54 protein-coding genes, 1 pseudogene and 1 other annotated feature (1 of these 56 running past the window's edge) are annotated in these 50,422 nt (G+C 38.6%); of the genes and pseudogenes, 4 read left to right on the plus strand and 51 right to left on the minus strand.

The window, feature by feature from the left end; all coding sequences use genetic code 11:
• Positions 1-387: the 5' portion of a dipicolinate synthase subunit B gene (locus ACESSZ_RS03035; RefSeq protein ID WP_008688587.1), read on the minus strand. It extends 195 nt beyond the left edge of the window; only the first 387 of its 582 coding nucleotides appear in the window; it begins with the start codon at positions 385-387; the stop codon falls past the left edge of the window.
• On the minus strand, positions 377-1,147 hold the full coding sequence (locus ACESSZ_RS03040) for a hypothetical protein (RefSeq protein WP_008688588.1): 771 nt from the start codon (positions 1,145-1,147) through the stop codon (positions 377-379). The genes ACESSZ_RS03035 and ACESSZ_RS03040 overlap by 11 nt, the downstream gene beginning before the upstream one ends.
• Positions 1,148-1,276: 129 nt before the next feature.
• Here ACESSZ_RS03040 and ACESSZ_RS03045 point away from each other — a divergent pair, with 129 nt between their 5' ends.
• Together ACESSZ_RS03045 and ACESSZ_RS03050 are read left to right on the plus strand one after the other, a co-directional pair.
• Positions 1,277-1,849: a TetR/AcrR family transcriptional regulator gene (locus ACESSZ_RS03045; protein ID WP_008688589.1), complete on the plus strand. Its 573-nt coding sequence runs from the start codon at positions 1,277-1,279 to the stop codon at positions 1,847-1,849.
• 178 nt (positions 1,850-2,027) lie between these two features.
• The gene (locus ACESSZ_RS03050; RefSeq protein ID WP_008688590.1) at positions 2,028-2,444 is read left to right on the plus strand and encodes a DUF2871 domain-containing protein; all 417 of its coding nucleotides are present in this window, start codon (positions 2,028-2,030) and stop codon (positions 2,442-2,444) included.
• Positions 2,445-2,980: 536 nt separating this feature from the next.
• On the opposite strand, the gene tyrS is transcribed toward ACESSZ_RS03050, so the two are convergent.
• The 23 genes from tyrS to gpr form a co-directional block, all read right to left on the minus strand.
• Positions 2,981-4,204: a tyrosine--tRNA ligase gene (gene tyrS / locus ACESSZ_RS03055; RefSeq protein WP_008688593.1), complete on the minus strand. Its 1,224-nt coding sequence runs from the start codon at positions 4,202-4,204 to the stop codon at positions 2,981-2,983.
• Positions 4,205-4,242: 38 nt separating this feature from the next.
• Positions 4,243-4,448, minus strand: a binding site (T-box leader).
• A gap of 42 nt (positions 4,449-4,490) precedes the next feature.
• Positions 4,491-5,486, minus strand: a complete 996-nt coding sequence (locus tag ACESSZ_RS03060; protein ID WP_008688596.1) for a LacI family DNA-binding transcriptional regulator — start codon at positions 5,484-5,486, stop codon at positions 4,491-4,493.
• A gap of 18 nt (positions 5,487-5,504) precedes the next feature.
• On the minus strand, positions 5,505-6,038 hold the full coding sequence (locus ACESSZ_RS03065) for a hypothetical protein (RefSeq protein ID WP_008688598.1): 534 nt from the start codon (positions 6,036-6,038) through the stop codon (positions 5,505-5,507).
• Entirely contained in the window at positions 6,035-6,430 is a 396-nt protein-coding gene (locus ACESSZ_RS03070; RefSeq protein ID WP_008688600.1) for a hypothetical protein, read from the minus strand. The genes ACESSZ_RS03065 and ACESSZ_RS03070 overlap by 4 nt, the downstream gene beginning before the upstream one ends.
• 49 nt (positions 6,431-6,479) lie before the next feature.
• Positions 6,480-7,793 (minus strand): UDP-N-acetylmuramate--L-alanine ligase, encoded by a 1,314-nt coding sequence (gene murC / locus ACESSZ_RS03075; protein WP_008688601.1) that lies wholly within the window; start codon positions 7,791-7,793, stop codon positions 6,480-6,482.
• Positions 7,794-7,811: 18 nt separating this feature from the next.
• Complete coding sequence (locus ACESSZ_RS03080; protein WP_008688602.1) at positions 7,812-8,567, minus strand: hypothetical protein; 756 nt, start codon at positions 8,565-8,567, stop codon at positions 7,812-7,814.
• Between the two features lie 19 nt (positions 8,568-8,586).
• Complete coding sequence (locus tag ACESSZ_RS03085) at positions 8,587-8,925, minus strand: thioredoxin family protein (protein ID WP_008688603.1); 339 nt, start codon at positions 8,923-8,925, stop codon at positions 8,587-8,589.
• Positions 8,926-9,006: 81 nt separating this feature from the next.
• The gene (trmB, locus tag ACESSZ_RS03090; protein ID WP_008688604.1) at positions 9,007-9,666 is read right to left on the minus strand and encodes a tRNA (guanosine(46)-N7)-methyltransferase TrmB; all 660 of its coding nucleotides are present in this window, start codon (positions 9,664-9,666) and stop codon (positions 9,007-9,009) included.
• 8 nt (positions 9,667-9,674) lie between these two features.
• Positions 9,675-11,066 (minus strand): dipeptidase PepV, encoded by a 1,392-nt coding sequence (gene pepV / locus ACESSZ_RS03095; protein ID WP_008688606.1) that lies wholly within the window; start codon positions 11,064-11,066, stop codon positions 9,675-9,677.
• A 194-nt stretch (positions 11,067-11,260) separates the two neighbouring features.
• Positions 11,261-13,468 (minus strand): polyribonucleotide nucleotidyltransferase, encoded by a 2,208-nt coding sequence (pnp, locus tag ACESSZ_RS03100; protein ID WP_008688607.1) that lies wholly within the window; start codon positions 13,466-13,468, stop codon positions 11,261-11,263.
• A gap of 110 nt (positions 13,469-13,578) precedes the next feature.
• Positions 13,579-13,845, minus strand: a complete 267-nt coding sequence (rpsO, locus tag ACESSZ_RS03105; protein WP_008688610.1) for a 30S ribosomal protein S15 — start codon at positions 13,843-13,845, stop codon at positions 13,579-13,581.
• 251 nt (positions 13,846-14,096) lie between these two features.
• On the minus strand, positions 14,097-15,206 hold the full coding sequence (gene hemW / locus ACESSZ_RS03110) for a radical SAM family heme chaperone HemW (protein ID WP_331866872.1): 1,110 nt from the start codon (positions 15,204-15,206) through the stop codon (positions 14,097-14,099).
• Between the two features lie 22 nt (positions 15,207-15,228).
• A complete protein-coding gene (locus ACESSZ_RS03115) occupies positions 15,229-15,948 on the minus strand; it encodes a sporulation initiation factor Spo0A C-terminal domain-containing protein (RefSeq protein WP_008688616.1) in 720 nt (239 codons plus the stop codon).
• A 17-nt stretch (positions 15,949-15,965) separates the two neighbouring features.
• Positions 15,966-16,832, minus strand: coding sequence for a hypothetical protein (locus tag ACESSZ_RS03120; RefSeq protein WP_008688617.1), 867 nt, complete (start codon positions 16,830-16,832; stop codon positions 15,966-15,968).
• Between the two features lie 147 nt (positions 16,833-16,979).
• A complete protein-coding gene (gene lepA, locus ACESSZ_RS03125; protein ID WP_008688619.1) occupies positions 16,980-18,785 on the minus strand; it encodes a translation elongation factor 4 in 1,806 nt (601 codons plus the stop codon).
• Positions 18,786-19,039: 254 nt separating this feature from the next.
• Positions 19,040-19,723, minus strand: a complete 684-nt coding sequence (gene rpiA, locus ACESSZ_RS03130) for a ribose-5-phosphate isomerase RpiA (RefSeq protein WP_008688621.1) — start codon at positions 19,721-19,723, stop codon at positions 19,040-19,042.
• 4 nt (positions 19,724-19,727) lie between these two features.
• Positions 19,728-21,116: a glucose-6-phosphate dehydrogenase gene (zwf, locus tag ACESSZ_RS03135; protein WP_008688623.1), complete on the minus strand. Its 1,389-nt coding sequence runs from the start codon at positions 21,114-21,116 to the stop codon at positions 19,728-19,730.
• Entirely contained in the window at positions 21,109-22,524 is a 1,416-nt protein-coding gene (gene gnd, locus ACESSZ_RS03140; protein WP_008688625.1) for an NADP-dependent phosphogluconate dehydrogenase, read from the minus strand. The genes zwf and gnd overlap by 8 nt, the downstream gene beginning before the upstream one ends.
• Positions 22,525-23,478 carry a lactonase family protein gene (locus tag ACESSZ_RS03145; protein WP_008688626.1) on the minus strand — a complete coding sequence of 318 codons (954 nt, stop codon included), beginning with the start codon at positions 23,476-23,478 and terminating at the stop codon, positions 22,525-22,527.
• Positions 23,479-23,646: 168 nt separating this feature from the next.
• Positions 23,647-24,576 carry a methionyl-tRNA formyltransferase gene (gene fmt / locus ACESSZ_RS03150; protein WP_008688628.1) on the minus strand — a complete coding sequence of 310 codons (930 nt, stop codon included), beginning with the start codon at positions 24,574-24,576 and terminating at the stop codon, positions 23,647-23,649.
• 51 nt (positions 24,577-24,627) lie between these two features.
• Positions 24,628-24,918: a hypothetical protein gene (locus tag ACESSZ_RS03155; RefSeq protein WP_008688630.1), complete on the minus strand. Its 291-nt coding sequence runs from the start codon at positions 24,916-24,918 to the stop codon at positions 24,628-24,630.
• Between the two features lies 1 nt (position 24,919).
• Complete coding sequence (locus tag ACESSZ_RS03160; RefSeq protein WP_008688632.1) at positions 24,920-25,834, minus strand: stage II sporulation protein P; 915 nt, start codon at positions 25,832-25,834, stop codon at positions 24,920-24,922.
• 84 nt (positions 25,835-25,918) lie between these two features.
• The gene (gene gpr / locus ACESSZ_RS03165) at positions 25,919-26,794 is read right to left on the minus strand and encodes a GPR endopeptidase (protein WP_008688634.1); all 876 of its coding nucleotides are present in this window, start codon (positions 26,792-26,794) and stop codon (positions 25,919-25,921) included.
• 103 nt (positions 26,795-26,897) lie between these two features.
• On the opposite strand from gpr, the gene rpsT reads away from it, so the two are divergent.
• Together rpsT and ACESSZ_RS03175 are read left to right on the plus strand one after the other, a co-directional pair.
• The gene (gene rpsT, locus ACESSZ_RS03170; protein WP_008688635.1) at positions 26,898-27,164 is read left to right on the plus strand and encodes a 30S ribosomal protein S20; all 267 of its coding nucleotides are present in this window, start codon (positions 26,898-26,900) and stop codon (positions 27,162-27,164) included.
• A gap of 254 nt (positions 27,165-27,418) precedes the next feature.
• Positions 27,419-28,516 carry a transglutaminase domain-containing protein gene (locus ACESSZ_RS03175; RefSeq protein WP_008688638.1) on the plus strand — a complete coding sequence of 366 codons (1,098 nt, stop codon included), beginning with the start codon at positions 27,419-27,421 and terminating at the stop codon, positions 28,514-28,516.
• Between the two features lie 134 nt (positions 28,517-28,650).
• Here ACESSZ_RS03175 and rseP read toward each other — a convergent pair whose 3' ends face one another.
• From rseP to ACESSZ_RS03305, 26 genes and pseudogenes are all read right to left on the minus strand, one after another.
• The gene (gene rseP, locus ACESSZ_RS03180; protein WP_008688639.1) at positions 28,651-29,721 is read right to left on the minus strand and encodes an RIP metalloprotease RseP; all 1,071 of its coding nucleotides are present in this window, start codon (positions 29,719-29,721) and stop codon (positions 28,651-28,653) included.
• Entirely contained in the window at positions 29,718-30,878 is a 1,161-nt protein-coding gene (gene dxr / locus ACESSZ_RS03185) for a 1-deoxy-D-xylulose-5-phosphate reductoisomerase (protein ID WP_008688640.1), read from the minus strand. The genes rseP and dxr overlap by 4 nt, the downstream gene beginning before the upstream one ends.
• Entirely contained in the window at positions 30,875-31,654 is a 780-nt protein-coding gene (locus tag ACESSZ_RS03190; protein WP_008688641.1) for a phosphatidate cytidylyltransferase, read from the minus strand. The genes dxr and ACESSZ_RS03190 overlap by 4 nt, the downstream gene beginning before the upstream one ends.
• 2 nt (positions 31,655-31,656) lie before the next feature.
• Positions 31,657-32,361, minus strand: a complete 705-nt coding sequence (gene uppS / locus ACESSZ_RS03195) for an undecaprenyl pyrophosphate synthase (protein WP_008688642.1) — start codon at positions 32,359-32,361, stop codon at positions 31,657-31,659.
• 273 nt (positions 32,362-32,634) lie between these two features.
• Complete coding sequence (gene frr, locus ACESSZ_RS03200) at positions 32,635-33,177, minus strand: ribosome recycling factor (protein ID WP_008688643.1); 543 nt, start codon at positions 33,175-33,177, stop codon at positions 32,635-32,637.
• Positions 33,178-33,196: 19 nt separating this feature from the next.
• Positions 33,197-33,910 carry a UMP kinase gene (gene pyrH / locus ACESSZ_RS03205; RefSeq protein ID WP_008688644.1) on the minus strand — a complete coding sequence of 238 codons (714 nt, stop codon included), beginning with the start codon at positions 33,908-33,910 and terminating at the stop codon, positions 33,197-33,199.
• 287 nt (positions 33,911-34,197) lie between these two features.
• The gene (gene tsf / locus ACESSZ_RS03210) at positions 34,198-35,088 is read right to left on the minus strand and encodes a translation elongation factor Ts (RefSeq protein WP_008688645.1); all 891 of its coding nucleotides are present in this window, start codon (positions 35,086-35,088) and stop codon (positions 34,198-34,200) included.
• 297 nt (positions 35,089-35,385) lie between these two features.
• Positions 35,386-36,066 (minus strand): annotated as a pseudogene (rpsB, locus tag ACESSZ_RS03215) (30S ribosomal protein S2); the annotation flags it as partial.
• Positions 36,067-36,304: 238 nt separating this feature from the next.
• Entirely contained in the window at positions 36,305-37,222 is a 918-nt protein-coding gene (gene xerA / locus ACESSZ_RS03220; protein ID WP_008688647.1) for a site-specific tyrosine recombinase/integron integrase, read from the minus strand.
• Positions 37,222-38,514 carry a methylenetetrahydrofolate--tRNA-(uracil(54)-C(5))-methyltransferase (FADH(2)-oxidizing) TrmFO gene (trmFO, locus tag ACESSZ_RS03225; RefSeq protein WP_008688649.1) on the minus strand — a complete coding sequence of 431 codons (1,293 nt, stop codon included), beginning with the start codon at positions 38,512-38,514 and terminating at the stop codon, positions 37,222-37,224. The genes xerA and trmFO overlap by 1 nt, the downstream gene beginning before the upstream one ends.
• Positions 38,511-40,730 carry a type I DNA topoisomerase gene (gene topA, locus ACESSZ_RS03230; protein WP_008688650.1) on the minus strand — a complete coding sequence of 740 codons (2,220 nt, stop codon included), beginning with the start codon at positions 40,728-40,730 and terminating at the stop codon, positions 38,511-38,513. The genes trmFO and topA overlap by 4 nt, the downstream gene beginning before the upstream one ends.
• Before the next feature lie 72 nt (positions 40,731-40,802).
• The gene (gene dprA, locus ACESSZ_RS03235; RefSeq protein ID WP_008688652.1) at positions 40,803-41,540 is read right to left on the minus strand and encodes a DNA-processing protein DprA; all 738 of its coding nucleotides are present in this window, start codon (positions 41,538-41,540) and stop codon (positions 40,803-40,805) included.
• Between the two features lie 115 nt (positions 41,541-41,655).
• On the minus strand, positions 41,656-42,045 hold the full coding sequence (locus ACESSZ_RS03240; protein WP_008688654.1) for a hypothetical protein: 390 nt from the start codon (positions 42,043-42,045) through the stop codon (positions 41,656-41,658).
• Between the two features lie 20 nt (positions 42,046-42,065).
• Positions 42,066-43,004, minus strand: coding sequence for an SPFH domain-containing protein (locus ACESSZ_RS03245; protein ID WP_008688657.1), 939 nt, complete (start codon positions 43,002-43,004; stop codon positions 42,066-42,068).
• Positions 43,005-43,029: 25 nt separating this feature from the next.
• Positions 43,030-43,455 carry an NfeD family protein gene (locus ACESSZ_RS03250; protein ID WP_008688659.1) on the minus strand — a complete coding sequence of 142 codons (426 nt, stop codon included), beginning with the start codon at positions 43,453-43,455 and terminating at the stop codon, positions 43,030-43,032.
• 7 nt (positions 43,456-43,462) lie between these two features.
• Positions 43,463-43,843, minus strand: a complete 381-nt coding sequence (locus tag ACESSZ_RS03255; protein ID WP_008688660.1) for a hypothetical protein — start codon at positions 43,841-43,843, stop codon at positions 43,463-43,465.
• A gap of 213 nt (positions 43,844-44,056) precedes the next feature.
• The gene (rnhB, locus tag ACESSZ_RS03260) at positions 44,057-44,680 is read right to left on the minus strand and encodes a ribonuclease HII (RefSeq protein WP_008688661.1); all 624 of its coding nucleotides are present in this window, start codon (positions 44,678-44,680) and stop codon (positions 44,057-44,059) included.
• The gene (gene ylqF, locus ACESSZ_RS03265) at positions 44,670-45,530 is read right to left on the minus strand and encodes a ribosome biogenesis GTPase YlqF (protein WP_008688662.1); all 861 of its coding nucleotides are present in this window, start codon (positions 45,528-45,530) and stop codon (positions 44,670-44,672) included. Before ylqF ends, rnhB begins: the two co-directional genes overlap by 11 nt.
• Entirely contained in the window at positions 45,520-46,098 is a 579-nt protein-coding gene (gene lepB / locus ACESSZ_RS03270) for a signal peptidase I (protein WP_008688663.1), read from the minus strand. The genes ylqF and lepB (ACESSZ_RS03270) overlap by 11 nt, the downstream gene beginning before the upstream one ends.
• Before the next feature lie 8 nt (positions 46,099-46,106).
• Positions 46,107-46,706 carry a signal peptidase I gene (gene lepB / locus ACESSZ_RS03275; protein WP_008688664.1) on the minus strand — a complete coding sequence of 200 codons (600 nt, stop codon included), beginning with the start codon at positions 46,704-46,706 and terminating at the stop codon, positions 46,107-46,109.
• A 60-nt stretch (positions 46,707-46,766) separates the two neighbouring features.
• Positions 46,767-47,114: a 50S ribosomal protein L19 gene (gene rplS, locus ACESSZ_RS03280; protein ID WP_008688665.1), complete on the minus strand. Its 348-nt coding sequence runs from the start codon at positions 47,112-47,114 to the stop codon at positions 46,767-46,769.
• Positions 47,115-47,374: 260 nt separating this feature from the next.
• Complete coding sequence (trmD, locus tag ACESSZ_RS03285) at positions 47,375-48,130, minus strand: tRNA (guanosine(37)-N1)-methyltransferase TrmD (protein ID WP_008688668.1); 756 nt, start codon at positions 48,128-48,130, stop codon at positions 47,375-47,377.
• Positions 48,127-48,630: a ribosome maturation factor RimM gene (rimM, locus tag ACESSZ_RS03290; protein ID WP_008688670.1), complete on the minus strand. Its 504-nt coding sequence runs from the start codon at positions 48,628-48,630 to the stop codon at positions 48,127-48,129. Before rimM ends, trmD begins: the two co-directional genes overlap by 4 nt.
• Positions 48,631-48,665: 35 nt before the next feature.
• A complete protein-coding gene (locus ACESSZ_RS03295) occupies positions 48,666-48,914 on the minus strand; it encodes a KH domain-containing protein (protein WP_008688671.1) in 249 nt (82 codons plus the stop codon).
• A gap of 2 nt (positions 48,915-48,916) precedes the next feature.
• Positions 48,917-49,186: a 30S ribosomal protein S16 gene (rpsP, locus tag ACESSZ_RS03300; protein WP_008688673.1), complete on the minus strand. Its 270-nt coding sequence runs from the start codon at positions 49,184-49,186 to the stop codon at positions 48,917-48,919.
• A 159-nt stretch (positions 49,187-49,345) separates the two neighbouring features.
• Positions 49,346-50,326, minus strand: coding sequence for a D-isomer specific 2-hydroxyacid dehydrogenase family protein (locus ACESSZ_RS03305; protein ID WP_017144644.1), 981 nt, complete (start codon positions 50,324-50,326; stop codon positions 49,346-49,348).
• Positions 50,327-50,422 lie beyond the last annotated feature (96 nt).

Here is a 50,422-nt window from a genome sequence, read left to right on the forward strand (position 1 = left end):
ATCATTTGTTGCTATTCCAAAAACAATATTTTTCTTATTTCGCAGCATAGCTTTGGCAGCTAGTGTAACAGGATGATCGTAAATGCCGTGCACTAGTTTTGCACAAACAGTAGCACTCATCGGGGCAATCACCATTAGATCGTAACAATTGCATGGGCCGACCTTTTCAGCCTCTACGATTGTATGAATGATACTGTGACCACTTAAATTTACCAAGCGATTCAAAAAATCATCCGCTTTAAAGAAACGTGTATCACAAGTGTACACATTTTCACTTACCACGATTTGTACATCATTTTCCTGACATAAGATTTCCAACTGCTTTAATACTTTCGCATGATTACAAAATGAGCCACAAATACCAAATAAAATGCGCTTATTCTTCATGTAATCTCCTCCTTATATGATCTGCGATAATATTACCGGCACTGATACATGCAAAACGACCTGGCAGATTACTGATCTTGTAATAGTTCAGATGCAGACGGTGTATTTGTTCCTCATGAAACAAAACGGGTGTTGAAATATCTAAGAATAATGGTGTTTTTGACCATGAACGTATCTGCGCATCATCCAATATTTGTACCGGAGCAGTATAAATGATGACATCGCCACATTCTTTCCATTCCTTTATTGGTAAAAATTCCTTACTCATCACACAATCACGGCGTATTACGCGTACATGAGTATGAAGATTTTTTAACATTGTATAAATAGCTTTACCACAATGCCCATATCCAACAATATCGATTGTTATAGCATAAATACTTTTACAAGTATGTGAAATTAATTCATTTAAAACACCTTCTGCTGTTAAAATAGCGTTTTGTGTTATGACCTCTTCCGCATTCATATAATAATCGACTTCTACATTTAATTTTTTGGCAGCTTCATTTTCTATACCCTGGAAAACAACCATTTCTTTTCCCTGAATTTTCCAAAAGCTACTGGGAATATGCATATAGGAATTCCACATCTGTACATTATGTTCTTCATTCATTCCCTTCACTGGCAAGACAAAAGCATCCAGCTGTGGTAATGTTAAAAAGTCAGTATCTTCCTGTATCCTATAAACTACATAATCTTTTTTCAGATTATCTGCTACCTGCATCATTCTTTCATCACTACAAACCACACCGATTTTCATAGCACTCCTCCTTTACTTTTATACTATGTGAATTGTATCGATTGGTTCTATAGCATAGAAAGGTATTCTACTTGACGAGCAGCAATAACGCGTCTATAATGAACAGTGTTCATATTAGGAGGAATCATTATGAATAAGGTAGTCACATCAAAAGACGAATTATTAGAAGCTGCCGAACAAATCACCTATGAGGAAGGAATGACTCACCTCAGTATTCGCTCGCTCGCCAAAAAACTGGATATATCTGTTGGTGTAGTGTACAATTACTTTCCTTCAAAAGCCGATTTAGTATTGGCTATCATCGAAAATTTCTGGAAAAAGGTTTTTCATAAAGATCTTTGCACATTCGATGAACCCCCTTGTTTCCCTATCTTCTATGAAACCATCTATCAACGTTTAAGCGAACATATAGAGGATTTCCAAGCTGTTTTTTTAGGACAATTGCATGTATTGCGCTCAGAAGATAAGCAAAAGGGGAAAGCCTTGGAACAACAATATTTACAGCACATACAGAAAGGGTTTCTTCTTGTCCTATCTCAAGATTCGCATATTCCTGAAAGCTTATGGACAGCAACCTTTACAAAGGAAGCCTTTCTACAGTTTTTATTTGAACATATGTTGGTAGATCTCTCACATCAACGCAAAAACTGTCAATTCACAAAAGAAATGTTATATCGCTTATTATATGCGAAATCAACATAATTTCACGTTACAACGAACAAAGTTCAGCAACAATGCTTTGCAAACAATAAATAATGGAAATAGGCTTTCATATTCTCTATCTAACCATTGTTATTTTTTGAAACCCTCTCTATTAAAAAGGCGAAGCATGATAAAGCAATTCCATTATTTAGCATCATAAGAAAGGAGTTCTATCATTATGAAAAGAACAGTAAACTACGCTATACTTTATGCAATTCTCGCCATGATTGGTGGTATCTTTTATCGCGAATACACCAAATTCATGGGATTTGACGGCAGGACAACACTTGCCTTTGTACATACCCATCTCTTTCTGCTGGGAATGGTCATGTTTCTCATCGTGACATTTGCCATTCATCAATTTCATATCGAAAAACAAAAACATTATCGGCTATTTCTTATTCTCTATCATCCCGGTGTCTTATTAACTTCCCTCATGCTCTTTCTGCGCGGTATCACACAAGTAAATGGTAATGAACTAACCAATACTGTTAACGCTATGATCTCCGGTGTTTCCGGTATCGGCCATATCCTAACAGGTATCGGTCTTCTTCTTTTCCTGTTTATATTGAAAGCGAGTGTGAAAGATGCGTAAACGAATGTATATCCCTAAAAACTACCTTTTGTTACTAGCCGGCTTCATTTGGTTGCTAGCGGGTATTAATATACTAAATATCGGCTATCAATCCACTTCTGTTCTTACTTTATGGATGATGCTAGCAACGATCTTGACCTTTCTTGTTTTCTATTTTGCTATTTTTCGCAAACTCATTCATAAGCATACAAATCGAATCTTACGTTATGCCCATGCTTATATGCATATATTACAATTTTTCGATAGAAAATCATACATCATCATGTTTTGTATGATGAGCGGTGGTATTTTATTAAGAATAAGCCATGTATGGCCAACAGTATGCATAAAATCTTTTTATACCGGTATAGGTCTAGCCCTATGCATATCAGGCCTGTGTTTTATAAAGCAATTTTATCACCAGCAGCTTTCATTCACTAATAAATAAAGCACATCAGATACTATTTCTGTATGTGCTTTTTTCTCATATATATATAATCTTTCATATTGAAACGTGGGATTTCATAAGTATATCTGTTTGAAATTCTTTGTTTATCTTATTGTGTAATTACATAATAATTACGTTTCCCGCGTTTGATAATGGTTTTATTCGTTGTGATTGCATGTGTTGAGCTTACGATAAATTCACAGTCTTTTATACGTTCACCATTGATTTGAATAGAACCTTGCTTGATCCATTCTCTTGCTTCACGTTTACTACTAGCAATTTTCGCTTGTACTAAGACATCAAGTAACGGCATATGATCATCCACTGCGATACTATCAAAACCATGCAACGCATCCTCGAGTTCATCGCTGGTTAAATCTTTAATATTTCCTTTGAAGAAAGCATTCGTAATTTTTAATGCTTTTTCATATTCCTCTTCACCATGCAAATCAATAACGACGGCTTTCGCAAGTGCCTTTTGTGCTTCTCTGCGTCCCGCATCTATCTTTGTCTTTTCTTCTAAATCTTCAATTTCTTCGCGGCTTAAGAAGGTCAATGTCTTTAAATATTCAATAACCTTACTATCTTCACTATTCACCAAGAACTGATACAGTTCATAAGAAGATGTTTTATTTTTATCCAGCCAAATCGCCTTGCCTTCGCTTTTGCCAAACTTTGTTCCATCCGCCTTAGTTACCAATGGCATTGTAAACCCATATGCTTCTTTACCTAATTTCTTACGAATCAATTCAATACCGGCTGTGATATTCCCCCACTGATCTTGTCCTGCTACTTGCATGATACAGTTGCGGTTTTCATACAAATGCATAAAATCCAACGCCTGTAAGATCATATAAGAAAATTCTGTATACGTAATTCCTTCATCCAATCGACGAGCAACAATATCTTTATTCAACATATAATTAATGTTAAAATATTTCCCATAATCGCGCAAGAAATCCAAAGTATTGATATCCTTAATCCAATCGTAGTTATTTACAACTTCAAAGCCAAATACATCCTGCGCCTGTTTCTTTAGACATGCAAAGTTATGCGCAACTTCATCTTTTGATATCATAGCGCGTTCTGCTGTTGGCTTAGGGTCGCCAATTAACCCTGTTCCTCCACCAACTAACAAAATCGGATTGTGCCCTGCCTGTTTTAAACGCTTAGAAATTAAAAAGGATGAATAATGTCCAATATGCAAGCTGTCTCCGGTAGGATCAGTACCAATATAAAAAGTGACCTTTTCATTATTCAGCATGTTTTCAATTTTCGGTGAGCTGCAATCTTTAATTAAGCCTCTCCATACCAATTCTTCATAAATATTCATAGTCTATTCCTTTCTCAGCCATTAAAAAAGCGTCCTTATCCAAGGACGCCGTTTTTTATTTGCGTGGTACCACCTTAGTTCCTCATAACATGAGGCTCTCAAGCTCATAACGTGAGCATACGGCTTTACTTTTCATAAAGCAGCTCCAAGGTGTATTCCATAAGTTCCTGACTGCGGCTTTTCACCAGCCAGCCGCTTCTCTGTGCTCATTTCCTTATGTACTCTTTCTTATCATAGCTGTTGTAGTATTAAGTATAATGTAATTTTTTACTTTGTCAAGCAATGATTACTTGGTTGATTTACGTGGAGTGAAAATATAGCTCAATTCGATTTCTTTATCTGGAACATCATTTTCATCCGTTAGCATCTTTGTCAATAAACGCATAGCAACAGCACCTAAATCATAATCTGGAATTTTAAAGCCAGAAATCTGAGGGCGTGCCATAGAGTTATATTTACTATCTAAGATACATACCAATTCCACATCATCAGGAATATTCATTCCTGCTTCTTTCACGGTGTTCATAACCGCCATAGCTTGAGAATCACGATACGTAATGACGACATCATAAGGTACGCCATCCTTCACATATTCTTTCAAGAATAAGTAAGAGGAACGATATTCCTTAGGAATTTCAATATAGCCGTCAAATTCCATACCGTTTTCTTTATAAGCACGTGATAATCCATCACGAAGTTGTTTGATCATTGCTGGATTCTTACGATCCTCAATCAATGCCAAACGTTTTTTCCCTTTTGCGATGCAATCCATTGCATAATCATAAACAAGGCTGGAGTAATCCACATAAACAGAACCAACAGTTTCATCACTCATCTTATTACCGATGACAACAATGGGAACTTGATATTTTGTTAACTGATTCAATTCTTCCTTATTTAGCTTATCATTGAAAATCACAACACCATCCACACGGGATTTGATGATATTTTCAATAATATCATTCATTTCAGTAATGCCTTCCGTCGTTGTATGCAGCATCAGATTATATTTATAAATTTTTGCCACATCAATCAAACCATTAATAATCTGTCCCGTATAGAAATAGCTTGCTTCTGGTACGATCAGAGCAATCGTCGTCGTTTTCTGAAGTGCCAATCCTTGAGCAATCGCATTCGGTTTATAACCTAATTTTTCAATTGCCTCCTGCACTTTCACACGTGTGTCTTCACGGACAACTTCAGAACCGTTGATAACACGGGAAACGGTTGCCAGTGAAACATCTGCTTCTTTTGCTACATCATAAATGGTAATTCGTTTCATAACACTTATCCCTTCTGACTAATCGTCTTCATCCTTCGTGTCTAAGACACGTTGTAACCCTTCAAAGGCTTTTTCCGCTGCTTTCAGCGTACCCTTTTTTAGCTTCTTTACATTCTTCTTAACGCGCTCATCTTCACGAATAGCACTAACCGTGTCCGTAATGGTATCCATCGTTTTCACAACATAGTCCTTCTTCATAAGCTCATCTACACCATCACTGAATGCATTCGTCACTTTGCCCGTCATTTCATTCAGTTTTTCCTTGCCATTCTTTACATCCTCACGCTGATTAAAGGCAGCTACTTTCTGTTTCGTTGTTTCCAATAACAAGGCCGTATCAGTCTTCAGTTTTTCTAAACGCTGTGTTGTTTCCTGCGCATTCACATTATTTTTTATCCACTGACGAAATTCTGCGTACATCCGACTTAGTTCTATTTTGGCATCCGCAAAAATTGAAGAGGCATTTTCATTATCCTCGTCATCTTCCATTTGAATAATGGTATAACGCGTTTCTTTTTCCATGTCATCAACATGCTGGCTTTCATCGCTCATGAAGTATGCACCTCCTGCTCACAGGCTTCTTCCTGTTGCTCATCGCTGCCATCTTTTCCCATATGATGTAAGATCCAATCTTTAATCAAAGAGAAATTTTCAATCACCATCACCATCGTACTGCGAACAGCATGTTTGCTTGCTTCATGCACACTGTCAACAGTCTCACTTAATTCATTTAAAGTCTGTAAAGGCTTTTCCAGTGTTTCCAATTCTTTGTTTGTCGTATCGAGTGTTTTTTTCATACTGATCACTGCTTCATTCGCACTTTTTAATAACACGATCAGATGCCTGACAAAGATAACCAGAAATATCAGGACGATAACACCTACAATCGGTAATGCCTTAGCGGCAACATTACTCGTTAATTCCAATAACTGATCTAAACCCATAGAAACACCTCTTTTTATATTTTACCTTATTTTGTAAACATTTACAAGTTTACTGAAAACTTTTTACAATATTTTTTAATTTATAAATATCTTTACTGCTCATAAACAGATATACTGCAGGGCCGCGATCTGCTAAAAACTTAGCCGCTGTTTCATCTTCTTGAATCACTTGAGCATGCGCGCAACGATCTGCTAAATCTTGTATCGTAATATTGATTCCTGGCTCTTTTGCGGCATTTTCAGGAAAATGGCATAAATATGTCTCGTCAGCTTGATCTAATTCTTGGGCAAAACGATCCATAAAATAATAGATACGAGAATAACGATCCGGTTTAAATATCGCAATGATTTTTTTATCAGGATACTTAATGCGAGCAGCCTCAATCATATACTTAACAGCAGTTGGATGATGTGCATAATCATCAATATACACATTACCATTTTTTTCTTCTATCGTAAAACGGCGTTTTACTCCCGGAAAACTTGCCAATCCTTCCTGTAACACTGCCGGTTGTAATCCTTCCATGATTCCTAAAGCGATTACCCCTAGGCTGTTCCACAATAAAGGTTTCCCAACAAACGGTAATTTAAAACTGCCAAAGTACGCTTTTTTATATAAAACATCAAAAGACATACCTTCTTCATTTTGTATAACATGAACAGCTTGTACGTCATTGTCATCCTGTAAACCATAATACAAATGCTTCGTTTTGACGTGCAGGCGACGCACTTCTTCATCATCACCAAACAGTACAATACCTTTTTTTACTTGATTGGCAAAGGTTTCAAATGCATCGCGATAATCTTCCATATTTTTATAATAATCCACATGATCCAATTCAATATTCGTAATGATCGCGTATTGCGGTTTATAAGCCAAAAAGTGACGCTGATATTCACAGGATTCTAAGACAAAATATTCACCATCATCCGGCATATCTCCTGTACCATCACCAATCAAAAAACCAGTTGGTGCTACTTCGGCCATCACATGAGAAATCATGCCTGTCGTTGTGGTCTTACCATGGGTACCGGCAACACTGATACTTGTATATTCTTCGACCAACTGCCCTAAAAAATCATGATACCAGTATACCTGCACTTTTCCTTGCTTGGCCAATTCCATGGCTTTTTTCACTTCCGGATTGCTTTCATTAAAAGCATTGCCAATGATGATTGTCATTCCTTCTTTAATGTTATTCTCATCAAAATGGTAAATCGGAATATGTCGTTCCTCTAAAGGTTTTTGGGTAAAGATATATTTATCAATATCCGAACCGCTCACTTGTTCATGGCGGTCAAAGACGATCGTAGCTAAAGATGCCATACCGCTTCCCTTGATACCAATAAAATAATATTCCATATTACGTTTACACTCCCTTTATTTTTCCGTTACATCTTTTATATTAGATTCAGCCTCTTTGATTGGCGTAGAATCGCCAAACAGCGAAATTTGCAACAAATCTTCAGTATCCGTATCATCATCTGCTAAAATAGCTTCCAAGGGTAACGTATGTTCTTCCTCTTCTTCTACCTTTTGTAATAAATCTGCCGGCATTTCTTGTGATGAAAGCTCATCCCTTGTTTCCGTCATGATGATTTCTTCCTGCTTACTTTTGGCTTTTTCTTCAATATCTTTTTTCGCTTCTTCTTCAAATTCTTCCAATTCATTCACACCATAATACGGTGATATAATTGTCCCTAACGGATTTTCCTTACGTTTGCGAGCGCGTGGCATATTGACATTAGGTGTCTTCGTTGAAGTCTTCGCTTTTGCGTTTTCTTCTTTCGCTCCAAAAATCGGCGAAATCACCGGTGTAAACTCATATTCTTTCTTTTCTTCTTTTTTCATAACAGGTCGACTTTTTATTGTCTCTTTTGGTTGTTTTACTTCTTTTGCTGGTTCTTTTTTTGTCTCTAAATCAATACTGACAAACTTTCTCGTCTCCTGCTTGATTGGCGTCTGTTCCTTTTTAACACTTTCTAGATCCGCTTGTTTCGGCGTATTTTGCGGTTCTTTATCCACTGTTTTTGCTTCTTTCTCTTTTAAAGAAATTGCTTCCAAATCATCTTCTGCAATGATATCTGCCTCTGTTTCTTCAAACAGAAAGGAAGTAACTTTTTTCCATAACGACATTTTCCTCACCCTTTCTGCGTCATTGATTTACTTGATTCAAGAATTGTTCTATTTCTTCTCTTGTCTTGCGCTGCTTCGATACAAACCGATTACTTTCTTTCCCATTTAGATAAATGACAAAGCTAGGTATGCCCATGATCATCAAGTCTACACATACATCCATGCATTGATCACGGTCAACATAGTAAAAGGTAAAGCCTTTTGCCGTATATTCTTTTACGACGTCTTCAAAAAAGCCTTCTAAAAAACGACAGTCAGGACACCAATTCGCAGAAAAGACAAAGACATTTTTGCCTTCGCTGGCACATGCTTTATAAAACGCTTCTGCATTGTTAATTACATTCATATATTCTTTCATGGTATGACTCCTTTTGTTGAACCGTTTACATGTTCTTATTATAGCATCATTCGATGAAAATTTACTTTTTATTTTCATTATTTATGCATTCTTTTCATTCATAGGATGTTTCTTCCAAATGGCACGATAAATAGGCTGCCCTTTTTCCATGAAGCGATGCTCATATTCCGTAATTACATCTTCATCATGAGCAACACGGCGAAAATCCACACTGAAATCATGAAGAAACCAACCTGCATTTTGGAATTCTATTATACTATATTCAAATAATGAGCTATTATCTGTTTTCATCTGAATTTCCCCATCATCTGCCAAGATTTTCGCATATTGGGCAATAAATTTATGATTTGACAATCGCTTTTTATGTGCTCGTTTTTTAGGCCAAGGATCACTGAAATTCAAATGGATGACTTGAATTTCACCTTCTGCAAACCAAGAAGCAAGCTGCTCAGCATCATCGTTGATGAATCGCATATGTGCTTTTTCTTTTTCTTGTTTTGTATATTTACGTACCGCCAGAGCAGCTACATTGTTATTTTTCTCAACACCGATCCAACCGTATTCTGGATATTGCAAAGCCATCTTTGTCCAATAATCCCCTTTGCCACAGCCAATCTCTAAATGTAGCACATCACGTTTTAGCGTTTCTTTCCATTTGCCTTGCAAAGCAGCGGGTTCTTTAATAACGACATCCTGCTCCTTTAAAAAGTCTTCTGCCCATGGTAATTTTCGCATTCTCATAGATCGTCCTACTTCTTTCCCAGCTTTTCCACAGCTGCTGTATAAATAGCGATAGAAGTCATTAAATCTTCTAGTTTTACCCCTTCATCTTTTTGATGACATCCTCCGACATATAATCCTTCAGGAATCTCGGTTTTCGGAAACTCAGGTCCAAAGGCGACAAAGTTTTTAAATTTCTTCGCATAGGTACCTCCGCCAATTGTCTTATTTGGTGTAAAGGTGTCCTTGCTGTATTCTTGATATACTTCACTTAATGTACTTACCAAGGTAGATTGTGGATCAACAAACAAAGGTTTTGTATCGTGTTCTAATAGTACATCTAAAGCATATTGACGTTTTTCGGCACTTTTTTTCATATTATCTATGATCAGATTTGCATCCGCATCATTTGGATAACGGATATCAATGGTAATATCCGCCTTTCCATCAGCAATATGAATGATCCCGGTATTCATTGTCAAAAATCCCATATAAGCGCCCTCAATGGCAATATTCAATGGTTTTCCCTGCCAATCATGCAGCAGTGCATACGTATCATACGCAAATTTATCCTGCATAGCACTTCCTACAAAATTCAAGAGATGCAAACCAGCATTTACTCCATTGTATGGCATCGCTGCATGTGCGGATACCCCCTCCATGGTTAAAACAGCTTGTTTTCCATCATAGGCAACACTGCCTTTTAACCCATTCGATTTTAGGTAAAAATCAAACATATCCATATAGGCATCGTTCCATTTATCCACGCATAAACTAGCTTTACCGATGACGATATTTGGACGTTCACCGGCATGCATGCTGGTTATACACGTTTGCACATCGCCTTTTAACCTAACATGCAAGCCGCCTTTTTCACCATAAATCACAGGAAAATCAGCATCGGGTGTAAAGCCCATAGTAGGTATTTCTCCATGTTGTGTATAATACTTCATGCATTCCATTCCCGTTTCTTCATTGCACCCTAAGATCAACATGATCTTGCGATCCAATTGGATACCTTTATCTTTTAACATCTTTAAGGCATAAAAACCCGCCATAGCAGGACCTTTATCATCCAAAGCCCCTCTGCCAAACAAATAGCCTTGTTCAATTTCTCCTCCATAAGGATCTTTGGTCCAGCCATCACCTAAAGGGACAATATCCAAATGTGCTAATACACCAACACTTTCCGTACCTTCACCATAGCTGATCACGCCAGCATAGCCATCATAATCCTTTACTTCAAAGCCTTCCTTACGTCCCAGCTCTAACATATAATCCAAAGCTTTGCGGCACCCTTCGCCAAAAGGAGCACCTGCTCGAGCACTTGCTTTATCTTCTATTGAAGCAATGGCAATCAAGCCTCTTAAATCACGAATAAAATCTTCTTTATATGTTTCCAATTCCTGTAACCAGTTCATGTTTTTCACCTCGCATATTATTTTATCATAAAGCGAATTGAATACCTACGCTTTTTTTCATAAATTTTCATTAAGATGACAAATTGGTTGTAACCTTTGCAGCCCCTTTTTTTGCTGCTTTGTACCTATCGTGTAAGAAATATCCATCCACAAAAAAAAGGACAAGTGTATAACACTGTCCTCACGTATTCACCTTATGATTCTACAGCCGGTGTTTCTTCTTTTTTTGTTTCAACCGTTTCTTCTGCAGGTACTTCATCTTTTTTCACAAGCTGTTTTTCTTCTTTTTTAGGTCTTGGCAATAATGCTTTCGCACTGACATTGACACGTCCGCGATCATCGATTTCCATCACCTTAACTTTTATGGTATCACCAATATTCAGCTTGTCTTCAACCTTTTCAACACGCTCATGACAAATCTTTGAGATATGCAATAAGCCATCTGTACCCGGGAACAGATTTACAAAGGCTCCGAATTTTTCAATACGTACAACCTTACCTTCGTAAATATCACCGACTTTTGCAACACGTACAATGTCACGGATCATATTCGCAGCTTTGGTAATAGCCTCTCGGTTCATATGATAGATGACCACATGTCCATCGTCTTCAATATCAATTTTGACCTCATCGCAAGCTTCGATGATCTTATTAATCATCTTACCATTAGGTCCAATGACTTCGCGAATCTTTTCTGGGTCAATATAGAATTGTTCGATCTTAGGTGCATATGTACCAACATCTTCACGTGGTTTATCAATAGCAGTCATCATATTTTCCAGAATCTGTGCACGCGCACCTTTGGCCTGTGACAAAGCTTCCCGGAAGACATCTTCTGTAATACCAGCAACTTTGATATCCATCTGCAGTGCTGTAATACCTTCACTTGTTCCCGCTACCTTAAAGTCCATATCGCCAAAATGATCTTCCATACCCTGAATATCGGTCAATACGGTATACTTCCCGCTATCCTCGTCCATGATCAAGCCCATTGCAATACCCGCAACAGGTGCCTTAATAGGAACTCCAGCAGCCATCAAAGACATTGTGCCGGCACAGATAGATGCCTGCGAACTAGAACCGTTTGATTCCAAAACTTCCGCTACTGTACGAATCGTATATGGGAATTCTTCTTCACTAGGCAATACCTGTGATAAAGCACGTTCTCCCAAAGCACCATGACCGATTTCACGACGGCCTGGATTGCCCATTCTTCCTGTTTCACCAACAGAATATGGTGGGAAATTGTAATGATGCATAAAACGTTTATATTCTACATCGGTAACATCATCAATGATCTGATTATCATTCATCGGACCTAACGTCGTTACCGATAATACCTGTGTTTCCCCACGTGTAAACAACGCACTGCCATGCACTCTTGGTAAAATATCAACCTGTGAATCCAATGGACGGATTTCATCAATCTTACGTCCATCTGGGCGTACTTTATCTTCAATGATCAAACGACGTACTTCATTTGCCTCAATGCCATGACAGATTTCTTTTACCTGCTTCAAAGCTTTGGCTTTTGCACTCTCTGATGCATATTCTTTTTCTTCAAAGCGAGCTAGCGCTGCTTCTGTTAATTCATCAATCTTACCATAGCGCTCCAATTTCTTTTCAATAGACACCGCTGCGCGAATATCGGCTTCAAAGTTTTCCCGTACTTCCTGATCAATTGCTTCATCTACAGTATACAGTGTTACTTCCATTTTCTCTTTACCGATAGCTGCCGCAATTTCTTCTTGGAAAGCAACTAATTTTTTAATATGTTCATGACCGAACATGATAGCTCCAAGCATAGCGTCTTCATCGACTTCTTTTGCTCCAGCCTCTACCATGTTTACAGCATATTTTGTACCGGCAACAGTCAAGTGAATATCACTTTTTTCTAATTGTTCCGGTGTTGGATTAATGACATATTCACCATCTACACGTCCAACGATTACTCCGGCAATCGGACCATTGAAAGGAATATCCGATACACATAATGCCAAAGATGCGCCGAACATTGCAGTCATTTCCGGTGTGCATTCCTGATCAACAGAAAGCACCGTATTCACAACCTGTACCTCATTACGGAAACCTTCCGCAAATAATGGACGAATCGGACGATCGATCATACGAGCCGTCAATGTTGCATGTTCACTAGGTCTTCCTTCTCTTCTTAAAAAGCCTCCGGGAATCTTACCAACAGAATATAGTTTCTCTTCAAATGAAACAGTCAATGGAAAGAAATCGATCCCTTCTTTTGCCTGTTTGCTGGCAGTAGCTGTTGATAAAACAACGGTGTCATTATATCTTACCAGAGCACTTCCTCCGGCCTGTTTTGCTACTTCTCCAGTTTCTACTGTGAGCACCCGCCCACAGAACTCTAAACGAAATGTTTGTTTAGCCACGTTTTTCACCTCTTAATTTTTCTATCTTTTAAATGATATCATAAATTAAACACTTAGGAAAGAAAAAAAGCCGCAAATTCATGCGACTTTCTGTTTCCTTTACTAATAAATTACTTACGCAGTCCTAAGCGAGCGATCAGTTCTTTGTAACGGTTCAGGTCTTTGTTCTTTAAGTATGTTAATAAGTTTCTACGACGACCTACCATTTTCATCAAACCTCTTTGAGAATGGTAATCGTGCTTATGTTCTTTGAAGTGTTCTGTCAGCTGATTGATTCTAGCTGTTAATACAGCGATCTGAACTTCTGGAGAACCTGTATCCCCTTCAAATCTTGCATACTCTTTCATGATTGCCTGTTTTTCGCTTTTTAATAACATGTTATTTCCTCCTGTATTTTCATAATGTTTCATACTGAGTGAGCCGTCGAGGAATACACGTGCAGACCAAGTATAAAACCTTGTTAATAATAGCATACTCCCTACCGTATCGCAAGTGTTTTTCAATATTTTTACACTTCATCTTATACGTCATTGCATTATTTCTTTGCTCTTTGCAAGTATTTTAATACCCTTTTCTGTATTATCTCTTACCTAAAGTAAAAAACGCTTGATTTTCATGCATATCTTATTTATCCATGTGCTTCATCATCACCTAAAAACTCTACCAACACATCATTTAATAGATGAAAGCCTCTTTCACTTGCCCAAATTTTCTCTTCATCTACTAAAAGCAAGCCTTTCTCTTTTTGTTTTTCGATTATTGACCCATATACTTCGCTGATATCCTTTCCAAAACGCTCAAAAAAAGCTTGTCGGGAAATACCCTGTTTCATTCGTAACGACATCATGATCATCTCAAACATCTGAGCCTTCGTATCTAGCTTTTCATATACTGAAGATGCCCCTTGTTGCAGATAGGTTTCTAAATTGCTTGTGTTTTCATAGCGACCTCGCTTGTCTTTTCCACTAGCTCCACAGCCAATGCCATAAAAATCTTCATATCGCCAGTAAACTTGATTATGTAAAGAGGCATACTTGGGCTTTGCAAAATTGCTGATTTCATATTGTTGAAAACCATATTGTTGTAACAAGGTTATCGCAAGATCATACATATCCGCCTCTATATCCTCATCAATATTCTGTATACCTTGACGACCAAATTCCGAATGAGGTTCTATTGTCAGTCCATACAAAGAAATATGCTGAATGGGAAAGGATGATACGATGGTATGTAAATCTTCCTCCCACATAGCCAAGCTTTGCTTAGGTAAACCATAGATCATGTCAATAGAAATATTATGAATACCATGTGCATGAATACGTTTTATACAAGCAAGGACATCTTCGCTCGTATGATGACGATGCATCTGATTCAGCAAAGATGGTTGCAAGCTTTGCACTCCCAGAGAAATACGATTCACGCCATAACGCTGACATATATCTAACTTTTCATCCGTTAAGGATTCAACATTGGCCTCGATCGTATATTCGTTTACTTCTTTTGTATAAGGAACTAGTAAGGATAATAGTGTTTCCAGTTGTTGCGGCTGTAATGCACTCGGTGTCCCACCACCAATATACATCGTCGTTAGCGGTGATAACTTTTTTATCGTCAATTCCTTTGCTATCGCCGCCAACCATTTTTCGGCAAGCCCAACATGATAACGGCATCGAAAAAAATCACAATAGGCGCAGATATCCTGACAAAATGGCACATGTAAATAAGCAGCTTTGCACATAAGGTTCCTCCTTAAAAAGCAATTAATAGGTCAACATCGTTAATTTCAAATGTTCACTCACATAATGAATGATCTGTGAGCAGGTTGGCTTGGTATTATAGACGCAGATTAATTCCGGACAATGACGATACGCATAGGCAATCGCTGTACGCATACATTTTTCAACACGTATTTGGGTCGTAGCATGAACTTTTGCCACCATAGCGTATAAGGTCCCCATCTTTAACTGTAACGGATCTTCCTGCTGTGAAAATAAAATCGCAGCGGTACGTAAATAATTATAGCCTTTTAAGTGCGCCGGCAGGCCAAGTTCTTCCAGGATCCTGCCAGCCACACTTTCCGAGGTCCAGTTGCCATTTTCCACAAGCTTATGATAGCGATTCTTGCTATGGATGGCTTCCATCAATTCATGAGGATTATAAGGTTTTGCTAAAAAAGTATGTAGATCATATTGTGCCATAAGTTGAAAAACATCGCTATCCATTTCATCAAACATCATGATAATTTGCAAATTCACTAACGCTTCGCTCAGCGCAATTTCTTCTAATAAATATTTCGCCTTTTGCTGGTCGATGGCATAACGCATGATAAAAATATCTGCATCTTGTTGTATGAGTTCTGTGGCAGACTGTGGAATGGATGTGGTAATACCAACGATTTTAAGATCTTGTTCCTCCATGCTCATATCCATAACTTGTTTCAGCAATACAATGTCATCCAGACAAACATACACTCTTGCCATTGTTTTATTCCCCTTTATCAGCTGTTTATATAATACACAAATTTACGACCGACTTTTTCTTTGGTATACCAACCTAAAGCTGCCAAGCCATCCATAGAAGTGCGGGCTGTTTCATAACATACATCATGTTCTTGCATACATTGGGCAATCGTATAATAATGATGTGCTTCATGATGCTTTGCATAAAAGGCGGCCTGTATCAAGGACATTGCCGGACATACTTCTTGTAAAGTTTGAGCATCATAGGTAAGAAATTGCCGGCTTTTCCGTTTTAATGATACCATTCTGTTTGAAATTTGCAACTGTAAATCTTCAAGAAACCTTAGCAGCGCATAGGTCAAATCGTGTTCCTGATGTTCGATCAGTATATCACGATATAGCGATTGCAATAATTCCCCATCTCCTAAACCACAAAGTCCTTCACAACGCAACATGAGTTCAGCTGCTCGTAAAAGCGATTCCTTATGTTCTTGCAAGAGAAAAAATAAACGTAATATCACATGAATAGATGTATTACAGATCAGCTGTACATACATTTGAGGAATCGCTATATGAAAGCATTTCACTGTTTCTGATATATCACAGGGCCATTGCTGCTCGATATAAAAGCGCTGTGCCTGTGTTAATGTAGATGAATGTGTTGGTTTCTTATGCCGTTGTTGATATTGCAGAAGTAGCCTTTCACAAAAGGAAAGCTTTTGTATTACATATGGGTTTAAGGTAACATAGTATGGTTTTTCTTTATATGGTGTAAAACGAAAGATTCGTCGATATTCTTGAATTTGTTGCCATACGCTTTCCAATACGACGCCTGATAATTCTTTCCTTAATTCCTCTTTCTTGATATATTGATCTTCACTATATGTCCTTGTTGTTTCAAACATACCATCACTCTCCAAGGCAATAGTGTAGCATGTTTTTACAGGAATCCTCAAAGTTTCGACAAAACTAGCGAAAAACAGACCTTTTACAGCCTGTTTTTCTTATCTTCCTCGTATTATGTATACGCATAAGTGATATGTTAGCTTATTTTAAGATTCATCATCCATAGATAGAACCGCCATAAATGCTTCCTGTGGAACCTCCACACTGCCTACCGCCTTCATCCGTTTCTTTCCTTCTTTTTGTTTCTCTAATAATTTTTTCTTACGGGAAATATCCCCACCATAACATTTAGCCAAGACATTTTTGCGTAAAGATTTAATATCTGCACGAGCAATGATTTTCCCATTGATTGCTGCCTGAATAGGAATTTCAAATTGCTGTTTAGGAATCAATTTCTTTAATTTTTCACAAATAGCTCTTCCTCTTGGATATGCAAACTCCCGATGCACAATGCTGCTTAAGGCATCGACAACTTCTCCATTTAACAAAATATCCATCTTCGCTAACTTATTGGGCTGATAACCGATTAATTCATAATCAAAGGATGCATAGCCCTTCGTACAAGATTTCAGTTTATCAAAGAAATCATAAACAATTTCTCCTAAAGGTAATTCATAAATCAGATTCATTCTCGTATCATCAATATACACCATATCCGTATAATTGCCACGCTTGCGCTGACACAGTTCCATGATTGCCCCGACATATTCTTTTGGTGTCATGATGCTGGCTTTGACAAACGGCTCTTCAATATGGTCAATTTTCTGCACATCAGGTAACAGGCTTGGATTATCAATAGCAAGCATGCTGCCATCTGTCAGATAAGCATGATAGACAACTGAAGGTGCGGTTGCAATCAGATCAATATGATATTCACGCTCAATGCGTTCTTGGACAACATCCATATGTAGTAAACCCAAGAAACCACAACGAAAACCAAAACCTAAAGCCTGTGAAGTTTCCGCTTCAAATTGCAAAGAAGCATCATTTAATTGTAATTTTTCCAAAGCATCACGAAGATCATTATATTTTGCCGAATCAATCGGATATAAACCACAATATACCATAGGGTTCATTTCCCGATATCCATGCAGTGGTGCACTAGCAGGATATTCGACATTGGTTATGGTATCACCGACACGCACATCTTGAATGGATTTGATTGACGCACATAACCAACCAACTTCTCCACATTCCAAACTGTCTTTCTTGACCTCTTTCGGTGTACGTACACCACATTCCAACACTTCATACTCTGCATCACTCGCCATAAAACGCACCTTATCACCAACGCGAATACGACCTTCCTTTACCCGCACAAAGGCAATGACACCACGATAGGCATCATAAACAGAATCAAATACCAAGGCCTGTAAAGGCGCATTAGGATCACCCTTTGGTGCCGGTACATTGGCTACGATATCTTCTAACACATCACGTATATGCAAGCCATTTTTAGCTGAGATCAATGGTGCACAAGAAGCATCCAAACCAATCACATCTTCAATTTCTTTTTTAACGACATCCGGTTGTGCACTAGGTAAATCTATCTTGTTGATGACAGGTAAAATTTCTAAGTCATTATCCAATGCTAAATACACATTTGCCAGTGTCTGTGCCTCAATTCCCTGAGCCGCATCTACGACTAAAACAGCACCTTCGCAAGCTGCTAAAGAACGAGATACTTCATAAGTAAAATCGACATGACCTGGTGTATCAATCAAATGAAAAATATAAGTCTTTCCGTTTAATGCTGTATATTGCAGCTGTACGGCATTTAGTTTAATGGTGATGCCACGTTCACGTTCCAGATCCATCGTATCCAACAGCTGTTCTTTCATTTCTCTTTGCTCAACGGTTTCCGTCAATTCCAAAATACGATCCGCAAGCGTTGATTTTCCATGATCAATGTGGGCGATGATGGAAAAATTACGTATATATTTTTGTTCCACAGGTATCACTCCTAACAACACAGACCTAATTATAACAGAGTTTTAATGGGATGCAAACAGAAATTGTGCAGGCGTTCTTGACGAAAGCGCACAGGCAGTGCTATAGTTATGTTTGTAAAGGATGAGAGAGCATCTCTTACACGAAAAAGAGCCATCTAGTTTGTATGCAGATAGCTCTTTTTTTCTTATTCTAGCAGATGCCTATAATACTCATACAAAGAACTTCCATCCATCATGAATCGATTGATCTATCTTTATACATCACGCACAGGATGAATACATACCCCCTTTGACGAGGCAATGATACATAGATTGTCTTCATCATGGAAGTAACCGGTTTGGACGATAGCAGCAAAAGACATAAGAAAGGTATGTGCCTGTGCCAACGTTACTTGCTTCGGCACGAAAACATCAAGAATATAATGCTGATTATCTGTCAGAAAAGGTTGTGTTTCGGCCATACGCAAACTCGTTTTATAACCATGTTCGTTAAGCATATGGCGCGTATGAGCAAGTGTAAAAGGCAGAACCTCAACTGGCAAAGCATAACAATGACAGTCATCAACCAGTTTTTCATCGTCGCAAATCCAAATCGTCTTATCGGCCCATTGAAATAACATTTTTTCTCTAACCAAAGCTCCACCACCGCCTTTGATGATATCGCCATGATGATTCAAGACATCAAAGCTGTCTACATAAACATCTAATGTTTGTACATACGTATCTGCCAGCAAAGGGATCTGATATTGCTTCGCCCATTGCTGCGTACATAGCGAGCTTGCCATTGCCCGAATTTGTAATCCTTTGGCACATCGTTGTTGCAATGCTTGTAAAAAGTAATTAACTGTTGTTCCACTTCCTAAGCCGATATGCATGCCATCTTTTAGATACGCTATAGCCGCTAGCGCTGCCTGTTTTTTCTTTTCTTCCTTTGTCATAAGATTATTCTCCTTGCGGCTGCATAGTGAAGAGTTCATAACTTGCTTGAGGTCCTTCACTGCCAGATGGATAGATATATACAGGAAGCTGCGCGTTTTCATAACGCTCTTTCAATGCATCGACATAGGCCCAGCTTGTTTCAATTTGATCCCAGCTGGAAAACCAGGATGTATCTGCATGCCAAACTGCCTGCAATAAGCGTTCATATGCTTCTGGTGTATTGATGCGATGAATATCGCTACAACTTTGACAAAAATCCATACTCACTGGCAAAATTTCTTCACTGTTCCCTGGCTTTTTAATGTTAAAACGTACATAAACTCCTTCGGTCGGCTGAATCTTGATGATTAATACATTTGGTTCCACATTAGGAAATGGAGCCTTAAAGGTAATGACAACTTCCATTTCTCGTTTATTCAGTTTCTTACCGGTACGAATCAGAAACGGTGTGTTTTGCCAACGTTCATTATCAATATATAAACGCAATGCCGCAAACGTTTCAGTCGTGGAATCATGTGCGACATGAGCTTCTTTTTGGTAACCAAAATATTGACCTAATACCATAGTATCCTGTATATTCAGCTGATCTACGGGACGTAGTTGTTGTAGAAGCGTAAGCTGCTTCTCATGCAAATCTTCTTGGGTAAAGGCTTCTAAAGGTTCCATGGCGAGGATACTGAGAATTTGAAACAAATGATTTTGAACCATGTCTTTTAATGCTCCGCTTTGATCATAATAGGTACCACGCGTTTCTACTCCGACTTCCTCCATAGCAGATATTTGTACATGAGCAATACATTCATGATTCCAAACATTAGCAAATAATGGATTCAAAAAACGAATCGTTTGAATGTTACGCACCATTTCTTTGCCTAGATAATGGTCAATATGATAAATATGACTTGCCTTGAAGAACGATTCCAATTGTTCATTTAAGCGTTTGGCACTCTTGCGATCTTCTCCAAAAGGCTTTTCTATGACCACTCTGCCTTGTTTTGCATGCGGCACACGAAGCAATCCTTGGGCAATCGTTGAAAAGAATCGAGGAGCGACAGCAAAGTAGAAAATATGCTGTGTATCCTGATGTTGTTTGTAGAAGGCAGCCAGTGTATCATAAGCCTCCTCTTTCGTAAAATCCATACATACATAAGATATCTTTTCACAAAACGATTGAAAAAGGGTTTCACGATATGGCAATCGCGCAAATTGCATTACCCAGTCTTTTATGATCGTACAATACTGTTCATGATCATAGGGTCGTCTGCCAAGCACAACAATCTTCGCATGCTGAAAAGCTTGATTGGCATATAAATTATAAAAAGCCGGTAATAATTTGCGATACGCTAAATCCCCAGTGCCTCCAAAAATCGTAAACGTGACTTGTTCATTCATGATCTCTCCTCCATTCATGATGAAAACTTCCTGACATATCACATCTTTCGAATGTATGTGCGCCAAAATAATCACGCTGCGCCTGAATCAGATTGGCACCGCTATGAGATGAGCGAAACATATCCAAGTAACTGACAGCATTTGCCATCGCCGGAATTGCCAGACCCTGTGTGATTGACATGGCTACCATATCACGCAAAGCTTGCTGATGTGTCTGCAATTGTTTGGCAAAGAAAGGATCAAATAGAAGGTGCGATGCTGGATTCTCTTTAGTAAAGGCCTGTTGAATATCGTTCAAAAAACGTGCCTGAATAATACAGCCAGCCCGGAAAATAGCGGCTATCTCACCTAATGCCAGCTGCCAATCATATTGTGAAGAAGCATGTGCTAACAAAGCAAACCCCTGTGCATAGGCAAGTATCTTTCCTGCATATAACGCCTGGCGTACAGTTTCTACAAATGCATCATTTTTTCTTTGCAAAGGTTTTCTGTCGGGATAAAGGATTTGCGCTTGATGACGCTGTGCTAACAAATTTGACATGACACGAGCATTACAGGAAGCCGTAATCATGGAAACATCCACTCCCTGTTTCAATGCTTCTATGCTTGTCCAGCGTCCAGTCCCTTTCTGTGCAGCACTATCTACAATAACATCTAGCAAATCCTGAGAGGAACGATCATCTGAAGCAAGAAAAATATCTGCTGTTATACGGATAAGAAAGCTCTCTAATTCGTCGGCATTCCATTCTTTAAAAATTTTTGCGATTTCCGTATTTGTATAGCCACCTATATATTTTAATTGTAAATACGCTTCACTGATCAATTGCATATCAGCATATTCAATTCCATTGTGGACCATTTTCACATAATGTCCTGCTCCATTTTCTCCTATATACGTACAACACGGCTTCCCATCACTTGCCTTAGCCGCTATTGTTTCTAAGATAGGGCGTATTTTATCATAGGCCTGCTTATTTCCACCGGGCATAATACTAGGGCCAAAGCGGGCACCTTCTTCACCGCCGGATACACCTACTCCAAAATAATGCAAACCATTTTTGCGTAATGCTTGTTCTCTTCGTATCGTATCCTCAAAAAATGAATTACCACCATCTAAAATGATATCCCCTTCCTCTAATAAATCCACTAACTGTTCTATCACCATATCCACTGCTTTACCGGCCTTTACCATCAGCATTACTTTCCTTGGCTTTTTCAGTGCCGCAACACAATCTTTTAATTCCTTATAAATGTGTATATGAGGATGAGGGTGGTTTTTAGCCATCTGCTCACTAACCGCATAACTACGATTATACGCAGCCACAGCAAAGCCGTGATCTGCCATATTCAACGCTAAACTTCTTCCCATGACGGCTAAGCCGATCACAGCGATATCCTGTTGTTTCATTTAACTTTCCTCCTGTTCAAATACGATACAAACACCTTCCTGTACATGTAATTTTGCACGTAATGGCTGTATTAAACCGCTTTTTTCATCTCTTTCAAAAACACGGATGTCATGACTGAAACGATGTATGACAAAGACAAAACGTCCATCCTTTGACAGTTGCATATCACGAGGATGATCTCCCATAGTCGATAAACGTTGAACGATACGTTTCGCTTTTCTGTCGAATACGATGATCTGGTTGACTTCTCGTAAAGTGATATACAAGAATTTTTCCCGTGCATCTATACGTATAGCGGCAGCTGCTGCTTTTTGATTTTGTGTATCCCAAAGTTTCTGGACAACTTGCACATTCCCTTGCATCTTTTCATTCATATGACACATAAATAACTCATTGCTTAATTCACTGACGACATACAAGTACTTATTCTTGGTAAAGACGCCATGCCGCGGTCCACTATGCGCAGGGAAAGGCAAAATGTGAACACAGGCAAAATCTTTTCGACGATCAAACACATATATGGCATCCAATAATAAACATGGCACAAGCAGATAATTTTCCTGTAATAAAACCTGATGACACCCTGCTGCTTCTTGAATATAAATACGTTTGATCAAAGGCAGATCTTGAACCTTTTTATAAACTGATATCGTACCTTCATGATAATTAGCTGTATAAATATAGCTATCATCCTGCGTAATAAAACACGATGTTTTGGTTTCACTCAAATGTGTCATTGTTTTATCGCAAGAAATGTCCCATAAAGTGATTCCCGCAGCATTTCTACGACATACCGCTGCCAATTTCTTGTTAACATAAGAGAGATATTTGGCATCTTCAAAGCCAGGAAGCTCTTTGCGCTTTGTGAATTGCTTCGTAGTCTCATCAAAGCAAAACTGTATCAGACATTGGCTTTGTTCACTGGCATAGCTTCCTGCATAACCTTTGATCATCTTACACACTCCTTTCTGTAGTGACTTTACTTTTTAAAGTATCTATATCCTATCATAGTGTCACCACATACACTATTCATATGCTCTGGAAACCTTTACCAGCATCGCATAAAAAAAGATTTCCACTCAAACACAATTGTTGTGCTGAATCGAAATCAATGAATCTTATTATTCGCAGATACAACCGATAAGCTGTTTCCCCATTCCATTATAGAAGGATTTGGCATCTACTTTGGCTTTCCCTTCCATTTGAATCCTATCGACCAGAATATATCCATCTTTTGCCGCAATCGCATAACCATGTTCTAGCCAGCCAATGATTTCACCTGGTGTATAGGAATGGTCACAACGCATCATGCGCACTTTATGAAATTTTATCTTTTTCCCCTTCACAATCGCATTTCCTACTGGGAAAGGTATTAACCCACGTATATGATCGTATACCTTTTGGACATCCTCTTGAAAATTGATGTGCTCTTCTTCTTTTTGAATCGTATATGCAAATGTTGCCTCTTCTTCCTTTTGTTCTACAAAGATGGCACTGCCATCAATAATTTTCGGTATACTTTCACTTAATAAATCAGCACCGGCAACAGCAAGTTTCTCATATAAATCACCGGTCGTATCCTCTTGTGTAATCGCAACACGACACTGTGCCATAACCGCACCGGCATCCATTTTCTTCACCATCCGCATAATCGACATGCCACTTTCCTTATCACCTTCTATAATAGCTTTATGAATAGGAGCTCCCCCACGCCATTTTGGCAATAAAGAAGCATGTACATTTATGCTGCCATAAGTTGGGGCATCCAGTAACACTTGAGGAATAAACTGTCCATACGCACATGTAACAATCAGATCCATATCTAGTTTTAATAATTCTTGATATTCTGAACGAATAGACAATGGCTGATAAATCGGCAAATGGTTGGCAAGTGCACATTGTTTGACCTCTGACATTTTTAACTGCTGTTTTCTTCCGGCTTTTTTATCCGGTTGGGTAACAACTCCAATGACATCATAACCATCTTTTAATAAACGCTTTAACATCACTTGCGCAATGTCCGGTGTTCCCATAAATAAGATTTTTATCATTAACATCACCTCTGCTGTGGGTATTATAGCATGTTTTCAGTTACGTTTCATCTAATTTAGTAAGGAGTCAAACAAAGACGAAAGCACTTCCACTCCACCATGCAACGTATCAACGACAAAAGCACTGCCATACTTCGCCATGCGACTTGCTTTATTATCTTCCTTATCTTGTAAATGTACCTTCGTATTTTTAGGAGTAATCCTTTTATGCTGTGCTATAGTATCCTCAAAAGCTTCAACCTCTGCCTCGATGGAAGGAACTTTTTCATCCTGTTTTTGGACATAGCCTCCTAAGCCTACTAGTATGAGAATCAATATCGCATCCGCTAAAAACCGTTTCATGTTACCATCCCTTCTTCATTAGCTCATCAATACCCTGTGCAACAATACCTAAAGTGTTTTTTACTTCTTCAAATGTATTATAATCACTTCCACATTCCATTAACACGATACCTTTATGGACATATTGATTATAGTAAGCCTCTTGTCTGGTCATGACATGCTTCATAATACCATTTTTCCGCTTGTTGACCATGTCGGTTAGTGTCGTCGATATTTTGGTAGCGCTCTTTACATTCGAAGAACTGCCAGCCACGACCATCATTGCCTTTGCATACGTCTTATTGCCAATCTTGATATAGCTATACGCTCTTGGAACACTATCACGATGTAGATCAATGCATAAATCAAAACCACCATAATTCACCAATGCATCATTAAGATATTTATTGGATACGGTATATAGATCATTATAGGTTAACCCATGCGTATTACAATATGCATTAAAATCATTTGTTTCCAAAACAACCTTATATCCCTTTTTTTCTAAATGTCCTGCTAGGATCACAGCTGCATCCATGACTGTTTTACCACCTTGATACTTTTCATCCTGATGGGTATTGTAGATGTATATTTTCTTACCATTTGAAGGGACATTTTGTTTTTTATCCGTAGATGCATCCGAACTATTTTCCTTTTTTTCCTGTTTATTGTCACCAGGTACGATCATAGGATCCTCAAGTGTTGTTTCAACTTTAATTTCATCTTTGGGCAACGTCAAATTCTCGTTATAACTCCAAACATTGAGCTGTTTTTTTAACGAAATATCTTGTGCAACCACCTGTTGATGATAGATCAGATTATGCATGAAATCCTGCGAGTTTTCAAAACAATTTAACAAGCCATCATAAAACGGTGTCACATAAAGAAAGAGAACTAGCATTGCCAGTTTGACTATGATCTTGGCTGTATTTTTCATAAAAAGCACTCCCTTCTCTATACTTTATGAGAAGAAAGTGCGTATCATGTTGGGAAACCATCTTCTAATTTCGACAGTATTTGCTTATAGCTTTAAAAAATCAGGGTGAAGAAAACGATTTAAACTTTGTGATACAATATAGATCAAATGTTTTAATTCATCATCCATTGATTTTGGGGTGACAACAAGATCTAAATGTTTATTGCCATAAACACTTTCCAATATTGCTTCTCGATTAATTTCCGCTTGATCAAGAGCTTCGTTTAAGATTGCCCCGATACTTGTAACGGTGGCAACTCCAATAGCAATCACTGGCACATGTAAGGAATCTTCATTCAATGCCATGCGATGATTGCCAACACCACTTCCCGGTTGGATCCCGGTATTGTTAATTTGAATGACGCGATTGATACGGTTTAAGTTCCGCGTAGCTAACGCATCGATTGCGATCACCAAATCTGGTTTGTATAAAGCTGTCACACTTTGAACGATCGATAATGACTCCAATCCGGTCTGCCCCATGACTCCTGGCTGCAGCACTGCTACATTACGCGTTCCTTTCAACATTCGCGACGATTGTTGTGCATAAAGATGTGCTGTCACCAGAATTTCATTCGCTACTCCAGGGCCTAAAGCATCACTGGTAATAAAACGATTTCCTAAACCAACAACGAGTATCTTCTTCATCTTGATGTTCATATTGGCACTCATATGTTGTAAGTTTTCCAAAATAGCATCCACCATTTGCTCTCTTATATCGTGATCATACAAATCCTTACATTCAATGGAAACATAATCACCTTTCGCTTTTCCTAATTCATTTTCATCCAGCAATACTTTGATATAATTGCTTTTGATATTGGCATTTTGTTTTTCAATATGTTCATACGTTTTCGATCGGATATCGGCGCTCAATATCTCATCGGCAAAATCGCTACGTATCTGATAACTTTTGCCCATATTCATCACCTCTACCATAGTATGGAAATTTTTATCGTCCTTATTGCTTTTTTAAATTCTTTTTGTTATAATTTACTGGCAATTAGAATTTAGGAGGTGCAATATGCCACAGATCCAGTCTCAGAAAAAACGTGTAAAAACTAATAACAAGAGAAACCTGGCTGTTAACGCTCAGAAATCAGCTCTGAAAACAGCTATCAAAAACGTTCTGTCTGCTGTTGAAGCAAACGACAAGGAAGCTGCAGTTGCTGCCCTGAACACAGCAAACTCTAAGTTAGATAAAGCAGTTGCCAAGGGAATCCAGCACAGAAACTATGCCGTTAGACAGAAATCACGTTTAGCTAAAGCAGTTAACTCCATTGCTGCATAATGTCGATCGTAAGATCGATTTTTTTTATTCTCGAAAAAGAGTTGTACTTTTGCTATCCAGTTTAGTAAAATAGAACTAATGAGGTATGATAAAATCTCATTTAAGAGGAAAGCAATCAGTGAACTCACATCTTCATCTTTTATAAATGATATCAACCGTTATCAACCGCGGTGAGAAAGGTTGATAGAAAGGAAATGTATATTGTAAGTATGACTGCTTTGATGCGTTATGTACAATATATCAAGTGAACGTATATGAAAAAATTAGGCGTCCTATTGTTGTGTGCGGGTTTATTACTAAGTGGGTGTTCATCAGCTGTTAAAGAGCCAATAGCTGCAACAGCTGAAACCATGAAGATGTATCAATGTGGCAGAGATCATCTGGATAAGAAAATACAACCTTCTTATGATGCTGTCTTACAAGGATATAAAAATTTAGATAAAGAAATTATCTTAAAAAATGTTACGATTTCTGACGTGAATGATATTCATGCAGCTATTAAGATGGATCATCCTGAACTTTATTATCTTGAAGACAGTTTTGATTATGTAACAGATAAAAACGAATATGAAAGCAAAGCTACGTATTTATTCTTAAAACCAAGTTATCGTATGATCAAAAGTGAAATCGAAAGTCGTGATAAAGAAATCAAGCAAGTAACAGAAAAAATAATCAATACTGCAAAAAAGAAAAAAAGCGATTATGAAAAAGTAAAATATGTATATGATTATTTAATCGATCATACCTCCTATGATGAAAAAGCCAAAGAGAATCAGAATATATTAAGCACCTTTCTTGAACATAAAACGGTTTGTGCCGGTTATGCAAAAGGTATGCAATATTTATTGAATCAGATAGGTGTTCCCTGCACGTATATCACCGGTTTTACACGACCGGACAAAAGAGATGTATCCCATGCATGGAACATGGTAAAAATGGATGGCAATTACTATTATATGGATGTTACCAATGGGGATATGTTAAATAATACAAAAGAATCACGATATATGTATTTTGCTATGACCAAGAAACAGATTCTTGCGGAAAATCGACCATTCACAGATGATTATATGGAAGACACACCTTCCCGCAAAGATTCTTACTTCATGAAAGAAGGAGCTTATTTCACTTCTTGTGATAAGCAGCAGATGACAAAGCTTATCCAAAAAAGTGCAAACAAAGGATATCGTTTGGTTTTCCAATGTTCCAGCAAAGCATTAGGTGAACAACTCGATCAGATGCTGACAGCGAATAACTTTATTTTTAATATGACTGGATATGATTATTATGCTTATTATCGTTACGAAGATACCAACACTTATATTTATGTACCAGATCATCAAAAGCTTTAATCCTTCTATTACACATTCATGATAACACGCATATGAAAAAGGTCCCTACACGCACCGTTTGATGAAACATTGGTGGTTGAAGAGGACCTTTTTTTATGTGATTAGAGAACAACGCACAATACTAGCAATAGAAATCAAAATAAGCGAACTATATCATTCCAGGTTGCTAGCACCATGATACCAACGATCATTAATAAACCAGCCATCATGATAACCGACTGCATACGCTCACTCAATTTTTTCCCTATCAGTGTCTCGATCAGAATGATGAATATACGTCCGCCATCTAAAATGGGAATCGGAATCAAATTGACAATACCTACATTTACTGATAATAAAGCAATTAAGGCTAAGGTTGATAATAAACCATCCTGTGTTGTCTGTGCCGTAATCTGGAAGATTCCGACCGGACCACTCAGATTATTTAAACCGACGCCACGAACAAGCTTTCCCAAGGAATCCATAATACTGGTAACAGAGCTAACCATCCGCTGCGTTCCATATGGAATAGCTTCCCAGAAAGAAATTTCTTTAGCGGCACTTTGCGGATAGCCAATACCTAAAATATATAAGTTTTCATCTTTATGAAAGGCGGCTGTTCCTTGTAGGGTTACCTGCTTTCCATCCCGTAGGACGGTATAGGTAATTTCTCCTGGATAATATTGCAAAAACTCCATGATTTCACGTGTAGAATCAGGTGTTAATGTTTCCTTTTTACTTTTGTTTTCTAAACGGATGATTTCATCCCCTACGTGAAAACCGGCTTTCTGTGCAGGTGAATTTTCTACAACACTTGCCACGATTGGCTTTGGCGGTACACTTACACTACCCTGACATGCAGTGATACCGATAAAGATCAGCCATGCCAACAAAACATTCATAAAGGCTCCGGCAGCCATCACGATGACCTGTTTCCAAGGCTTAATTCCATTTAAGGTTCGCTCAAAAGGAATATCTAATTCATCTTTTTCATCACTTTCTTCATCTTCTCCAGCCATGGCCACAAACCCACCGATAGGCAAAGCACGAATAGACCAAGCAGTTTCTCCTTTCTGCTTCTGCCACAGCAAAGGACCCATACCAATCGAAAATTCTTTACAATATACACCAAACTTCTTAGCCGCTAGCAAATGTCCAAACTCATGAACAATGACAATTGCGCCTAGAATTAATACAAACCACAATAAATTTACAATACCACTCATTCCATAGCCCCTTTCCACATATCTTTTACAAACCGTCTGGCGGCTGCATCACTTTCTATAATATCTTGCAATGTTGGTTCAGCAATAAAACGTACACCTTCCACTGCCTTAATTACGGATGTTTCAATATCCAAAAAGGCAATTTTCTTATTTAAGAAAAGACGAACGGCCTCTTCATCTGCAGCATTCATAATAGCACCAAGATTCCCACCTTTTTTGCCTACTTCAAATGCCAATTTTAATAAAGGATATCGTTCCATGCTTGCCGGTTCAAAATGCAAGGTAGCAAATTTGCCAAAATCGAATGGTTCATCATTATACATCTTCAAACGTTGCGGATAAGAAAGGGCATATTGAATTGGCAGACGCATATCCGCTGTTCCTATTTGCGCAATAATTGCATGATCCTGAAACTGAACCATTGAATGAATGGCACTTTCGCGATGAATGAGTACATCGATTTTTTCATAAGGGATATCAAACAAATAATGTGCTTCTATCACTTCAAAGCCTTTATTCATCATGGTAGCAGAATCAATCGTGATTCTTCCACCCATATTCCAGTTTGGATGATGCAAAGCTGCTTCTACACTGACGTCTTGCAACTGCTCACGCGTCAGATCACGGAAACTGCCTCCACTAGCAGTGATGATCAACTTATCAATACTATCATGTGTATTGCCTTGTAAACATTGGAAAATGGCAGAATGTTCTGAGTCAATCGGATATAGAGGAACCTGATGTTTCGCTAATGCCGCTTTCACTAGCGGTCCTCCTGCTACCAAGCTTTCTTTATTCGCCAATGCGATAACCTTATGATTTGCGATTGCTGTTAAAGCCGGCAACAATCCACGAAAACCAACTACAGCATCCACAAAAATATCATATTCTGCTAAACCGGCTAACGCTTGCAGACCTTCATCGCCGCTGTACCATTGTTTATCTGGATATTCTAGTCGTAAGACTTCTTTTACTTGTTCATCTGCTACACAAACATGTTGAATCGATGGTATCTTCGCTAACAGCATTTTTAATTTCTCGATATTTTTACCGACGCTTACCGCCACAATGGAAAATTCATCCTTGTGATGCAATACGACATCTATCGTTTGGGAACCAATGGAACCACTTGCTCCTAATAAAACAATTCTCTTCATAATGTTAACACCACCAGTATTAAGTCAAAACAAATAAAATTAAAGACCAAGGAATCTACTCTATCTAATACACCGCCATGCCCTGGTAACAAATCAGAAAAATCCTTAATCCCAAAATTACGCTTGATCGCGCTGAAAGCTAAATCACCGATTTGTCCGGTAATCGTCAATATCAAACTCGCTGCTAAGATTTGTGGCAAAGTCATCGTATCAATTAAAAAGTATGCGAGGGCAAAAGATAAGGCAGCCCCCAATAACCATCCCCCAAAGGCACCTTCCCAAGTCTTTTTAGGAGAGATACGAGGGTTCATTTTATGCTTCCCTAAAAATCTACCACAGAAATATGCACCGGTATCACAGCCATAAGTGGCGACAATGATATACCAGACATATAACGGGTTGCGATCGTATATATGCAAAAAACCTCTAGCAATTATAAAGAAAAAAGTTATATAGGCGATACATAAAAATCCATCTTTCGCATGAAAGCGTTCAGTAAAAACAGGAAGGGATAAAAAGCAAAGGACAAAGATTCCTAACAAAGGAAATAATAAGGCATCTTTTTTGATAAACGTTAATGCAAATACACAGGCGATTGCCAAAGGTTTTATCAGCAAGGGCCATGTTTCGTCCTTCTGCTCACGTAGTGCCATCAATTCCAAACCACCCGCAACAATGATAAATGATAATAAGGCATATAATAATACACCACCAAACACCAAAGGAGGAATGACACAAGCGATGATAAGAAAAGCTGTTATGATTCGCGTTTTCATACTCATAAACCTCCAAAGCGGCGATTGCGATGTGTATATTCATCAATCGCTTCTACTAGACAGTCACGGTCAAAATCCGGCCACGTAACTGGTGTGAAAATCAATTCGGCATAAGCTAGTTGCCATAACAGAAAATTAGATATGCGAAGTTCCCCACTTGTACGAATCATTAGATCAAGTTCTGGCATACCTTCACTCATCATATAATGACCAAACGCTTCTTCATCAATTGCGGCATCAGCTATACCACGTACTACATCAGCCGCATAACGTTGTGCCGCCAAGGTGATTTCTCTTCTTCCGCCATAATTTACGGCAAGACATAAAATAAGTCCGGTATTATCTTTTGTTTGTTCCACTGCCGTAGTAATAACAGAACGTGTCTCGTTAGGAAAACGCTCAATTTCACCTAAAAAGGTAACGCGAATATTGTTTTTCTTTAACTCTGCTAAATAGCGTTGAAAGAAAAGTTTAGGCAGTTTGCAAAGATATTCTACTTCACTCTCTGGACGTTTCCAATTTTCTGTAGAAAATGCATAGCAAGTTAATGCTTTTACCCCTAACTCATTACATGCTATCGCGATTTTTCTTATATTCTCCGCCCCCTGCTTATGGCCAGCAGTTCGCGGTAACCCTCTTTTTTTCGCCCATCGGCCGTTTCCGTCCATGATGATGGCAATATGCTGCGGGATGATTCTTCCTTCCATGTCCAGCAACCTCCTATAACTACATTGTATAATTTAACTCTGATATTATATCATAAAAGATAGAAACATTGTATCTATGCGCAGCATTTCATCTAAAAAAGTGTCGAAAACTGCATCTTTTCTTTCAATCTGCAAACAGTCATAAACGGATAATTTCGGATTATTTAATTGTCGCGTTTTCTTATTAAATCACTGAACTTCAAATAATCACAATGTTTGTTTACACTTATACATGAAAAAAAGGAAAGCTATCCGCTCTCCCCTTCGTTACAATTAAACCTTCATAATTTCTTTTTCTTTTTCACTGACTTCTTTTTCAATTTTCTTAGCAAATTCATCTGTTAATCTCTGTACTTTTTCCTGCATTCTCTTCGCATCATCTTCTGTTAATTCTTTATCTTTTTTGACTGCATCATTCGCTTCACGACGTACATTACGAACAGCAATCTTTGCTTCTTCTCCCATCTTATCTGCTTCTTTTGATAGTTGTTTACGACGTTCTTCAGTCAATGCTGGCACATTCAAACGAATGACCTCACCATCACTTTGAGGCACCAATCCGGTGTCACTTGTCGCAATTGCACGTTCAATATCTTTTAAAGTAGAACGATCATAAGGTTTGATCATTAATTGACGTCCTTCTACGACCTTAATACTAGCAACCTGATTGATAGGTGTTTCACTTCCATAATATTCAAAATGTACATGTTCTAACAAAGATGCGTTTGCTACTCCTGTGCGAATCGTTTTTAAATTTTCGTCAAGCTTCTCTACTGCTTTCTCCATTTTGTGTTTCGTTACATCTAACAGTTCCATAGTTTCGTGTCCTTTCTTTTTATCTATGATCTTTTGAAATTACTGTACCCGTAATGTCTCCACGAACAGCTTTCAAAATATTTCCGCTTTCATTCATATTAAATACTACCAGATCAATATCATTATCCATACACATACTGGTAGCTGTAGTATCCATGACCTGCAATCCTTCCTGAATCAGATCCATATAAGTTAAAGCATCATATTTAACAGCCTCAGGATGTGTTTTAGGATCCGCATTGTATACTCCATCTACACCGTTTTTGGCCATCAAAATGACATCAGCACCGATTTCACTGGCACGCAATGCAGCCGTTGTATCGGTAGAAAAATAAGGGTTTCCTGTACCTGCGCCAAAAATTACGATGCGGCCTTTTTCCAAGTGACGTAATGCACGACGCACAATAAATGGTTCTGCCACTTTTTGCATCTCAATAGCCGTTTGCACACGCGTAGGCACGCCTTCTTGTTCCAACGCACTCTGAACAGCCAATGCATTTATGACCGTCGCAAGCATTCCCATATAATCCGCCTGTACACGCTCAATTCCCATCGTTTCTGCCATTTTACCGCGAATGAAGTTTCCACCGCCAACAACAATGGCTAAATCCACACCAAGCTCATGAATTTCTTTCAATTCTTTTGCCAACGCTTTTAAAATTTGTGGATCAAATGAATTACCAGGTGAAGATAAAGCCTCACCGCTTAATTTCAATAATACTCTTTTGTACATGTCTACTTCCACCTTTACTTTTGTCGTTTTTTTAACTCTCCACTGTATATTATAAAGAAAAGATTTACAAAAAGGAAGAGCTATTCTCCTTTTTTTCATTTTTCTTTGGATACTTACAGACAAGACTATCATCTTACTGAATAAACTGAAAACCAATCCTCATTTGCGAGCACAGTAAGATCCAACTATATTCCATATCTATGGTAATTGTGTCTACATATCGTCATTCTTTTTTAAGGATATCCCCTTAAAAAAAGAGAAGTCCAATGACCTCTCCCTATCGTTAATTATCCACCAAATGCCTGGCTCATTACTTCTTCAGCAAAATTATCCTGGCGTTTTTCAATACCTTCACCAACTGCATAACGTACGAAGCTTACAACGTCACAGCCATTTTCTTTCAGGTACTGTGCAACCTTCATGTTTGGATCCAAGAAGAATTCCTGTTCTACCAAGCACAGATCTTTCAAGTTCTTGCTGATCTTACCTTCAATGATACCAGCCAATACTTTTTCTGGTTTGTTAGCCAATTTTTCATCGTTTTTAACGATTTCAGTCTGTACTTTTCTTTCATGTTCTACAACTTCTGCAGGCATTTCATCACGGTTTACATACTGTGGAGCCATACTTGCAATCTGCATAGCGATGTTTTTAGCAACAGCTTCATCAGCTTTACCCTTTAAGGTAACAAGTGCAGAAATCTTTCCGCCCATGTGCATATAGCAACCGAAGAATTCATCATCTGCTTTTTCAACTACTGCGATACGACGTAAAGAAATCTTTTCACCAATCGTAGCTGTTGCTGTCGTTACAGCATCCGCAACAGTGCCTTCACTTGCAGCACATGCTAAAGCAGCATCTAAATCAGTAGGTTTGTTTTCAATTAACACACCCTGGATTTCATCCAACAGACCTAAGAACTTTTCATTCTTAGCAACAAAGTCTGTTTCAGAGTTTACTTCAAATACAACACCGGTATTTCCATTGACAGCTGCACGAGTCAAACCTTCCGCAGCGATGCGGTCATTTTTCTTAGCAGCCTTAGCAATACCTTTTTCACGCAGCCAGTCGATAGATTTTTCCATATCTCCATCACACGCTGTCAATGCTTTTTTACAATCCATCATACCTGCGCCTGTTCTTTCACGCAGTTCTTTTACCATTGATGCAGTAATCATTTTTTCATTTCCTCCTTTTCGTGATTATTCAGCAGTATTAGTTTCTGCTGGTTTTGCTTCTGTTGCAGGTTTTGCTTCAGTAGCTGGTTTTACGTTTTCACGTTTCTGATAAGGAGCTCTGCCTCCACGTCCACCATTGCGGTTACGATCGAAATTGTTACGACGGTTACGACGTTCTTCATTTCTCTGACGACGACGTCTTTCATTTTCAGCAATCTGCTCTTCAACATTGATGATAACATCTTTCATTGTTACATCTTCTTCGTTTTCATCAACACTGTGTGCTACGCTTAACAATCCGCCTTTTGCTTCTACGATTGCATCTGCCATCAATGTTGTGATCAATTTTACAGAACGGATAGCATCATCATTTGATGCGATTGGGTAATCTACCATTTCTGGATCACAGTTAGTATCTACCATAGCGAATACAGGGATACCTAATTTCTTAGCTTCTGCAACAGCATTGTGTTCTTCCTTAGGATCGATAACAAACAATGCGTTAGGCAGTTTCTTCATTTCCTTGATACCACCTAAGAAGTTTTCCAAACGTGCTTTCTGTTTCTTAACCTGTGCGATTTCTTTCTTAGGATACAGATCTAAAGTTCCGTTTGCTTCCATTTCTTCGATTTCTACTAAACGTTTTACACGTTTCTGGATTGTACGATAGTTTGTTAATAAACCACCTAACCATCTCTGGTTTACGAAGAAACTTCCAGAACGTAATGCTTCTTCTACAACTACAGCCTGTGCCTGTTTCTTTGTACCTACAAATAATACCTTACCGCCTTTTTCAGCGATTTCTCTCATTGCAGCATACGCAGTGTCCAGCTGTTCTAATGTTTTTTCTAAGTTGATGATGTATACACCATTTCTGCTTGCGTAGATGTTTGGTTTCATTTTTGGATTCCATCTACGTGTCTGATGACCAAAATGTACACCAGATTCCAATAATTTTCTCATTGATACTACTGACATGAAAATATCCTCACTTTCCGTTTTTATCCTCCATCACTTCAAACTGCAGCAACTTATCATTGACGCTTACTTAACGCATCTAAAGCACGGGCTGCGGAATCCATGATGTGTGTTGTATGCGAACTTCGTCGCACCGTTGTTTATTATAACATAGAAAAGCCCTAATTCAAGGGCTTTTTTTATTTTTTTACAGAAATTGGCGCCATTGTTTGCTTCACCATTCATAAATATGATCTTACTATGTGTTTTCTTTGCCGGCACGAGGATGTGCATGTTCATATGCACTTTTTAAGCGATCCTGTGTCACATGGACATAGATTTGTGTCGTAGATAAGGAAGCATGTCCCAACAATTCTTGCACAACACGCAAATCAGCTCCATTATCCAATAAGTGTGTGGCAAAGCTATGACGAAACATATGCGGATGAATATGCAGATGCAGATGGCACTTTTTAGCAGCCAATTCCATGCGATATTGCACACCGCGACTTGTTAATGGCTTGCCCTTCTGATTCACAAAGACATATTCATGTTGCAACGTATTCACCCATTTTGGGCGTACATGTTCAATATAATCAACGAGACGTTCTTTTGCCAGATCATAGAAAGGAACCAAGCGTTGTTTATCTCCTTTGCCAACGATATGTAAGATATTATCATGGAAATCAATATCGGATAAGCGTAGATTTACTGCCTCACTGACACGCAAGCCACTGGCATACATCAATTCAAATAATGCACGATCACGAACATCTACCGCTTCATGCAAATCAAACGATGCTAGAAATAATGCAATTTCATCATAAAATAGAAATTCCGGGATCCTGCGTGTTTGCTTGGGTGCTTTGAAATATAAGAACGGATTGTTTTGCACCCCAACATACTCATTCAAGTAACGATAATAGGAACGCAATGAACTTAGCTTACGGGCAACCGTGGCATTTTTCATCGTTCCCTGTCGGCCATCTCGCTCACGCAGATGACTCACATAATTCATCACGATGATGCGATCTACATCATCTAAGCTCATGATATTCTCACTTTTTAGAAAATCCAGAAATTCTGTAATATCACGCTGATACGCATCCTTGGTATGTGCACTCCCGCTATTGACCGTATCTAAATAGTCTAAAAACCGCGTCAGATAAGATTCCATCAGTCAAACAATTCCCGATAGCTGTCAATAACTGCCAATGCTTGTTTGCCAAAGGCTTCTTTACGATCTTTTTTCTTCACCTTGGCTTCTAGCTGCATGATGCCAAAATTCGCATTCATCGGTTGGAAATACTTTGCGGATGCATGCGTAATATAATTGACCATAGAGCCAATTACGCAGGTGCTTGGCAAGGTAACAACTGCCTTTCCTCTGATCAGATTTGCCATGTTTAAGCCCGCCAACAATCCACTGGCAGCACTTTCTACATAGCCCTCCACGCCAGTCAATTGCCCGGCAAAAAACAAATCATCCCGCGTTATATGCTGATAGGTAGGACGCAACACCTTTGGGGCACACAAATATGAATTGCGATGCATGACACCATAACGCACGATGGACACGTGTTCCAATCCCGGTATCATGGATAAGATACGTTTTTGTTCGCCCCATTTTAAATGTGTTTGAAAACCAACGACATTATACAAGCTGGCAATCGCGTTATCCTGTCGTAACTGGACCACTGCATAAGGCAAACTACCATCCGGCTTTTCTAAACCGACAGGCTTCATCGGTCCAAAAAGCAACGTTTTCTCGCCACGGCGTGCCATTTCTTCAAACGGCATACAACCTTCAAAGAAGGTTTTATCAAAATCATGCAGTTCCGCTGTTTCCGCATGTAATAAAGCATCATAAAAAGCGTCAAATTCTTCTTTGTTCATCGGACAATTAATATAGGCAGCTTCTCCTTTATCATAACGTGATTTTACATAAGCCTTGGAAAAATCAATGGATTCTTTTTCAATGATAGGAGCTGCCGCATCATAGAAATGGAAATAATCCTCATGGGTCATTTCCTGAATTGCCTTACTTAGAGCATCACTTGTCAATGGTCCACTGGCAATAATCACCGGACCTTCAGGAATCTTCGTTATCTCTTCACGAACAACCTCCACCAAAGGGTGTTCACTTAAAATTTTAGTGATTGTTTCGCTGAAAGAGGTACGATCCACGGCCAAGGCACTACCAGCCGGTACACGGTGAGCATCCGCTGCCTTCATGATCAATGAATCCAAATGCCGCATTTCTTCTTTTAAAATACCAACTGCATTTTGTAAAGAATCACTGCGCAAAGAGTTTGAGCAAACAAGTTCTGCAAACTGATCACTGTGATGGGCATCACTGGATTTTAACGGACGCATCTCTACTAATTTCACAGGGATCCCACGTTTGATCAACTGCCAGCAGGCTTCACAGCCCGCCAATCCGGCACCGATTATGGTTACTTGTTTCATTCTGCTTCCACCTCTGTCGCTTTCTTCTTAACTGTTTTTTTCACGACTTTTTTAGCCGTTTTCTTTGGTGCTGCCTTTTTCTTGTCAGTTGTTTCCTCATCACTCTTTTTCTTTTTTGGCTCTTTTTTGATATACCGGCATTTAGGATAATTGCTGCAGCCGATGAAGGTTGTGCCAAAGCGTGATTTACGCTGTACAAGTTCATGACCACATTCCGGACACATTTCACCGGTTGGTACAGGTTCCTCCTTTGGCTTATTGCTTTTAATATATTTACAATCCGGGTAATTGCTACATGCCAAGAAAGAACCATAGCGTCCTTTCTTCATGACCATCTTACTACCACATTTTGGACAGACTTCTTCACTTTCAGTATTTTCCTCTTCATTTTCACTTTTCGTGTAACGACAAGTAGGAAAATTAATACAGGATACAAATTTCCCATAACGTCCGATACGATACACCAATTCGCTGCCACATTCCGGACAAGTTTCACCGGTACGTTCCAGCTCCTTTTTCTCCATATGCTCATAAGCATTTTCCAGTAATGGTTCAAATTCATTATAGAATGTTCGCACTTCTTCGATGTTGTTACGTTTTCCTGCTGCGATTTCATCTAAGTGATGTTCCATGCCTGCCGTATACGAAACATTGATGATGTCCTTGAAGAATTCTTGCAATTTGGCATCCGTCAATTCCCCTTGTTCACTAGGGATAAAGACTTTGGTCTTACTGCCTTCACTTGGGCGTTCTAATGATACATAACCTCTAGCTTGCAATGTATCAATAATAATAGCATACGTTGAAGGACGACCTATGCCCTTTTCTTCCATTTCTTTGATCAAGCGAGCTTCACTATAACGTAAAGGTGGTTCTGTGAAATGCTGCTTGCCTTCCAATTCCACATCCTTTAATTGTTCCTGTTCTTGCAATGGTGGCAACATCTCATCTTTTACTGTTTCATAATCGTGATATACTTTCAAATAACCATCAAATGTCAGAATCGAACCATTGGCACTAAACTCACAGCCATTTGAAACAATTTGCGCATTCACGACATCACTTTTGCTCGGTGCCATTAAAGAAGCCAGCGTTCGTGCATAAATCAGCTTATACAATTTGTACTGATCATTTGTTAAATATGGTTTCACTTTTTCCGGTGTATTGAAAACACTGGTAGGACGAATAGCCTCATGCGCATCCTGTGCATTTTCATTATTTTTCTGGCGTGCACGACCTTTATACTCCTTACCATAAACTTCTTCAATATATGATTCAGCATCTTTCACGAACACGTCTGATAAACGCGTAGAATCTGTACGCATATAAGAGATAAGACCTTCACTCACCCCATCTGCTAAGGGCAGACCTTCATAAAGCTTTTGGGCAATCTGCATCGTCTTTTTTGCTCCGAAATTTAACTTTGTGCTGGCCTCCTGTTGTAACGTCGAAGTGATAAAAGGCATTCTTGCTTCTTTTTTACGAACCTTTTTTTCAATAGCGGACACAACAAAAGCAGCACAGCGTTCAATGATAGCATCTACATCTGCCTGTGTTTTTAATTCTGCCTTTTTGCCATCCACTTTATTCAGACTGGCACTGAATTGTTTGCCATTTTTTTCGATATTTGCTGCTAACGTCCAATATTCTTCGCTCTTAAAAGCGCGAATTTCATTTTCGCGTTCAACGATCAAACGCAAAGCAACAGACTGTACTCGTCCTGCTGACTTTGATTTTATTTTACTTTGTAATAACTTTGATAACTTAAAACCGATGATCCGATCCAGCATGCGTCTTGTTTCCTGACTTTTCACCAAATCCTGATCAATCGTACGGGGATGTTGAAATGCTTCTGTTACAGCATTTTTCGTAATTTCATGAAAGATGATACGATTTTCTTCTTCCATATCTAGTTCTAATACATTTGCCAAATGCCAAGCAATTGCCTCACCCTCACGGTCAGGGTCACTTGCTAGAAAGACATGTTCACTTTTTTTGGCAAGATCTTTTAATTCTTTTACGACTGCACGTTTATCAGAGCTTATCTTATACGTAGGTTCAAAGTCATGCTCCACATCAATGCCTAAGCCACCTTTACCTGTTGTCGCAAGATCACGTATATGTCCCTTGGAAGAAACGACATGATAGTCGCCACCAAGATATTTTTCTATGGTTTTCGATTTGGAAGGGGATTCCACGATTACTAAATTTTTCATTTTTAGCCTCCTAGCCTAAACTACACGTCTTTTATTATTTGTTTTTTTTTAGCATTTGTCAAACATTTTATGCTAAATCATGCGAATATCTTGTTCATCTACTAAAATCATTGCACCTTGTGCAATTAACGTATTGCTTCCTTTTCCTTCTCGTTGATCCATCGGATGTGGTACACAATAAATTGGTATATCCAGCGAAAGCGCCTCATTAACAGTTAGCATTGTGCCACTTCGCATCCCTGCTTCCACAACGATAACAGCATCACTCAAGGCCGCAATTAAGCGATTGCGCCAAGGAAAATGATAGGGCTTTGGCGGTGTATGGGGTGGATATTCACTTAGGACCAATTGCTTTTTGGCCATGATTTGTTGAATATCGGCATTAACTTTCGGATAATACACATCCAATCCACACCCCATTATACCGATTGTATGCTGAGCAAGAGCTTCGCGATGTGCAATGCCATCGATTCCCTTGGCAAGCCCGCTCACAATGCAATAGCGCAATGCTAAGATTTTGGTGATTTGTGCGCACATCTTACTTCCATAAGCGGTTGGCTGACGGCTGCCTATGACAGCCACACTTCGCTGTTCACATAAAGCAAGATTACCTTCATAAAACAAAATCCACGGTGGACATTGCAGCCTTCTAAATTTGCAAGGATATGTAGGATCGACAATTGTAACATAGGTACATGAACATGCTGGTAAATTCCATGCTTTATTTTCCTTAATGGCTTCGCGCATCTTATACCAATCCCCTTTATACTGTATCGCATAAGCTAAAATTTGTTCTCGATATTGCATCATTTGAACCTCCTTACTTTTATATACGACACAGATAGGTCTTTTTCGTAAAAGTGCTTTATTTTATCAAATAATATAAAAAGAGCCCTATTTTCATAAGGCTCCCATGCAACATAGTTTATAAGATTGCTGTACGTTCTTCATAAGAATCAGCACGCAACATTAGCAACATGCTTATCAATAACAACAAGATAGCAATTACATTAAACAACAAAGCGCTAGTATGCAGATGTTCAACAAATTCGGCCATGATCTTCATGCATGCTCCAGCTATACCGAAGATGTGTCCGGCATGCAGTTCAAATCGTATGGATACATGTTTTTTCGCATATTGCTTGCGTTGTAGCAAATATACAGCAACAACAAGTGATATACAGACAACATCACTCAAAAGCTGATAAGATTTCCCAAACGCGTAGCTTTGTGGGTACAAAACATACAAGAGCTGAAAGATTGTTGCTATCCAAAAGCTACACGCTATGGCAATTCCCGTTTTGCGATATTTCATGTCCTCTTCCTCAGGACAAATTAATTTTTCTTTTTCAAATCTGGCAGAAAGTCTTTTTCTGCATCGTCAATCAGAATTTCACGAGCACTTGTCAACAATGAGGCCATATTCTGTAATTCACTAGGTACAACGATCTTCGTAGCCTTGCCATCTGCCATTTTTTCATAGGTTTCCAAGCCTTTTAAGCTTAAATATTCCTTGGTTGGATTCGCTGTCTTGATCATTTCAATACCACGTGCCTGTGCCTCATAAATACGTTCCATTGCCTGTGCCTGACCTTCTGCTTCAGCAATCATCGCTTCTTTCTTAGCTGTTGCGCGTAAAATGACTGCTTCTTTTTCACCTTCAGCTGTTAAAATAGCACTTTTCTTTTCACCTTCCGCACGTAAGATGGACTCACGACGTTCACGTTCTGCACGCATCTGTTTTTCCATCGCTTCTTGGATATCGCGCGGTGGGATGATATTTTTTACTTCCACTCGGTTGACTTTAATTCCCCAAGGATCGGTTGCTTCATCCAAAATTGAACGCATTTTCGTATTGATGATATCACGTGATGTCAAAGTTTCATCCAATTCAAGATCACCAATGATATTACGTAATGTTGTAGCAGTTAAATTTTCAATAGCCGTAATTGGTCCGACAACTCCATAAGTATAAAGTTTAGGATCGGTAATCTGAAAATAAACAACCGTATCAATTTGCATTGTTACATTATCCTTTGTGATAACCGGCTGTGGAGCAAAATCTTTCACAACCTCTTTTAACGTTACCTTATTAGCTACACGATCAACAAAAGGTACTAAAAAATGTACACCGGTATTCCAAGTTGTATGATATGCACCTAAACGTTCAATTACAAAAGCCTTTGCTTGTGGAACAATACGCACCAAATAGGCAAACAGCCCAATGACAATCAATGCCACTACTACTAAAATAATAATTGTAAAAATATTCATCATTTACCCTTCTTTCTTTTTTATGTTAAACCGCTTTACGAACAAGCAGTTTAGCACCTTCGATTGCAATTACTTTCACTCTTGCAGCTTTTTCAATTGGTGTACCATCTACACTTATGGCATGCCATAAGGAGCCATTCACCTTTACTTCTCCCCATTCATCTGCCATGATCGGTTTTACCACAACACCAAATTCACCAATGCAGCGATCCGCATTTGTGGCAATTGTATTCCCACGTAAATAACGGGATGCAATTGGTCTTACCACAAGCATACTGACAATAGAAACAATAGCAAAGCCGGCTATTTGTACCCATATAGGAAGATTTAACAGACTAAGCAAAACAGCAATGATACCGCCAACGGCGAACCAGATAGAAACCAAGGCTGTCGGTGTGATTAATTCTACTACCAGTGCCGCAATACTGATGCCAATCCAGATTACTACCATGTTTTCTTCACCCCTCATTCTTGTTGATCAGGTCTTTTAAATCTGCTATCAACATATTTTCTTTTTCATCAAAGCGAGCATTGACTTTTAAACCATCCATCTTCTGATGCGTCAGTAATGCGATTTCCTCCATGATTGCCTTGTTTGTGATTCGGGCATAACCTTTACCCAGTGATATTTTATGCAATTGATCCATTTCTACTAAATGCAAATCTATTTCGCGCTTACTTACCGGACGTATTCCCAATTGACTGTTTTCCGCATCAATACCAATCATGCACCATCGCACATCTTCAAAGTAACCGGCTGCGCTACTATTCAGCGTGATATTACTGGGATATAACGTCAAAATCAGCGTATATACATTACCTTTGACCCATGTAAACATCCTGACACCACCTTTCTTATTCATATTATATTATTTTTCTTATTTTTTTGCAACCACTATTCTTACTTTTCTTATTTTTCTTATAATACAAACAATTTACTCACAGTGTTCTCAAAACTTCTCATCCTAGGTGATGTTCTAATGCAATCGTCTAATGCGATTCTATGCTAATCTTAGTAAAAAAGAAGCAGGCACATACTGCTTCCTTATCTGCTAAAGATCAAATACCAATTGTTGCATAGCCGCAACCGGACCATAACTTTTTCGATAGATATCGTTAATCACTCCATAAGTATGCATTGCCTCAAGATGCCCTTTCGTAGGATATCCTTTATGCTTTGCAAAACCATATTGTGGATACTGTTTATCATACGCGCACATAATACAATCCCTTGTGACTTTTGCCAAAATACTGGCAGCCGCAATACTAACACTTTTCTGATCTCCCTTTACTAAAGATATGACATCCAATGACGCATTGGGCAAGGGCATGGCATCTGTCAAAACACCATCAGCATCATGAAAGCTGTTCGATAATTCCAGCATCGCCAACTGTGTTGCTCGATAAATATTTTGTTCATCGATTATTTGAGGAGAAACAATCTTAATATGATATTCACTAGCCAATTGAATGATTTCTTGAAACAAGGCCTTGCGTTTCTTCTCACTGAGTTTTTTTGAATCATAAATACTTTCATGCGAAAAACCAACAGGAAAGCTGACTGCTGCTACAACCAATGGTCCAGCAATAGGACCACGTCCAGCTTCATCAATACCAATGATTTTCTTTTTACCTTCTTTCCACCAAGCTATTTCATAAGCATTCTCACACTGCATCCGGAACCTCCCAGCTAATTGGACCAAGCTTATCATCACGCAATTCACGCAAAAACGTTTCAATGGTGCGCTTTTCATCGATTTCATGATTACGCATGTAGCCACGCTTTTGCGCAATTCGATTTAACATTTCATAAGGGTCTGAGCACAATGCGATATCATAACGTTTCGTTAATGCTTGCGCATGATGCTGCAACAGATAGCGCATAGCCCAAGCTGCAATTTCCTCTAAAGGCAATATTTCATCTCGGATAGCACCGGTGATGGCCAACAAGATACCAACACGTTCATCTTCAAACTTCGGCCATAAAACACCTGGTGTATCTAATAATTCCAAATCTTTATTGATTTTTGACCATTGCAGTGATTTCGTAACACCCGGGCGATCTCCGGTAACAGCAATTTTTTTCTTTGAAATCTTATTGATAAATGTAGATTTTCCTACATTGGGAACACCAACCACCATAGCACGCATCGCACGCGGTTTCATGCCCCTTCGTATCATACGCTCAATTTTCGCCTGCATCAGTGTCTGTACAGCTTTTACGATCTTTGGCGTAATATTTTCAGTTATGATATCCAAAGCTAAGACCATTGTGGACGCATTGCTCAAAGTCTGAATCCATGCCTTTGTAATAGCCGCGTCAGCCTTATCTTTTTTAGAAAGAATGATGAGTCTTGGCTTTTGCTGAATCAATTCTTCAATCATCGGATTCTTGGAAGCATTAGGAATACGGGCATCTCTTAATTCAATAACCAAATCCACCATCTTCATCTTATCTTGCATTTCACGTTTTGCTTTGGTCATATGACCCGGAAACCATTGTATTCTTATCTTATCATTTTCCATAATTTACATACCTCGCTTGTTCAAAAGGATAATAGACAAACATGCCTTTCGCAAGTATTTGACTTCGCTTAAAAGGCCCCACACTCTCTGAGCGTGAATCCAAAGAATTAACGCGGTTATCACCAACCAGCAAATATTCATCTGCTTTTAATGTATGCTTAGGATAATCTGCTGTAAACATACCTTTTTCTTTCTCAATACGTTTTCTATACGTGTTGTCTAAAAAGGGTTCTTTAACCTCTAAATCATTGATAAACAGTTTGTTACCTTTATATTCTACAGTTTCATTGGGCAAACCGATAACACGCTTCACCCATAAATCATCATCAGATGCATGTTTTACTACAACGATATCAAACCGTTTGATATCGCTTAAATAAGATGCTGCAACATTGATAAAAACCTGTTCCCCATCCTTTAAGGTCGGATACATAGATTCCCCCACGATTGTCTTACCTCGCAACACAAAGGTAAACATCAATAAGACGATCAGCATACAGACGGCAAACATTCTCACAGTATCTATAACTTGATAAAATCTATCCCATTTTGTTTTTTTCTTTTGCATGAACTCACCTACTTTGGTATATGTATCTTATGAAAAGGGAAAATGACCAACGCATCCTTTCCTTTGATCTGGCTGCGTTTAAAAGGTCCAAAGTCACGCGAATCACGTGAATTGATCCGATTGTCTCCCATTAGCCAATACTCATCTTCCTGTAAACACACTTCGGTAAAATCTTCCGTAAATGCATCGACAGTATCACGTATGGCATTTGCCCATTCATTATCTAAATACGGCTCATCTAATGCCTTATCATTCACATATACTTTATCATCTTTACAAGATATGCGATCCCCCGGTAAACCAATTACGCGTTTAATGATCATGCGATGCATCTGCTTATTCTCATAAGCTATAACGATATCCCCACGCTCTATTTCTTGAAATTTTGCACTGAACGCATTGCTTAGCGCAAAGTCGCCTTCTTCAATCGTAGGAAACATGCTTTGTCCACTGACGTGAATTGGTCTTACAGCAAAATTAATGGTAAGGTATACAAGCACGAAGCATGCCAAAAAAATCTTCAATAACGATAGAAGATTACTGCCGATAACTCTTCCCAGAGTCTCGTCACGTTCTTGTCTGTGTTTGCTGTTCACAGATTTGTGCATTGCGACTCCTCCACAATCTATAAAAGAAAAAGCCGGAACATATCCCGACTTTTCTCATTCTTAACGAATTTCTTTAATACGAGCAGCTTTACCTGAACGTCCGCGAAGATAATATAATTTATTTCTTCTAACCTTACCGTGACGGACAACTTCAATCTTCTCAACAATTGGAGAGTGGATTGGGAAAGTTCTTTCTACCCCAATCTGGTTAGAAATCTTACGAACTGTAAATGTTTCAGCGATTCCTCCACCCTGACGTGCGATTACCAGACCTTCAAAAACCTGGATACGTGATTTGTCGCCTTCTTTAATCTTAACGTGTACACGAACGGTACTACCAGATTTAAAGAAAGGGATGTCTTTCTTCAATTGAGATTTTGTTACTTCATTAACTAACTGTAAATTCATACTCTCGGCGCTCCTTTTCTACAATATATTTACGTTGGGCTCATAAACAATTAAGACGTCCAGCGGAACCTCGTTTGCCAATAGGCTTATTGATTATAGCACACTTTCGTTTCTCTTGTAAATAGGAATTTGTAAAATTTTACAGTCATTCATGAAGACACTGCTCTTTGGAAAGTTCGGGTTCTTTCCCTTATAATCATACCATTTTTCATGCCCATCTGAAAAGAAATTACATAAATTTCGCAAATTCTTTATATTTCTTAAGATTTATCATTTTTTGTATGCAAATCTTCCTTTGCTTCTTTTCGCACTTCTTCCATCAATTCTTGTTCTTCTTTAGTAAAAACACGTGTAGCCAACAAATCCGGACGGCGCTCCAGCGTTTTCTTTAAAGACTGTTTTAGCCGCCAGCGTCGGATATTCGCATGATGGCCACTCAGCAATACCTCTGGCACCCGCTGCCCTTCAAATTCAATCGGACGCGTATATTGTGGATATTCTAAAAGACCATTTTCAAAAGAATCATCCGCATGACTATCTTCTAAAATCACACCATCCAGCAAGCGAATGATGGCATCGCTCATCACCATTGCTGCAGGTTCACCACCTGTTAAGACAAAATCCCCTAAAGAAAGTTCTAAATCGACATACGAGCGAATGCGTTCATCAAAACCCTCATAATGTCCACAAAGAAAAATCAAATGATCATATGTTTTCACAAAATGATGTGCTGTTGCTTGCGTAAAAGTCTCTCCTTGCGGTGATAACATCACCACATAGGAAGATGGCGTACGAATATCCTTCAGGCAATCAGCAATCGGCTGACAAGATAAAACCATTCCCTGTCCACCACCACATGGGGTATCATCAACATGGTTATGCTTATCTTTCGTATAAGCGCGAAAATCAATCGTTTCAAAGGTAACCAATTCACGTTCAATTGCCCGTTTAATGATAGAGGTTGTAACAAAACTGTCAAAAAATTCAGGAAACAATGTCATGACTGTAATCTTCATAATAACCCATCCATCAGCTTAATCACAATGCATTTCTCTTCACGCTTAAATTCCTGCACAAATGCTTTTACATATGGAACTAAAAATTCGCGTTCTTCATTGCGAACACGCAAGATGGCATTGGCACTAGTTTCTAACACCTCGATTACATCTCCTAAATATCTTCCCTCTTCATCCAATACTTGACAATCTTGTAATTCAAAGAAATACGCCTCATCTTCTTCTAATGCATGCAGTTGTTCCTCGCTGATAGAAAGAAGACTGCCTTTCCATGCCTCAACCTGATTGATATCATCATATCCTGCAAACTTCACAATCAACAACTGTTTCGCCCATTTTGCATACTCCACGCAGACATCAAGAAGCTGTTGCTGATATTGAATATGAATATGTTTTCCTTTCGCAAAACGGATATCGACAAAATCCGTTGTAGGTTTCACTTTAACTTCGCCACGTAAACCATGTGTATTTACCAGTATTCCTATGTTGATTTCGTTCATATGATCCTCCTGAAAAAAGGATGCTTTCCTGCATCCTAATAAGATTCGAATTTAATTGTAACTCGTTTATCTTCTTTTCTTGATGCCACAGACATCATCTGACGAATTGAAGATGCCATGCTACCGCGTCTTCCGATCAATCTGGCTACATCTTCACTGTTTGCATATACATACAATAAGATTTCATTTTCATCCAATGTATCCATTTTCTTCACAGAAACACTCGCTTTATCTTCAACCATCGGTGTTACAAGATCCAATAACACTTTTTCGTAATCAATCATACTTACTTAGCGTTTTTTTCTTCGTGCAGACGTTTCATGATGCCCTGTTTAGACAGAATGTTACGTACTGTATCAGAAGGCTGTGCTCCATCTTTCAGCCATTTTACAGCTAATTCTTCATTTACTGTGATAGATGCTGGATTGGTTGTTGGATTGTAAGTACCGATTGTTTCAATGATACGTCCATCTCTAGGTGAACGAGAGTCAGCAGCTACTATTCTGTAGAAAGGTTTTCTTTTAGAACCCATTCTTTTTAATCTTAATTTTACCATGTATTTTTCCTCCTATATTGCGTTATGCTTGTTTATTGTACCATATTTTTATAAGGTGTCAAGTATTTTTCCTTTACACCTTTTATTTTTTATACATGTTTCATTCGTTCAACAATAAAATATTGCTTTTAGCCAAAAAGCTATATCCTGGATTGGTATTTATAAGATTCGCATAGCATCTTCTTCCCCTTCCATAAACGCAAGACAGCTTTCCATTGAGTGATAGACCATATCGCGATTAGAATCATCTGTCAGAAATGCCATATGTGGAGATAAGATTACATTAGGATAACTATTTAAAAGCAACATTTCTCGTGAAGGCAACACTCTTCCCTTTTGTTTTTGATAATAAATACCTGTTTCCCCTTCTACCACATCGAAAGCAGCTCCTTGAATCTTACCCTTTTCAATGCCTTTTATCAGAGCTTCATTATCAATCAAAGCGCCTCGCGCCGTATTAATCAAAATCACACCATCTTTCATCATAGCGATACGTTCTTGATTAATGATATGATAAGTTTCCTCATGCAATGGCAGATGCAGTGTGATGATGTCACTTTTTTTCAACAAAGTTGCTAAATCGCAAAACTGCGCATACGGAAGTAGTTCTGGTTTTATATGTCGATTATAAGCCAAAATATCACATTCAAAACCTGCCAAATGACGTATCAGCGTCGTGCCGATATTGCCGCAACCGATGACCCCTACTATCTTCCCCTTTAAATTTCTGCCTTGTACAGATTCAAAGGAATAATCTTGCAATTCCGTGCTCTTCATAATAAGTTTCATTTTTCTAAGCGTCATCAGAATCAGCATAATTGTATAATCGGCAACACTTTCCGGGGCATAATTGGCATTCCCTATTCCCATACCTACTTTTTTAGCAGCTGCCAAATCAATATGATCATAACCTATCGTACGTGTTGAAATGAAACGCACACCCTTACGATGAAAGGATTCAATAAGGGCCGCATCACAAGGTGTCGATAAGATGCTGATACATGGATAACCACATGCCAAATGAGCATTTTCTAAGGTTGGACGTTTACTGCATGCAGCATACGCAATTCCATATCGTTTTGCACATTCTTCAAAATATACACGTTCTTCTTCTCGAAAACCATAAACAAACACTTTCATGAGACATCCTCCTTATAAGAAAGAGGCTGTAACGAAATAGACTGAATTGACAAGTCTATGAGGTTACACCTCTTTTTTCTATGCTTTGTTCTGAAA

Source organism: Eubacterium sp. 3_1_31 (assembly GCF_964249515.1).
GTDB classification, from domain to species: Bacteria; Bacillota_I; Bacilli_A; order Erysipelotrichales; family Erysipelotrichaceae; genus Longicatena; species Longicatena caecimuris.

Coding starts and splice junctions, on each gene's coding strand:
- ACESSZ_RS03040 (WP_008688588.1), bottom strand. CDS start 1,147: ATGAAAATCGGTGTGGTTTGTAGTGATGAAAGAATGATGCAGGTAGCA.
- ACESSZ_RS03045 (WP_008688589.1), top strand. CDS start 1,277: ATGAATAAGGTAGTCACATCAAAAGACGAATTATTAGAAGCTGCCGAA.
- ACESSZ_RS03050 (WP_008688590.1), top strand. CDS start 2,028: ATGAAAAGAACAGTAAACTACGCTATACTTTATGCAATTCTCGCCATG.
- tyrS (WP_008688593.1), bottom strand. CDS start 4,204: ATGAATATTTATGAAGAATTGGTATGGAGAGGCTTAATTAAAGATTGC.
- ACESSZ_RS03060 (WP_008688596.1), bottom strand. CDS start 5,486: ATGAAACGAATTACCATTTATGATGTAGCAAAAGAAGCAGATGTTTCA.
- ACESSZ_RS03065 (WP_008688598.1), bottom strand. CDS start 6,038: ATGAGCGATGAAAGCCAGCATGTTGATGACATGGAAAAAGAAACGCGT.
- ACESSZ_RS03070 (WP_008688600.1), bottom strand. CDS start 6,430: ATGGGTTTAGATCAGTTATTGGAATTAACGAGTAATGTTGCCGCTAAG.
- murC (WP_008688601.1), bottom strand. CDS start 7,793: ATGGAATATTATTTTATTGGTATCAAGGGAAGCGGTATGGCATCTTTA.
- ACESSZ_RS03080 (WP_008688602.1), bottom strand. CDS start 8,567: ATGTCGTTATGGAAAAAAGTTACTTCCTTTCTGTTTGAAGAAACAGAG.
- ACESSZ_RS03085 (WP_008688603.1), bottom strand. CDS start 8,925: ATGAAAGAATATATGAATGTAATTAACAATGCAGAAGCGTTTTATAAA.
- trmB (WP_008688604.1), bottom strand. CDS start 9,666: ATGAGAATGCGAAAATTACCATGGGCAGAAGACTTTTTAAAGGAGCAG.
- pepV (WP_008688606.1), bottom strand. CDS start 11,066: ATGAACTGGTTACAGGAATTGGAAACATATAAAGAAGATTTTATTCGT.
- rpsO (WP_008688610.1), bottom strand. CDS start 13,845: ATGTTATTAAAAAGCGAAAAACAGGCAATCATGAAAGAGTATGCAAGA.
- hemW (WP_331866872.1), bottom strand. CDS start 15,206: ATGTGCAAAGCTGCTTATTTACATGTGCCATTTTGTCAGGATATCTGC.
- ACESSZ_RS03115 (WP_008688616.1), bottom strand. CDS start 15,948: ATGGCAAGAGTGTATGTTTGTCTGGATGACATTGTATTGCTGAAACAA.
- ACESSZ_RS03120 (WP_008688617.1), bottom strand. CDS start 16,832: ATGTTTGAAACAACAAGGACATATAGTGAAGATCAATATATCAAGAAA.
- rpiA (WP_008688621.1), bottom strand. CDS start 19,723: ATGACAAAGGAAGAAAAGAAAAAACAGGCAGCGCTAGCGGCTATAGCG.
- zwf (WP_008688623.1), bottom strand. CDS start 21,116: ATGAATGAACAAGTCACGTTTACGATTTTTGGAGGCACTGGGGATTTA.
- gnd (WP_008688625.1), bottom strand. CDS start 22,524: ATGAAACAACAGGATATCGCTGTGATCGGCTTAGCCGTCATGGGAAGA.
- ACESSZ_RS03145 (WP_008688626.1), bottom strand. CDS start 23,478: ATGATCAAAGGTTATGCAGGAAGCTATGCCAGTGAACAAAGCCAATGT.
- fmt (WP_008688628.1), bottom strand. CDS start 24,576: ATGATAAAAATCTTATTTATGGGAACACCGGACATTGCGCAAGTGATG.
- ACESSZ_RS03155 (WP_008688630.1), bottom strand. CDS start 24,918: ATGAAACGGTTTTTAGCGGATGCGATATTGATTCTCATACTAGTAGGC.
- ACESSZ_RS03160 (WP_008688632.1), bottom strand. CDS start 25,834: ATGAAAAATACAGCCAAGATCATAGTCAAACTGGCAATGCTAGTTCTC.
- gpr (WP_008688634.1), bottom strand. CDS start 26,794: ATGGGCAAAAGTTATCAGATACGTAGCGATTTTGCCGATGAGATATTG.
- rpsT (WP_008688635.1), top strand. CDS start 26,898: ATGCCACAGATCCAGTCTCAGAAAAAACGTGTAAAAACTAATAACAAG.
- ACESSZ_RS03175 (WP_008688638.1), top strand. CDS start 27,419: ATGAAAAAATTAGGCGTCCTATTGTTGTGTGCGGGTTTATTACTAAGT.
- rseP (WP_008688639.1), bottom strand. CDS start 29,721: ATGAGTGGTATTGTAAATTTATTGTGGTTTGTATTAATTCTAGGCGCA.
- dxr (WP_008688640.1), bottom strand. CDS start 30,878: ATGAAGAGAATTGTTTTATTAGGAGCAAGTGGTTCCATTGGTTCCCAA.
- ACESSZ_RS03190 (WP_008688641.1), bottom strand. CDS start 31,654: ATGAAAACGCGAATCATAACAGCTTTTCTTATCATCGCTTGTGTCATT.
- uppS (WP_008688642.1), bottom strand. CDS start 32,361: ATGGAAGGAAGAATCATCCCGCAGCATATTGCCATCATCATGGACGGA.
- frr (WP_008688643.1), bottom strand. CDS start 33,177: ATGGAACTGTTAGATGTAACGAAACACAAAATGGAGAAAGCAGTAGAG.
- pyrH (WP_008688644.1), bottom strand. CDS start 33,910: ATGTACAAAAGAGTATTATTGAAATTAAGCGGTGAGGCTTTATCTTCA.
- tsf (WP_008688645.1), bottom strand. CDS start 35,088: ATGATTACTGCATCAATGGTAAAAGAACTGCGTGAAAGAACAGGCGCA.
- xerA (WP_008688647.1), bottom strand. CDS start 37,222: ATGGAATCTTATCTGACGCGGTTTTTAGACTATTTAGATACGGTCAAT.
- trmFO (WP_008688649.1), bottom strand. CDS start 38,514: ATGAAACAAGTAACCATAATCGGTGCCGGATTGGCGGGCTGTGAAGCC.
- topA (WP_008688650.1), bottom strand. CDS start 40,730: ATGAAAAATTTAGTAATCGTGGAATCCCCTTCCAAATCGAAAACCATA.
- dprA (WP_008688652.1), bottom strand. CDS start 41,540: ATGATGCAATATCGAGAACAAATTTTAGCTTATGCGATACAGTATAAA.
- ACESSZ_RS03240 (WP_008688654.1), bottom strand. CDS start 42,045: ATGAAATATCGCAAAACGGGAATTGCCATAGCGTGTAGCTTTTGGATA.
- ACESSZ_RS03245 (WP_008688657.1), bottom strand. CDS start 43,004: ATGAATATTTTTACAATTATTATTTTAGTAGTAGTGGCATTGATTGTC.
- ACESSZ_RS03250 (WP_008688659.1), bottom strand. CDS start 43,455: ATGGTAGTAATCTGGATTGGCATCAGTATTGCGGCACTGGTAGTAGAA.
- ACESSZ_RS03255 (WP_008688660.1), bottom strand. CDS start 43,843: ATGTTTACATGGGTCAAAGGTAATGTATATACGCTGATTTTGACGTTA.
- rnhB (WP_008688661.1), bottom strand. CDS start 44,680: ATGCAGTGTGAGAATGCTTATGAAATAGCTTGGTGGAAAGAAGGTAAA.
- ylqF (WP_008688662.1), bottom strand. CDS start 45,530: ATGGAAAATGATAAGATAAGAATACAATGGTTTCCGGGTCATATGACC.
- lepB (WP_008688663.1), bottom strand. CDS start 46,098: ATGCAAAAGAAAAAAACAAAATGGGATAGATTTTATCAAGTTATAGAT.
- lepB (WP_008688664.1), bottom strand. CDS start 46,706: ATGCACAAATCTGTGAACAGCAAACACAGACAAGAACGTGACGAGACT.
- rplS (WP_008688665.1), bottom strand. CDS start 47,114: ATGAATTTACAGTTAGTTAATGAAGTAACAAAATCTCAATTGAAGAAA.
- trmD (WP_008688668.1), bottom strand. CDS start 48,130: ATGAAGATTACAGTCATGACATTGTTTCCTGAATTTTTTGACAGTTTT.
- rimM (WP_008688670.1), bottom strand. CDS start 48,630: ATGAACGAAATCAACATAGGAATACTGGTAAATACACATGGTTTACGT.
- ACESSZ_RS03295 (WP_008688671.1), bottom strand. CDS start 48,914: ATGATTGATTACGAAAAAGTGTTATTGGATCTTGTAACACCGATGGTT.
- rpsP (WP_008688673.1), bottom strand. CDS start 49,186: ATGGTAAAATTAAGATTAAAAAGAATGGGTTCTAAAAGAAAACCTTTC.
- ACESSZ_RS03305 (WP_017144644.1), bottom strand. CDS start 50,326: ATGAAAGTGTTTGTTTATGGTTTTCGAGAAGAAGAACGTGTATATTTT.